The 54,379-nt window shown below is 73.0% G+C and carries 57 protein-coding genes, 1 other RNA gene and 2 pseudogenes (2 of these 60 only partly in view); 31 read left to right on the plus strand and 29 right to left on the minus strand.

The features are described 5' to 3' along the window. The 3 genes from IH25_RS38620 to IH25_RS0123715 all read left to right on the plus strand — a co-directional run. Positions 1-115: the end of a zinc ribbon domain-containing protein gene (locus IH25_RS38620; protein WP_051754091.1), read on the plus strand. 584 nt of this gene lie to the left of the window's left edge; 115 of the gene's 699 nt are visible here — the last part of the coding sequence; its start codon lies off the left edge, out of view; the stop codon is at positions 113-115. 110 nt (positions 116-225) lie between these two features. Beyond that, positions 226-1,245, plus strand: coding sequence for an ATP-binding cassette domain-containing protein (locus tag IH25_RS0123710; protein WP_030614054.1), 1,020 nt, complete (start codon positions 226-228; stop codon positions 1,243-1,245). Next, complete coding sequence (locus tag IH25_RS0123715) at positions 1,242-2,063, plus strand: ABC transporter permease (protein WP_030614057.1); 822 nt, start codon at positions 1,242-1,244, stop codon at positions 2,061-2,063. Before IH25_RS0123710 ends, IH25_RS0123715 begins: the two co-directional genes overlap by 4 nt. Positions 2,064-2,076: 13 nt before the next feature. Here IH25_RS0123715 and IH25_RS0123720 read toward each other — a convergent pair whose 3' ends face one another. Both IH25_RS0123720 and IH25_RS0123725 read right to left on the minus strand, forming a co-directional pair. Beyond that, on the minus strand, positions 2,077-5,331 hold the full coding sequence (locus IH25_RS0123720; protein WP_030614059.1) for a BTAD domain-containing putative transcriptional regulator: 3,255 nt from the start codon (positions 5,329-5,331) through the stop codon (positions 2,077-2,079). A 318-nt stretch (positions 5,332-5,649) separates the two neighbouring features. Beyond that, positions 5,650-6,123: a DUF6578 domain-containing protein gene (locus tag IH25_RS0123725; protein ID WP_030614062.1), complete on the minus strand. Its 474-nt coding sequence runs from the start codon at positions 6,121-6,123 to the stop codon at positions 5,650-5,652. Between the two features lie 108 nt (positions 6,124-6,231). Between IH25_RS0123725 and IH25_RS0123730 the strand changes: the two genes are divergently transcribed. Beyond that, positions 6,232-7,032 carry a site-2 protease family protein gene (locus IH25_RS0123730; protein ID WP_030614065.1) on the plus strand — a complete coding sequence of 267 codons (801 nt, stop codon included), beginning with the start codon at positions 6,232-6,234 and terminating at the stop codon, positions 7,030-7,032. Positions 7,033-7,041: 9 nt separating this feature from the next. On the opposite strand, the gene IH25_RS0123735 is transcribed toward IH25_RS0123730, so the two are convergent. From IH25_RS0123735 to IH25_RS0123745, 3 genes are read right to left on the minus strand one after another with little or no spacing between them, the layout of a single operon-like run. Further along, positions 7,042-7,293 (minus strand): hypothetical protein, encoded by a 252-nt coding sequence (locus tag IH25_RS0123735; RefSeq protein ID WP_209445359.1) that lies wholly within the window; start codon positions 7,291-7,293, stop codon positions 7,042-7,044. A 13-nt stretch (positions 7,294-7,306) separates the two neighbouring features. Next, positions 7,307-8,011 (minus strand): NADPH-dependent F420 reductase, encoded by a 705-nt coding sequence (gene npdG / locus IH25_RS0123740; protein WP_030614070.1) that lies wholly within the window; start codon positions 8,009-8,011, stop codon positions 7,307-7,309. Between the two features lie 37 nt (positions 8,012-8,048). Further along, entirely contained in the window at positions 8,049-9,146 is a 1,098-nt protein-coding gene (locus tag IH25_RS0123745) for a sialidase family protein (RefSeq protein WP_030614072.1), read from the minus strand. Positions 9,147-9,327: 181 nt separating this feature from the next. Here IH25_RS0123745 and IH25_RS0123750 point away from each other — a divergent pair, with 181 nt between their 5' ends. Further along, on the plus strand, positions 9,328-9,927 hold the full coding sequence (locus IH25_RS0123750) for a hypothetical protein (protein ID WP_030614075.1): 600 nt from the start codon (positions 9,328-9,330) through the stop codon (positions 9,925-9,927). An 86-nt stretch (positions 9,928-10,013) separates the two neighbouring features. On the opposite strand, the gene IH25_RS0123755 is transcribed toward IH25_RS0123750, so the two are convergent. Beyond that, positions 10,014-10,247 (minus strand): hypothetical protein, encoded by a 234-nt coding sequence (locus IH25_RS0123755; RefSeq protein WP_030614078.1) that lies wholly within the window; start codon positions 10,245-10,247, stop codon positions 10,014-10,016. A gap of 58 nt (positions 10,248-10,305) precedes the next feature. On the opposite strand from IH25_RS0123755, the gene map reads away from it, so the two are divergent. Continuing rightward, positions 10,306-11,163, plus strand: coding sequence for a type I methionyl aminopeptidase (gene map, locus IH25_RS0123760; protein ID WP_030614081.1), 858 nt, complete (start codon positions 10,306-10,308; stop codon positions 11,161-11,163). Positions 11,164-11,209: 46 nt separating this feature from the next. On the opposite strand, the gene IH25_RS0123765 is transcribed toward map, so the two are convergent. Further along, positions 11,210-11,407: a hypothetical protein gene (locus tag IH25_RS0123765; protein ID WP_030614084.1), complete on the minus strand. Its 198-nt coding sequence runs from the start codon at positions 11,405-11,407 to the stop codon at positions 11,210-11,212. A 114-nt stretch (positions 11,408-11,521) separates the two neighbouring features. Then, positions 11,522-12,166 (minus strand): PhzF family phenazine biosynthesis protein, encoded by a 645-nt coding sequence (locus IH25_RS0123770; RefSeq protein ID WP_030614087.1) that lies wholly within the window; start codon positions 12,164-12,166, stop codon positions 11,522-11,524. Positions 12,167-12,380: 214 nt separating this feature from the next. On the opposite strand from IH25_RS0123770, the gene efeO reads away from it, so the two are divergent. The 4 genes from efeO to IH25_RS0123790 are packed head-to-tail and all read left to right on the plus strand — an operon-like array spanning position 12,381 to position 16,610. Continuing rightward, entirely contained in the window at positions 12,381-13,517 is a 1,137-nt protein-coding gene (gene efeO, locus IH25_RS0123775) for an iron uptake system protein EfeO (protein ID WP_030614089.1), read from the plus strand. 14 nt (positions 13,518-13,531) lie between these two features. Further along, positions 13,532-14,782 (plus strand): iron uptake transporter deferrochelatase/peroxidase subunit, encoded by a 1,251-nt coding sequence (gene efeB / locus IH25_RS0123780; RefSeq protein ID WP_030614091.1) that lies wholly within the window; start codon positions 13,532-13,534, stop codon positions 14,780-14,782. Between the two features lie 3 nt (positions 14,783-14,785). Then, positions 14,786-15,658 (plus strand): iron uptake transporter permease EfeU, encoded by an 873-nt coding sequence (gene efeU / locus IH25_RS0123785; RefSeq protein ID WP_030614094.1) that lies wholly within the window; start codon positions 14,786-14,788, stop codon positions 15,656-15,658. Then, positions 15,618-16,610, plus strand: a complete 993-nt coding sequence (locus IH25_RS0123790) for a hypothetical protein (RefSeq protein ID WP_078844378.1) — start codon at positions 15,618-15,620, stop codon at positions 16,608-16,610. Before efeU ends, IH25_RS0123790 begins: the two co-directional genes overlap by 41 nt. 278 nt (positions 16,611-16,888) lie before the next feature. On the opposite strand, the gene IH25_RS0123795 is transcribed toward IH25_RS0123790, so the two are convergent. From IH25_RS0123795 to IH25_RS0123815, 5 genes are all read right to left on the minus strand, one after another. After that, on the minus strand, positions 16,889-17,626 hold the full coding sequence (locus IH25_RS0123795) for a bifunctional DNA primase/polymerase (RefSeq protein ID WP_030614101.1): 738 nt from the start codon (positions 17,624-17,626) through the stop codon (positions 16,889-16,891). Between the two features lie 116 nt (positions 17,627-17,742). Next, positions 17,743-18,399 carry a TetR/AcrR family transcriptional regulator gene (locus tag IH25_RS0123800; protein ID WP_030614103.1) on the minus strand — a complete coding sequence of 219 codons (657 nt, stop codon included), beginning with the start codon at positions 18,397-18,399 and terminating at the stop codon, positions 17,743-17,745. Positions 18,400-18,430: 31 nt separating this feature from the next. After that, a complete protein-coding gene (locus tag IH25_RS0123805; RefSeq protein ID WP_030614106.1) occupies positions 18,431-19,408 on the minus strand; it encodes a small ribosomal subunit Rsm22 family protein in 978 nt (325 codons plus the stop codon). A gap of 86 nt (positions 19,409-19,494) precedes the next feature. After that, positions 19,495-20,676, minus strand: coding sequence for a serine hydrolase domain-containing protein (locus IH25_RS0123810; protein ID WP_030614109.1), 1,182 nt, complete (start codon positions 20,674-20,676; stop codon positions 19,495-19,497). Continuing rightward, complete coding sequence (locus IH25_RS0123815) at positions 20,616-21,941, minus strand: multidrug effflux MFS transporter (RefSeq protein WP_030614112.1); 1,326 nt, start codon at positions 21,939-21,941, stop codon at positions 20,616-20,618. Before IH25_RS0123815 ends, IH25_RS0123810 begins: the two co-directional genes overlap by 61 nt. Before the next feature lie 163 nt (positions 21,942-22,104). Here IH25_RS0123815 and IH25_RS0123820 point away from each other — a divergent pair, with 163 nt between their 5' ends. Both IH25_RS0123820 and IH25_RS0123825 read left to right on the plus strand, forming a co-directional pair. Continuing rightward, on the plus strand, positions 22,105-23,154 hold the full coding sequence (locus tag IH25_RS0123820) for a Gfo/Idh/MocA family protein (protein WP_209445360.1): 1,050 nt from the start codon (positions 22,105-22,107) through the stop codon (positions 23,152-23,154). Between the two features lie 108 nt (positions 23,155-23,262). Next, a complete protein-coding gene (locus IH25_RS0123825; RefSeq protein ID WP_030614117.1) occupies positions 23,263-24,021 on the plus strand; it encodes an SDR family oxidoreductase in 759 nt (252 codons plus the stop codon). 301 nt (positions 24,022-24,322) lie between these two features. Here the strand turns inward: IH25_RS0123825 and IH25_RS0123830 are convergent, their stop codons facing one another. Then, positions 24,323-25,552 carry a D-alanyl-D-alanine carboxypeptidase family protein gene (locus IH25_RS0123830; RefSeq protein ID WP_209445361.1) on the minus strand — a complete coding sequence of 410 codons (1,230 nt, stop codon included), beginning with the start codon at positions 25,550-25,552 and terminating at the stop codon, positions 24,323-24,325. Between the two features lie 445 nt (positions 25,553-25,997). On the opposite strand from IH25_RS0123830, the gene IH25_RS0123835 reads away from it, so the two are divergent. After that, positions 25,998-26,543: a DoxX family protein gene (locus IH25_RS0123835; RefSeq protein ID WP_030614123.1), complete on the plus strand. Its 546-nt coding sequence runs from the start codon at positions 25,998-26,000 to the stop codon at positions 26,541-26,543. Positions 26,544-26,626: 83 nt separating this feature from the next. Here IH25_RS0123835 and IH25_RS0123840 read toward each other — a convergent pair whose 3' ends face one another. After that, complete coding sequence (locus IH25_RS0123840; RefSeq protein ID WP_030614126.1) at positions 26,627-28,312, minus strand: immunity 49 family protein; 1,686 nt, start codon at positions 28,310-28,312, stop codon at positions 26,627-26,629. A gap of 334 nt (positions 28,313-28,646) precedes the next feature. Between IH25_RS0123840 and IH25_RS0123850 the strand changes: the two genes are divergently transcribed. The 4 genes and pseudogenes from IH25_RS0123850 (at position 28,647) to IH25_RS42440 (ending at position 31,440) form a co-directional block, all read left to right on the plus strand. Beyond that, the gene (locus IH25_RS0123850) at positions 28,647-29,291 is read left to right on the plus strand and encodes an EsaB/YukD family protein (protein ID WP_030614129.1); all 645 of its coding nucleotides are present in this window, start codon (positions 28,647-28,649) and stop codon (positions 29,289-29,291) included. A 703-nt stretch (positions 29,292-29,994) separates the two neighbouring features. Continuing rightward, entirely contained in the window at positions 29,995-30,900 is a 906-nt protein-coding gene (locus tag IH25_RS0123860) for a type VII secretion protein (protein ID WP_245172866.1), read from the plus strand. Next, positions 30,897-31,256: pseudogene (locus IH25_RS0123865) on the plus strand (hypothetical protein); the annotation flags it as partial. The gene IH25_RS0123860 and the pseudogene IH25_RS0123865, both read left to right, overlap by 4 nt. Continuing rightward, on the plus strand, positions 31,195-31,440 hold the full coding sequence (locus IH25_RS42440) for a DUF6177 family protein (RefSeq protein WP_245172870.1): 246 nt from the start codon (positions 31,195-31,197) through the stop codon (positions 31,438-31,440). The pseudogene IH25_RS0123865 and the gene IH25_RS42440, both read left to right, overlap by 62 nt. A gap of 12 nt (positions 31,441-31,452) precedes the next feature. Here the strand turns inward: IH25_RS42440 and IH25_RS0123870 are convergent, their stop codons facing one another. The 3 genes from IH25_RS0123870 to IH25_RS0123880 are packed head-to-tail and all read right to left on the minus strand — an operon-like array spanning position 31,453 to position 35,584. Beyond that, a complete protein-coding gene (locus IH25_RS0123870) occupies positions 31,453-32,097 on the minus strand; it encodes a response regulator (protein WP_030614138.1) in 645 nt (214 codons plus the stop codon). A 43-nt stretch (positions 32,098-32,140) separates the two neighbouring features. Then, the gene (locus IH25_RS0123875; protein ID WP_030614140.1) at positions 32,141-33,328 is read right to left on the minus strand and encodes a sensor histidine kinase; all 1,188 of its coding nucleotides are present in this window, start codon (positions 33,326-33,328) and stop codon (positions 32,141-32,143) included. Positions 33,329-33,379: 51 nt separating this feature from the next. Then, entirely contained in the window at positions 33,380-35,584 is a 2,205-nt protein-coding gene (locus IH25_RS0123880; protein WP_030614142.1) for an MMPL family transporter, read from the minus strand. A 259-nt stretch (positions 35,585-35,843) separates the two neighbouring features. Between IH25_RS0123880 and IH25_RS0123885 the strand changes: the two genes are divergently transcribed. Further along, the gene (locus IH25_RS0123885) at positions 35,844-36,125 is read left to right on the plus strand and encodes a hypothetical protein (protein ID WP_030614144.1); all 282 of its coding nucleotides are present in this window, start codon (positions 35,844-35,846) and stop codon (positions 36,123-36,125) included. 76 nt (positions 36,126-36,201) lie between these two features. Here the strand turns inward: IH25_RS0123885 and tgmC (IH25_RS0123890) are convergent, their stop codons facing one another. The 4 genes from tgmC (IH25_RS0123890) to IH25_RS0123905 all read right to left on the minus strand — a co-directional run bounded on the left by tgmC (IH25_RS0123890) (position 36,202) and on the right by IH25_RS0123905 (position 39,232). Continuing rightward, positions 36,202-37,326 carry an ATP-grasp peptide maturase system methyltransferase gene (gene tgmC / locus IH25_RS0123890; protein WP_030614146.1) on the minus strand — a complete coding sequence of 375 codons (1,125 nt, stop codon included), beginning with the start codon at positions 37,324-37,326 and terminating at the stop codon, positions 36,202-36,204. Further along, complete coding sequence (gene tgmB / locus IH25_RS0123895; RefSeq protein ID WP_030614149.1) at positions 37,323-38,288, minus strand: ATP-grasp ribosomal peptide maturase; 966 nt, start codon at positions 38,286-38,288, stop codon at positions 37,323-37,325. The genes tgmC (IH25_RS0123890) and tgmB (IH25_RS0123895) overlap by 4 nt, the downstream gene beginning before the upstream one ends. Further along, the gene (gene tgmA / locus IH25_RS0123900) at positions 38,288-38,554 is read right to left on the minus strand and encodes a putative ATP-grasp-modified RiPP (RefSeq protein WP_030614152.1); all 267 of its coding nucleotides are present in this window, start codon (positions 38,552-38,554) and stop codon (positions 38,288-38,290) included. Before tgmA ends, tgmB (IH25_RS0123895) begins: the two co-directional genes overlap by 1 nt. Positions 38,555-38,794: 240 nt before the next feature. Beyond that, entirely contained in the window at positions 38,795-39,232 is a 438-nt protein-coding gene (locus tag IH25_RS0123905; RefSeq protein ID WP_063755159.1) for an ATP-binding protein, read from the minus strand. A 236-nt stretch (positions 39,233-39,468) separates the two neighbouring features. Here IH25_RS0123905 and IH25_RS0123910 point away from each other — a divergent pair, with 236 nt between their 5' ends. Both IH25_RS0123910 and IH25_RS0123915 read left to right on the plus strand, forming a co-directional pair. Further along, complete coding sequence (locus IH25_RS0123910; protein ID WP_030614158.1) at positions 39,469-40,734, plus strand: helix-turn-helix transcriptional regulator; 1,266 nt, start codon at positions 39,469-39,471, stop codon at positions 40,732-40,734. Continuing rightward, the gene (locus tag IH25_RS0123915; RefSeq protein WP_030614160.1) at positions 40,731-41,252 is read left to right on the plus strand and encodes an NUDIX domain-containing protein; all 522 of its coding nucleotides are present in this window, start codon (positions 40,731-40,733) and stop codon (positions 41,250-41,252) included. Before IH25_RS0123910 ends, IH25_RS0123915 begins: the two co-directional genes overlap by 4 nt. A gap of 288 nt (positions 41,253-41,540) precedes the next feature. On the opposite strand, the gene IH25_RS0123920 is transcribed toward IH25_RS0123915, so the two are convergent. Continuing rightward, entirely contained in the window at positions 41,541-41,894 is a 354-nt protein-coding gene (locus IH25_RS0123920) for a hypothetical protein (protein ID WP_030614163.1), read from the minus strand. A 16-nt stretch (positions 41,895-41,910) separates the two neighbouring features. Continuing rightward, positions 41,911-43,167: a helix-turn-helix domain-containing protein gene (locus IH25_RS0123925; protein ID WP_030614165.1), complete on the minus strand. Its 1,257-nt coding sequence runs from the start codon at positions 43,165-43,167 to the stop codon at positions 41,911-41,913. Positions 43,168-43,350: 183 nt separating this feature from the next. Between IH25_RS0123925 and IH25_RS41285 the strand changes: the two genes are divergently transcribed. The 6 genes and pseudogenes from IH25_RS41285 (at position 43,351) to IH25_RS39715 (ending at position 46,488) form a co-directional block, all read left to right on the plus strand. Next, positions 43,351-43,518 carry a hypothetical protein gene (locus tag IH25_RS41285; protein ID WP_157847002.1) on the plus strand — a complete coding sequence of 56 codons (168 nt, stop codon included), beginning with the start codon at positions 43,351-43,353 and terminating at the stop codon, positions 43,516-43,518. After that, complete coding sequence (locus IH25_RS0123930; RefSeq protein ID WP_030614167.1) at positions 43,515-43,721, plus strand: hypothetical protein; 207 nt, start codon at positions 43,515-43,517, stop codon at positions 43,719-43,721. The genes IH25_RS41285 and IH25_RS0123930 overlap by 4 nt, the downstream gene beginning before the upstream one ends. Positions 43,722-43,891: 170 nt before the next feature. Beyond that, the gene (locus IH25_RS0123935; RefSeq protein WP_245172872.1) at positions 43,892-44,050 is read left to right on the plus strand and encodes a putative ATP-grasp-modified RiPP; all 159 of its coding nucleotides are present in this window, start codon (positions 43,892-43,894) and stop codon (positions 44,048-44,050) included. 5 nt (positions 44,051-44,055) lie between these two features. After that, a complete protein-coding gene (gene tgmB, locus IH25_RS0123940; protein WP_030614172.1) occupies positions 44,056-45,015 on the plus strand; it encodes an ATP-grasp ribosomal peptide maturase in 960 nt (319 codons plus the stop codon). Beyond that, a pseudogene (gene tgmC / locus IH25_RS37770) lies at positions 45,012-46,174 on the plus strand (ATP-grasp peptide maturase system methyltransferase). The gene tgmB (IH25_RS0123940) and the pseudogene tgmC (IH25_RS37770) overlap by 4 nt, the downstream one beginning before the upstream one ends. A gap of 17 nt (positions 46,175-46,191) precedes the next feature. Continuing rightward, the gene (locus IH25_RS39715) at positions 46,192-46,488 is read left to right on the plus strand and encodes a DUF6087 family protein (protein WP_078844382.1); all 297 of its coding nucleotides are present in this window, start codon (positions 46,192-46,194) and stop codon (positions 46,486-46,488) included. Between the two features lie 415 nt (positions 46,489-46,903). Here the strand turns inward: IH25_RS39715 and rnpB are convergent. From rnpB to IH25_RS0123960, 4 genes are all read right to left on the minus strand, one after another. Beyond that, positions 46,904-47,306, minus strand: an RNA gene (rnpB, locus tag IH25_RS38625) — RNase P RNA component class A. A gap of 58 nt (positions 47,307-47,364) precedes the next feature. Continuing rightward, positions 47,365-47,886 (minus strand): TetR/AcrR family transcriptional regulator, encoded by a 522-nt coding sequence (locus IH25_RS0123950; RefSeq protein WP_030614173.1) that lies wholly within the window; start codon positions 47,884-47,886, stop codon positions 47,365-47,367. Next, the gene (locus IH25_RS0123955) at positions 47,879-48,307 is read right to left on the minus strand and encodes a DUF4260 family protein (protein WP_030614175.1); all 429 of its coding nucleotides are present in this window, start codon (positions 48,305-48,307) and stop codon (positions 47,879-47,881) included. Before IH25_RS0123955 ends, IH25_RS0123950 begins: the two co-directional genes overlap by 8 nt. A 78-nt stretch (positions 48,308-48,385) precedes the next feature. After that, positions 48,386-49,012 carry a TetR/AcrR family transcriptional regulator gene (locus tag IH25_RS0123960; protein WP_030614178.1) on the minus strand — a complete coding sequence of 209 codons (627 nt, stop codon included), beginning with the start codon at positions 49,010-49,012 and terminating at the stop codon, positions 48,386-48,388. A gap of 63 nt (positions 49,013-49,075) precedes the next feature. On the opposite strand from IH25_RS0123960, the gene IH25_RS0123965 reads away from it, so the two are divergent. From IH25_RS0123965 to eda, 5 genes are all read left to right on the plus strand, one after another. Continuing rightward, positions 49,076-50,641: an FAD-dependent monooxygenase gene (locus IH25_RS0123965; RefSeq protein ID WP_030614181.1), complete on the plus strand. Its 1,566-nt coding sequence runs from the start codon at positions 49,076-49,078 to the stop codon at positions 50,639-50,641. A gap of 71 nt (positions 50,642-50,712) precedes the next feature. Continuing rightward, positions 50,713-51,459: a MerR family transcriptional regulator gene (locus tag IH25_RS0123970; RefSeq protein WP_030614184.1), complete on the plus strand. Its 747-nt coding sequence runs from the start codon at positions 50,713-50,715 to the stop codon at positions 51,457-51,459. Next, positions 51,456-52,022, plus strand: a complete 567-nt coding sequence (locus IH25_RS0123975; RefSeq protein ID WP_030614187.1) for a hypothetical protein — start codon at positions 51,456-51,458, stop codon at positions 52,020-52,022. Before IH25_RS0123970 ends, IH25_RS0123975 begins: the two co-directional genes overlap by 4 nt. Before the next feature lie 68 nt (positions 52,023-52,090). Then, a complete protein-coding gene (gene yaaA, locus IH25_RS0123980; protein ID WP_030614190.1) occupies positions 52,091-52,873 on the plus strand; it encodes a peroxide stress protein YaaA in 783 nt (260 codons plus the stop codon). Between the two features lie 70 nt (positions 52,874-52,943). Beyond that, positions 52,944-53,606, plus strand: a complete 663-nt coding sequence (gene eda, locus IH25_RS0123985) for a bifunctional 4-hydroxy-2-oxoglutarate aldolase/2-dehydro-3-deoxy-phosphogluconate aldolase (RefSeq protein WP_030614193.1) — start codon at positions 52,944-52,946, stop codon at positions 53,604-53,606. On the opposite strand, the gene IH25_RS0123990 is transcribed toward eda, so the two are convergent. After that, positions 53,578-54,379: the 3' portion of a bifunctional RNase H/acid phosphatase gene (locus IH25_RS0123990; RefSeq protein ID WP_030614196.1), read on the minus strand. The gene runs 584 nt beyond the window's last position; the window shows 802 of its 1,386 coding nt (coding positions 585-1,386); its start codon lies beyond the right edge, outside the window; the stop codon is at positions 53,578-53,580. The two genes, eda and IH25_RS0123990, sit on opposite strands and share 29 nt — an antisense overlap.

Below are 54,379 nucleotides of genomic sequence, written 5' to 3' on the forward strand. Positions count from 1 at the left end.
GGTCGCCGCGGAGATCCGGGCGCTGCAGACCGACGGCACGGTGCAGGTGTTCCGCGGCACCTACACCGTGGCCGGCGGCCGGCTCGTGGGCGCCGACATCCGGCAGGTGAAGTAGGCCCTCACGTCCAACGCCCGCCCGCGCCGACAGTCCGCCGACACAGCGCCCGCACCCGGTGTCGGCGGACTGTCGGCGGTTTGTCGGCGGGCCCTGGCACTGTCTTCCCCATGACACGCATCGACGACAACCCCGCCGGCGGACGCTCCGCCGTGACCGTACGGGGGCTGGTCAAGCACTACGGCGAGACCAAGGCGCTGGACGGTGTCGACCTGGACGTGCGCGAGGGCACCGTGATGGGTGTGCTCGGGCCGAACGGCGCCGGCAAGACCACGCTCGTACGCATCCTGTCCACCCTGATCACCCCGGACTCCGGGCAGGCCACCGTGGCCGGCTACGACGTGGTACGCCAGCCCCGGCAGCTGCGCCGGGTCATCGGTCTCACCGGCCAGTACGCGTCGGTGGACGAGAAGCTGCCGGGCTGGGAGAACCTGTACCTGATCGGCCGGCTGCTGGACCTGTCCCGCAAGGAGGCCCGGGCCCGCGCCGACGAGCTGCTGGAGCGGTTCTCGCTGACCGAGGCCGCCCGGCGCCCGGCCGGCACCTACTCCGGCGGCATGCGGCGCCGGCTGGACCTGGCCGCCTCGATGATCGGCCGGCCGGCCGTGCTGTACCTGGACGAGCCGACCACCGGTCTCGACCCGCGCACCCGCAACGAGGTGTGGGACGAGGTCAAGGCGATGGTCGGCGACGGCGTCACCGTGCTGCTCACCACCCAGTACATGGAGGAGGCCGAACAGCTCGCCTCCGAGCTGACCGTGGTGGACCGGGGCCGGGTCATCGCCAAGGGCGGCATCGAGGAGCTGAAGGCCCGCGTCGGCGGGCGCACCCTGCGGGTGCGGCCGGTCGACCCGCTCCAGCTGCGCCCGCTCGCCGGCATGCTGGACGAGCTGGGCATCACCGGACTGGCGTCCACCACCGTGGACACCGAGACCGGGGCCCTGCTGGTGCCGATCCTCAGCGACGAGCAGCTGACGGCCGTGGTCGGCGCGGTCACCGCGCGCGGCATCACCCTGTCCTCCATCACCACCGAACTGCCCAGTCTGGACGAGGTGTTCCTGTCCCTCACCGGCCACCGCGCCAGTGCCCCGCAGGACGCCGCGCCCGCCCGCCAGGAGGTCGCCGTATGAGCACCGCCACCCTCTCCCCGGCCGCCGCGAAGGCCGATACGCCGATCCCGCTGCGGGCCCATCTGCGGCACACCGGCGCGCTGATCCGCCGCAATCTGCTGTGGATCCGCCAGGACCCGGAGTCGATGTTCGACGCCATCCTGTTCCCGGTCGTCTTCACCCTGCTGTTCGTGTACGTCTTCGGCGGCTCCATCGGCAAGTCGCTGGGCGGCGGCCAGGAGCAGTACGTGCAGTACGTGGTGCCCGGACTGCTGGCCATGATGGGCATGAACATGGCCCAGGGCGTGGGCACCGGGTTCAACCAGGACTTCAACTCCGGTGTCATGGACCGCTTCCGCTCGCTGCCCATCGGGCGCGGCTCGGTGCTCTTCGCGAAGATCGCGGTGGAGCTGATGCGGATGCTGTTCGCGACGGCCGTGCTGCTGGTGGTCGCCCTGCTCGTGGGCTACGACGTGGGCAGCTGGAGCGGTCTGCTCGGCTCCGTGGCGCTGTCCGCGCTGTTCGGGTCGGCGCTGATGTGGGTGTTCCTGACCCTCGGCGTGGTGATGAAGAACGCGCAGTCGGTGCAGGCGATGGGGTTCCTGGTGCTGATGCCGCTCCAGTTCGGCTCCTCGATCTTCGCGCCGACCCAGTCGATGCCGGGCTGGCTCCAGGCGTTCACCGACTACAACCCGCTCTCCGCGCTGGCCGACTGCGCGCGCGGGCTGATGGAGGGCGGCCCGGTGGCGCACGCCCTGTGGGTGACGGTCATCTGGTCGGTCGGGCTGACCGTGGTGATGGCCCCGGTCGCGATCCACAAGTTCCGTACGAAGAGCTGACGCCGCGCGGCCGTCAGACCAGGGCGGTGGCCTCCACGAGGGAGAGGCCACCGCCCTCGGCGTACGCGGCCTCGTACGAGCGCTCGTCCAGCCGGGCCCGGACCCGGGCCTCGGCCCGCTCGAAGATCCGCCGCTCCACCCCGGCGACCACATGGCCCGCCGGCAGCAGCGCCCGGGCGGCCCCGAGGCAGCGGGCGGCGTCGGCGGCCCGCTCCCCGCCGTCGGCGTCGGCGAGGGCCATCGCGGCGGCGGTGAGGCAGACGGAGTGCAGATGCGGGGTGAGGGCCTGCGACAGCGGTTCGGCGCTGAGCCGCAGCGCCTCGCGGGCCCGGGCGACGGCCGCCCCGGAACGCCGGTCCAGGGCGTCCAGCAGGGCCTCCTGGCAGGTCAGCAGGGAGTCGAAGATGACAAAGCGGGCGACGGGCAGTTCCTCGCGCAGCACCCGTAGCTGCTCGCGGGCCTCGGCGGTACGGTCGGTCAGGCCGAGCCAGGCGGCCAGGTGCAGCCGGGCCATCGTCGACGCCTCGTTCTCCGTGCCGTCCTGGCCGGCGATGACGTTACGGAGCATCCGCTCGCCGCGCTCGCTCTCGCCGGACTCCAGCAGGACCCCGCCGAGCCGGGCGGTCAGCACGGCCGTCTGGGCGCGGGCGCCGAGGCGTTCGGCGTGCTCGATGGCGGCCCGGTAGTCGGTCGCCGCCCGGTCGAAGGCGGCCCTGCGTTCGTTGGCCTCGCCACGGGCGGCCAGAGCCTCGGTGGCGCCCCAGACGTCGCCGAGGCGGCGGAAGATCTCCAGCGACTCGTCGGCGGACCGGGTGGCGTCGCCCGTCCACGCGGCCCGGTTGGACAGGAAGTTGGCACGCAGGTGCAGTACGTCGGCCAGCTCCCACTCGAAGCCCGGGGTCGTGCGGCAGGTCTGAACGCAGGCGTCCACGATGGTGTGCAGCCGGTCGGCGCCGCCGGTCAGCAGCACGGCGAAGAACCACAGCAGGCCCGGCACCCGGCAGGTCTGCGGCAGGCCGGGTTCGTAGACCTCGGCGACGGTGCGCAGCTTGGCCTGCGCCGCGGGCGTCTGCCAGGCGTCCATCTCGGTGTCCATGCAGGCCAGATGGGCCAGGTGGACGCCGCGCCGGGCCTCGACGAGGGCCTCGCCGGTGTACGGCGGCGGCGTGTCGGTGCAGCGCTGCCACACCGGGGCGGCGGAGCGGGCCGGCGCGGCGAACGGGTCGGGGCCGAGCGCCATGACCTCCCGGCACCAGACGCGGGTCTCCACCCGCTGGTCGCGCATCTGCCAGAACCACAGCAGGGAGTGGATCAGGCACAGCCCCTCCTGCTCGTCGCCGAGGGCGACGGCGTGCCGGAAGGCGGTGCGCAGGTTCTCGTACTCCAGCTGGAACCGGCCGATGGCGGCGAGCTGCCCGGGGCCGCGCAGCAACGGCTCGGTGGTGCGGGCGAGTTCGCGGTAGTACGTCAGGTGGGCACGCTCGGTCTCGGTGCGGCGCCCGGTCTCGGCGAGCCGTTCGGCGGCGTACTCGGCGACGGTCTCCAGCAGCCGGTAGCGCATGCCGCCGCCCGCGGGCGCGGCCACCACCAGGGACTTGTCGACCAGGGAGCCGAGGGCGTCCAGCGCGGCCGGTCCGCACACGGCCTCGGCGGCGGCCAGGTCGCAGCCGCCGGCGAAGACCGACAGCCGGGCCAGCACCTCCCGCTCGGCGGCGTCCAGCAGGTCCCAGGACCAGTCCACGACGGCCCTGAGGGTCTGCTGGCGGGGCAGCACGGTGCGGCTGCCGGAGGTGAGCAGCCGGAACCGGTCGTCCAGCCGGTCGGCTATCTGCCGCGGGGTCAGCATGCGCAGCCGGGCGGCGGCCAGCTCGATGGCGAGCGGAAGGCCGTCCAGGCGGCGGCAGATCTCCGCGCACGCCTCGGGGTCGTCGGCCACCCGGAAGCCGGGGCGGGCCGCCGCGCCGCGCTCGGCGAGCAGCCGCAGCGCGACCGGCTCGGGCAGCGGTTCCACGGGCCGCAGCAGCTCCCCCGGTACGCCGAGGGGTTCCCGGCTGGTGGCGAGGACGGTCAGCTCCGGGCAGCGGGCCAGCAGGGACTCGGTGAGCCGGGCGGCGGCGTCCACGACGTGTTCGCAGTTGTCGAGGATCAGCAGCATCCGGCGCCGGGCGCAGTGCTCCACGAGCCGTTCGACGGGGTCGTCGTGCCGCTCGGCGACCGCGCGCATGCCGTCCACGCCGGCGCCGTGCAGCACGGTGTCCCGGGCGCCGATGGCGGTGAGCACGGCCTGGGGTACGGCGTCCGGGTCGTCCACGGGGGCCAGTTCGGCGAGCCACACCCCGTCCCGGACGGTGTGCCGTACCGCCTCGGCGGCCTCCTGGGACAGCCGGGTCTTCCCGGCGCCGCCGGGCCCGAGCAGGGTGACCAGGCGGGCCCCGGCGAGGTCGGCGGCGATGGCCTCCAGGTCGGCTTCGCGGCCGACGAAGGAGGTGAGCCGGGCGGGCAGGTTGCCCGGGCCGGCGGCGGGCGCGGCGGGCGCCGGTTCCGCGCGCAGCAGTTCGGCGTGCAGGGCGCGCAGTTCCGGTCCGGGGTCGGAGCCGAGCCGGTCGGCGAGCAGCCGGCGTACGTCCTCGTAGGCGGCCAGGGCCTGGGCGGGGCGGCCGGTGTCGCGCAGGGCGCGCAGCCGCAGCGCCTGGAGCGGCTCGTCCAGCGGGTGGTCGTCGCACAGCGCGGTCAGCTCGGGCAGCGTCTCCTCGGCCCGGCCGAGGGCGAGGGCGGCGGCGTGCCGGGCACGCCGGGCGTCGAGCCGGCGGGTCTCCCAGCGGGCCGCGTCGGCGGTGCGGTCGGGCAGGTCCGGCAGGGCGGGCCCGTGCCACAGGGCGAGGGCCTCGTCGAGGACGGCGGCGGCCTTGGCCGGGTCGCCGTCGGCGAGGGCGGTCAGGCCGTCGCCGGTGAGCCGGTCGAAGCGGATGAGGTCGATGTCGTCGGGGGCGGCGGCGAGCCGGTAACCGCCGTCGGCGGAGGCGACGGCCTCGGCGCCGAGGGCGCGGCGGAGCCGGCCGACGAGCGCCTGGAGGGCGCCGGTGGCGTCGGCGGGCGGGTCGGCGCCCCACACCTCGTCCACGAGCACGGCCGCGGGTACGGTCCGGCCGGCCCGCAGCGCGAGCACGCTGAGCAGGGCACGCAACCGCGCCCCGCCGACCGGGACGGCCGTGCCGTCGGGGCGGATCGCCTGGGTGGTGCCGAGCAGCCGGTAATACACGGGGTCCATTGTCTCCGGAGGGGGCGCGGACGGTGATCGGTGGTGGGGTCGGTCGGTGCGGGGAGGGAACGGGAGGGCTCCGGGGCGGTCGGCGGTTCGGCGGGGGTGGCGCCCGCCGGACACGACCGGTGAGGCTGCGGAGACGGCCGCCGACTCGGCAGGACCGACGCCCGCCGGGCGGGGCCGGTGCCGAAGGCGATCGCCGGCCCCGGTCGTACTGGAGGCAGTCGCTGCCCGCGACCGTGCCGGAAGCCGACACCCGCCGCAGCCGTGCCGGAAGCAGACACCCGCCGCGACCGTGCCGGAGGCATCCCGCGGCCGGCGGGGTCAGGGGCGGGCGCCCGTCGGGTCCAGGGTGACCAGGGCGCCGACCGTGCGGTGCAGCCGCTGGGGGCCGGGGTCGCGGCCGGGTTCGTCCGGGTCGAACCACCTCGGGCAGCGGTCGGCGGCCTCCAGGGTGTACGCGCCGGGCACCGCCTCCCAGTGGTACGGGGACGGCAGGACGACCACCCCCTCGGAGCCCGCGTCGGGGTCGAGGGCGCGGTCGATGCGCTCGCGGGCGCGCCGGTCGGTGTGGACCAGGTACTCCTGGCGCACCAGCTCGATGGCGCGGACCCGGCCGCTGGTCGGGCGGGTCCGGTCGCCGTGGTTCTCCACCCACGCCTCGGCCCCGTAGTACCGCTCCCCGCGTTCCCCCGGCTCCGCGGCGACCAGCGGCCAGGCCACCTCGTCGCCCACCGCGAAGGGCCGCCCGCAGCACTCCATCTGCCAGTCTTCGTAGAACACCCTCATCCCTGCCATCCCCCCAACCTTCCAGGAACCCGGCGGCGACCGCGAGACGTTTTCCCCGTATGCTCTCGGATCTTCCCGAAGTGCCTTGCCCCGTCCCCGTCACACAGGAGCCGATGCATGACCACCGCCACCACCCGCCCCGGCGACCGGCAGGTCAGTCCCGTGTTCGTCGGCATCCTGGCCGTGACGGCGGTGACCGGCTGGGCCACCTGGACCGGGTACGCCGAGCAGCCGGGCATCGCGGTGTTCCTGTTCGTGACCGCGGCCTGGATCGTCTCCCTGTGCCTGCACGAGTACGCGCACGCGCGCACCGCCCTGCACAGCGGGGACATCTCGGTCGGTGCGAAGGGCTACCTCACGCTGAACCCGCTGAAGTACACGCACGCGCTGCTGAGCATCGTGCTCCCGGTGGTGTTCGTGATCATGGGCGGGATCGGTCTGCCCGGCGGCGCGGTGTTCATCGAGCGGAACCGGATCCGGGGCCGCTGGCGGCACAGCCTGATCTCGGCGGCGGGTCCGCTGACGAACGTGCTGTTCGCCGCGGTGTGCACGGCGCCGTTCTGGCTGGACGCGCTGGACGGCGTGCCCGCGGACTTCCGGTTCGCGCTGGCGTTCCTGGCGCTGCTCCAGGTGACGGCGGCGATCCTGAACTTCCTGCCCGTTCCGGGCCTGGACGGCTACGGCGTGATCGAGCCGTGGCTGTCGTACAAGGTGAAGCGGCAGGTGGAGCCCTTCGCCCCGTTCGGGCTGCTCTTCGTGTTCGCGGTGCTGTGGCTGCCGGCGGTCAACGAGGCGTTCTTCGACGTGGTCGACGCGGTCATGCGGGCGCTGGACGTGGACATGTTCTCCCAGTACTGCGGCGACGCCCAGTACCGGTTCTGGCAGGAGAGCCCGGCGATCTGCTCGCTCGGTTCGTGACCGACCCGTTCAGCTCGTGACGGAGGTGTCGCGGGCGGCCTCGATCCGGCCGCGCTTGACGTAGTACCACGTCATGTTGGACGACAGACCGGCCAGCAGCACCCAGACGATCCCCAGCCAGCTGCCCTGGACGAAGGAGACGACCGCCGCGGCCACGGCGAGGACGCAGACGACGAGGGTGTAGAGGGCGATGCGGGGCATGACGGGGGGCTCCTGTCGGGGACACTGCTCGGAACTGCTTCGCCGACCAGTGTCCCCCATGGCCTCCGACGGCTCACACGTCGGTCACGCGGAGCCCGGCGTGCGCCTTGTACCGGCGGTTGACGGAGATCAGGTTGGCGACCAGCGACTCCACCTGGTGGGCGTTGCGCAGCCGGCCGGCGAAGATGCCGCGCATGCCGGGGATGCGGCCGGCCAGGGCCTGCACGATCTCCACGTCCGCGCGCTGCTCGCCGAGGACCATGACGTCGGTGTCGATGCTCTCGACCTCCGGGTCCTGGAGGAGCACGGCGGACAGGTGGTGGAAGGCGGCGGTGACCCGGGACTCCGGCAGCAGCGCGGCGGCCTGCTCGGCGGCGCTGCCCTCCTCGGGCTTGAGGGCGTAGGCGCCCTTCTTGTCGAAGCCGAGCGGGTTGACGCAGTCCACGACGAGCTTGCCGGCCAGTTCCGCGCGCAGCGCCTTCAGGGTGTCGCCGTGGCCGTCCCACGGTACGGCGACGATCACGATGTCGCTGCGGCGCGCGGCCTCGGCGTTGTCGGCGCCCTCGATGCCGTGGCCGAGTTCGTCGGCGGCCGCCCGGGCGCGGTCGGCGGCGCGGGAACCGATGATCACCTTCTGGCCGGCCCGGGCCAGCCGGTAGGCGAGCCCCTTGCCCTGCGGTCCGGTGCCGCCGAGCACGCCGACGGTGTACCCGGAGACGTCGGGCAGGTCCCAGGGGTCCTTGGCGGGGGCCTTCTGTGCGCTGTCGGTAGAGGTCATGGCCCGACTCTACGTCCGGGCCGGCCGGGGCACCGGCTCAGGCCAGCCGCCGTACCGGCACCCGGCGGAAGGTGATCGTCTCGTAGGGGCCGAAGTCGCCCGTCTCGTACAGCAGCCCCACCGTGTGCCGGTCGACGCGGACCAGGTCGGAGTAGGCGGCGGGCAGTCCGTCGGCGGTGTACGCCGGGCGCCAGGTGGTGCCGCCGTCGCGGGAGACGCGGATCGTCATCAGGGCGCGGGTGTTCCCGGGGTCGGCGGGGGCGGAGAACAGCAGCAGGTCGGGGTCGCGGAGCTGGAGGACGGCGGCCTGGCAGACGGGGGCGGTCAGGCCGGCCTGCGGGCGGAAGGGCTTGAGGAGCGTCCTGCCGCCGTCCGGGGAGTGGGCGTCGGCGCGGTTGCCGGGGGACGGCGAGTCGTTGCGGGCGTTGAGGTAGACCCGGCCGTCGGTGAGTTCGGCGGCGGTGGTCTCGTTGACGTTGACGTAGCCGTCGGTGTTGTCGTCCAGGTAGCCGAGGTACCAGGTCTCGCCGCGGTCGTCGCTGAGCAGGCAGTGCCCGCCGTTGTACTTGGCCTCGGCGCCGGTGTCGGTGCCGGTGGGCGGCACGGTGTGGTTGGCCGGGACCAGGACGCGGCCGGAGGTCAGCTGGAGGGCGTGCCCGGGGGTGGTGGCGTACCAGCGCCAGCCCGGCGTCTTCACCTGCCCGGTGATCTCCCTGGGCGCGGACCACGTCAGCCCGTCGTCGTCGCTGTGCTGCACCCACACCCGCCGGCCGTCGGCGTCCGGGACCTGCCCGCGCACGATGGCGGCCTCGGTGGCCCAGCCGGCGGCGCGGACGTGGACGAGCAGGACGCGGCCGGTGTCGAGGACGACGGGGGCGGGGTTGCCGGCGAGGTCGGTGCCGTTGCTCGCGGCGACCTGGAGCGGGCCCCAGGTCCGGCCGCCGTCCGTGGACCGCTTCAGCACGATGTCGATGTGCCCGTGGTCGGCGGCGGAGCCGGCCCGGCCCTCGCAGAAGGCCAGCAGGGTGCCGGCCCGGGTGGCGACGACGGCGGGTATGCGGAAGCTCGCGTATCCCTCACGGCCCGCCCGGAAGGGAACGGTCACGTCGGTCGGGGCAGTGGTCGGGTCGGTCACGGGGCGGCTCCTCGGTCGCGGACGGGGCGTGGACGGAGGCACGGACGGGACGCACACGGGCCGCGCACGGGTCGCTCGGGGGCTTGTGCGGGGACCCGTACGGGGCGCCTTTTCCCCGAGTCGGGCGAATTCCCGGTGAACTCCGGGTCACGAGTGGCCCGTTGCGGCAGGATTCGGCCACATGGACGCCGTACGGGTCGCGTTGCTGCGGGAAGTGCTCGCCGGGACGGAGTGGCTGGGGGCCACCCGGAGGTTCGCCGGGGTGCTGCGGGGGTCGGTGGTGGCGCACGGGGGCGGGCTGCTGCTGGTGGGCACGCCGGACCACGAGCCCTGGCACCTGGCCGCGCACCTGGTGGACGAGGCGGCCTGGTCGGGCACGCCCGAGCTGGCGCCGACGCTGGTGCGCCAGCACCCGCGCCCGTCCGATCCCGCGCACCTGGCGGTCGGACCGGGCCGGATCTCGGCGGCGCGGCGCGGGGAGACCCTGCTGGTGGTGGCGCCGGAGGAACCGGCGCCGCTGCTGGAGCGGGTGCACGACGCCCGGCGGGCCGGGGTGACGGTGCTGGCGCTGGGCGGCGCGGGCGGGGGCGAGCTGGCCGCGATGGCCCACGAGACGCTGGCCGTGCCCAAGGGGGCGGAGCTGGACCTGGACAGCGTGCAGCACCTGGTGAGCGCGGCGGCCGGCGAGAACGCGGGCCCGCCGAGAGCCCGGCGGGGCTTCCGCGACCGCCTCTCCCGCCTGACGGAAGCCCTGACGGCACCGCCGCCGGCCCCTTGGTGACGCGCCCGGCCGGACGGGGCGGCGGTCTCCGGCGTTCCTCGCGCGGCCGGTCCTCGCCGGAGATGCTCAGTCCTCGCCGGGGCCGCTCAGTCCTCGTCGGTCCGCTCGCCGGACGGCGCGTCGTGCCAGCGGGGGTCGTTCTCCCACTTCAGGTTGCGCTCGGCGGCGGTCTGCATGGCGTGCCGGGCCTCCTCGGGGGTGGCGTACGGCCCGAAACGGTCCTTGCCCGGGCAGTCGGGGCCCTCCTCGACCGTCCCGTGCTCCAGGCAGTAGTACCACTCGCCCGGTTTGCCGGCCGTGCGCTTCTTGAACAGGGCCATGGACAGCTCCTCTCGCCACCGACATGTTCCCCCATGTCCGCTGGTTAGACTCGCTGGCATGTCTGGCCAGTCGCTGCTCGTACCAGGGGAGCTGTCTCCCATCCGTTCGGTTCCCGGAAACATCCGCCGCCCCGAGTACGTCGGCAAGCCCGCGCCGGCGCCGTACACCGGGCCGGAGGTGCAGACCCCCGAGACCATCGAGGCGATGCGGACCGCCGGCCGTATCGCCGCGCGGGCGATGGAGGAGGCCGCGAAGATCATCGCGCCGGGGGTGACCACGGACCAGCTGGACAAGGTCGCCCACGAGTACATGTGCGACCACGGGGCCTACCCGTCCACGCTCGGCTACCGCGGTTTCCCGAAGTCGCTGTGCACGTCCGTCAACGAGGTCATCTGCCACGGCATCCCCGACTCGACGGTCCTCAGGGACGGCGACATCGTCAACCTGGACGTGACGGCGTACATCGGCGGGGTGCACGGCGACAACAACGCCACGTACCTGGTCGGTGACGTGGACGAGGAGTCGCGGCTGCTGGTGGAGCGCACCCGGGAGGCGCTCAACCGGGCGATCAAGGCGGTGAAGCCGGGCCGGCAGATCAATGTCATCGGCCGGGTCATCGAGTCGTACGCCAAGCGCTTCGGCTACGGCGTCGTGCGGGACTTCACCGGGCACGGCATCAACACGTCGTTCCACTCCGGGCTGATCATCCCGCACTACGACAGCCCGCACGCGACGGCGGTGATGCAGCCGGGGATGACGTTCACGATCGAGCCGATGCTGACGCTGGGCACCCACGAGTACGACATGTGGGACGACGGCTGGACGGTCGTGACGAAGGACCGCAGGCGCACCGCCCAGTTCGAGCACACCCTGGTGGTCACGGACACCGGCGCGGACATCCTGACCCTCCCCTGAGGGCGGGTCCCCCTGTCCGGGTGCGGAAAGGGGGACCCGGGCCGCGTCAGAACAGGGTGTCCGTGCAGTGGGCGCCACCCCAGAAGATCTTGTTCTCCAGCGAGGAAAGTCCGCCGAAGTACGGGCTGCAGACGACGTCGTCGTCCTTGTGGTCATCGTGGGTGCCGGCGGCTGCCGTCGACGCGCCGGCGCCGGCCAGGGCGACGGCGAGGACGGTCGCGGCCAGAACGGATCGGATGCGCATGGTGCTCCTCTCGGAGGGCGGAGTGGTCACGCCCAGAGGTCCCCGTTCGCCCTCGCGCGCACACGCGCTTCCACCCGGACGGCGCGCGCCCGGTCACCCGTACGCCCGCGCGCGTCAGCGCTCCAGGCGGACCCGGCCGCCGATCTCCGTCCAGCCGTGCGGCTGGGGCGCGGTCAGGATCTGCGAGCCGCGGCCCTGTCTGATGTTCAGGGCCCGGCCCAGCCGGTCGGTGAGCAGCAGCGCCGCAGCGCCGGTGGCCTCGTCCTCGTGGATCCCGTCGTCCCGGCCGGGGAAGGCGCGGGCGCGGACGCGGCCCGCCGCCTCGTCCTCCCAGGCCCAGGCATACACCCACTCCCCCGGTGGCGGTACGTCGAGCGCGTCCACCTCGGCGGCGCTCGGGTACTGGCGCAGGGTGCGCGGCGGAGCCCACTGAGCGCGGGCCTCGATCCAGCTGAACTCGCCGTCCTGCCGGGCCCCGACCACACCGGCGGGGGTGACGAGTTCGGGCACGTCGAGCAGCCAGGCGCTGCCTACGCAGGGGTGCCCGGCGAAGGGCAGGCGCAGGGTGGGCGTGTAGATGTCGATCACTCCGCGCTCGGGGTCGTCCACGAACACGGTCTCGCTGAAGCCGAGTTTGCCGGCCAGCGCCTGCCGGTCGTCGCGGCCGGGCAGCACCGAGCCGTCGCGGACGACACCCAGTTCGTTGCCGTAGCCGCCGTCCGGCCCGCAGAAGACGCGGAGTACGTCGTAGTCGGTCACCCGGGCATTGAAGCACCGCGGCGCCCGCCAAGGGCCGCACCGGGCGTTTTGACCCTCCCTTTACCATGGCGTGATGTCCGCTTTGCGGCACCGCAATCAAGTCGTGTCCGTGCGCCCGCTGTGAGAGCCGAATCACCGAACGCACGGGTACGGGCGTGGTAAGCCTCGGGTAAGTTAGGGCAGCCTCACCATACGAACCGCCCTTGGAGCCTGCATGCGAGCCGTCCGACTGACCGTCACCGCCGCCGTGACCGCGGCCGCTCTGACCGCCCTTTCGGCGTGCACCTCGAAGAGCGACGCCAAGGACGGTGACGCCATCCAGGTCACCGCGGCCGACTCCACGTGCGACACCTCCAGCAAGTCCGTGCCGGCCGGCCAGGTCACGCTGAAGATCGAGAACAAGGGGTCGCGGGCGACCGAGGTCGAGATCCTCTTCCCGGACGACCGGATCGTCTCCGAGAAGGAGAACATCGGGCCGGGCACCAAGTACACCCTCACCGCCGAGGTGAAGGCCGGCTCCTACGAGATCGCCTGCCGGCCCGGCATGAAGGGCCACGGCGTCCGGCAGAAGCTGACCGTGACCGGCGCCGGCGCCACCGCCAAGCGCGACCCGGGGCTGGACTCGGCCGTCGCCCGGTACCGCACCTACGCCCAGGGCCAGGCCGACGAGACGCTGCCGAAGGCCAAGGCGTTCGCGAAGGCCGTCCAGGACGGCGACCTGGAGGCGGCGAAGAAGGCCTACGGCCTGTCCCGCCTCGGCTGGGAGCGCACCGAGCCGGTCGCCGAGTCCTTCGGTGACATCGACCCGAAGGTGGACGTCCGCGAGGACGGCCTGGAGCCCGGCCAGAAGTGGACCGGCTGGCACCGGCTGGAGAAGGCCCTCTGGCACGACAAGAAGATCGGCGCCGAGGAGAAGGCCCTCGCCGGCCGGCTGGTGACGGACCTCGAGGACTGGCAGAAGCGGGTCGGCAAGGCCGAGATCACCCCGACCTCCATGGCCAACGGCGCCAAGGAGCTGCTGGACGAGGTCGCCACCGGCAAGGTCACCGGCGAGGAGGACCGCTACGCCCACACCGACCTCGTCGACTTCAAGGGCAACGTCGAGGGCGCGCAGAAGGCCTACGAGCTGCTGAAGCCGGTCGCCGCGAAGAACGACCCCGCGCTGACCAAGGAGCTGGACAAGCAGTTCGCCGCGCTGGACGCGCTGCTCGACAAGTACCGCACGGACAAGACCTCGTACGACTTCGTCTCCTACGACAAGGTCGGCAAGGACCAGCGCAAGGAGCTGTCGGACGCGGTGAACGCGCTCGCCGAGCCGCTGTCCAAGCTCGCCGCCGCGGTCGTGAAGTAGCAGGGGGAAGGGCGATGACCGAGACCCAGGGGAGCACTCCGTCGCGCCGGGCGCTGATCGGCTGGGGCGGTGCCGGGCTCGCGCTCGGGGCCGCCGCGGCCGGCGGGGCCGTGGCGGTGGCCCGGTCCGGCGACGACGCGGAACCGGTGGCCGACGCGATGGGCGGCGCGGTGGAGTTCCACGGCGCCCACCAGGCCGGCATCGCCACCCCGGTGCAGGACCGGCTGCACTTCGCCGCGTTCGACGTGAAGACCGACGACCGCGAGGCGTTCGTCCAGCTGCTCAAGGACTGGACCGAGGCGGCCCGCCGGATGACCGCCGGCAAGCCGGTCGGCGAGGGCGCCTACGGCGGGCTCGCCGAGGCCCCGCCGGACGACACCGGCGAGGCGCTCGGGCTGAAGCCGTCCCGGCTGACGCTGACCATCGGGTTCGGGCCGTCGCTGTTCGACAAGTTCGGCCTGAAGGGCGAGCGGCCCGCGGCCCTGGTCGACCTGCCCAGGTTCCCCGGCGACAACCTGGAGCGCTCCCGCACCGGCGGTGACCTGTGCGTCCAGGCGTGCGCCGACGATCCGCAGGTGGCCGTGCACGCCATCCGCAACCTCGCCCGCATCGGCTTCGGCAAGGTGGCCGTGCGCTGGTCCCAGCTCGGCTTCGGCAAGACCTCCTCGACCACCCCGGGCGCGCAGACCCCGCGCAACCTCTTCGGCTTCAAGGACGGCACCCGCAACATCGCGGGCACCGAGACCGGCCGGCTGGCCAAGCACGTCTGGGTCGGCGCCGGGGACGGCCCGGACTGGATGACCGGAGGGTCGTACCTGGTCGCCCGGCGGATCCGGATGAACATCGAGACCTGGGACCGCACCTCGCTCCAGGAGCAGGAGGACGTCTTCGGCCGGGACAAGCGCGAGGGCGCCCCGGTAGGCAAGGCCAAGGAGCACGACGAGCCGTTCCTGAAGGCGATGAAGCCGGACGCGCACGTCCGGCTCGCGCACCCGGACTCCAACGGCGGGATCACCATCCTGCGCCGGGGCTACTCCTTCACCGACGGCACCGACGGCCTCGGCCGGCTCGACGCGGGCCTGTTCTTCCTCGCCTACCAGCGGGACGTACGCAAGGGCTTCATCCCGCTCCAGCGCAAGCTCGCGGCGCACGACGCGCTCAACGAGTACATCCAGCACGTGGGTTCGGCGGTCTTCGCCGTCCCGCCCGGCGTCCGGGACTCCGGCGACTGGTGGGGCCGGACGCTGTTCTCGAAGGAGGCGTAGCCCGTGTTCTCCAACTACCTGATCGGCCTGCGCGAGGGACTGGAGGCGTCGCTCGTCGTCTGCATCCTGATCGCCTACCTGGTCAAGACCGGCCGCCGGGACGCCATCAAGCCCATCTGGGCCGGCATCGGTGTCGCGATCGCCATCGCCATGGGCTTCGGCTGCGCCCTGGAGTTCGGCTCGCAGGAGCTGACCTTCCAGGCGCAGGAGGCGCTCGGCGGATCCCTGTCGATCGTTGCCGTCGGCCTGGTGACCTGGATGGTGTTCTGGATGCGGCGCACCGCCCGGAACCTGCGGTCGGAGCTGCACGGCAAGCTGGACGCGGCCCTCAAGCTCGGCACCGGCGCGCTGGTCGCCACCGCGTTCCTCGCCGTGGGCCGGGAGGGTCTGGAGACCGCGCTGTTCGTGTGGGCGTCGGTGCACGCGGCCTCCGACGGCACCCCGCGCCCGCTGGTCGGGGTCGCCCTCGGGCTGGCCACGGCGGTGCTCCTGGGCTGGCTGTTCTACCGGGGTGCGCTGAAGATCAACCTGGCGAAGTTCTTCACCTGGACCGGCGGCATGCTGGTCGTGGTCGCGGCGGGCGTGCTGGCGTACGGCTTCCACGACCTCCAGGAGGCCGACTGGGTGCCGGGCCTGAACGACCTGGCGTTCGACATCAGCGGTGCCATCCCGCCGGACAGCTGGTACGGCACGCTGCTGAAGGGCGTGTTCAACTTCCAGCCGGATCCGACGGTCGTCCAGATCACGGTGTGGGCGCTGTATCTGGTCCCGGTGCTCGGGCTGTTCCTCTCCCCGGTAGGGTTCGCCTCCGGAAAGGGGAAGGTGAAGGAGCCCGATGAGCAGGGAACGCAGCCCTCGGCGGCCTCGCAGGCGTGACCGGAACGCACTCATAGCGGCCGCGCTGACCGCTTTGTCGCTGACGGCGAGCGGATGCGTGGTGGTGCACGGGGAGCGCGAGGTGCTCCCCGCCGCCACCCGTGCCGAGGCCGCCAAGGCCGTCGCCGCGTTCACGGACGCGTACAACAAGGCCGACAAGGCCTACGACAGCTCCGTGGACGCCCCCTATGTCACCGGCGCCCTCGCCGACATCGACGCCGCCCGGCTGAAGGCGGGGCACGTCAACAGCCCCTCCGGCAACCCGGCCCACACCCCGCTGACCCTGACGGACGTGAAGATCACGATCGTCAAGAAGGCCGGCTGGCCCCGCTGGTTCGTCGCCGACGCCCGGGGCAACAAGGGCGGCGGGGCCCGCTGGGTGCTCGTGTTCACCCGGGGCGACCTCGGTGAGCGGTGGCGGGTGGCCTATCTGACCCTGATGGCGCCCGGGACCGTACCGGAGTTCAAGAAGGACGCGGACGGCTGGGCCGAGGCCGTGCCCGCCGACAGCCCGCGACTGGCCGTGCGTCCCGACGGGTTGAGCAAGGCGTACGCGGCCTATCTGAAGAACGGCGGGGCGGCCTTCGCGGACGGCCGCGACACCAGCGGGCTGCGCGCGGCCCGGAAGAAGGAGGCCGAGAAGCCCGGTCTGGTCCGGCAGTTCATCGACGAGCCGCTCACCCATGGCGCCTACGCGCCGCTCGCGCTGCGCACGGCGGACGGCGGGGCGCTGGTGTTCTTCACCACGCACCACTACGAGAAGCGGACCGCCGCGACCGGCGCCACCGTGCCGATCCCCAACAAGGACGTGCGGGCCCTGATCAAGGGCGAGGTGAAGCAGTCCCTGACGATGGAGTCCATCGCCAACGAGGCCGTCCTCGACCCGGCCGGCAGCGGCCCGGTGCGGATGCTGGGACGGGTACAGGGACTGACGTCCGCACAGGGCGGCTGAACTCCGGCGGGCCGGACGACGTGGACGACCGGGCCGGTCGGTGGAGCCGGCCGGGCGGCCGGGGGCGGTCGGCCAAGACGGCCGGAAGGCCGATCGGCGGAGACAGCCCGGGGTCGGTCGACGGTGACAGCCAGGGGGCCGGTCGGTCAAGACGGCCGGGAGGCCGGACGGCGGAGACGGTCGGGCGGTCACGACGGCCGGGAGGCCAGTAGACGGCAGCAGCACAGCGACGGCCGACGGCGACAGCCGGAGCCCGTCGGGCAAGACGGCCGGAGGCCTCAGTGGCGCAGGGGCCAGGCCGCGCCCGGGTGGTCGGCCTCGGCGCCGTGCCGGGCGCAGGCGTCGGTGAGGGCCTCCAGCAGGCTCAGCGGATCGGGCAGCGCGTGCTCGGGGCCGCGTACCCACCGCACCCGCTGGTCGTCGTCACCGGGCAGCCGGGCGGGCGGTACGAGGACGTAGGAGCCCCGGCAGTGCCAGCGCAGGCCGGGATGCTCGTCCATCGTCTCCGGATGGCAGTCCAGCTCGCAGGGCCACCACTCGTCCTCGTCCTCCGGGGTGCCCCGGGTGAGGGTGAAGAACAGCATGCGGCCGTCGTCGCTCTCGGCGACCGGACCCACCTCGATACCCGCGCCGAGCAGCCGCTCAAGGGCCTCCCGGCCGGCCTCCAGGGGCACGTCGAGGACGTCGTGCACCATGCCGGTGGCGGTGATGAAGTTCGCCTGCGGCTGGTGCCGGGCCCAGCGCTCGATCTGGGCGCGGTCGGTGGTGGACTGCGTCTGCCAGGCGAACGACACCGGGTGCCGGGCCGGGGTGGGACAGCCGACGCGGTCGCAGGAGCAGCGGTAGCCGGGCGCGGGGTGCGCGGCGGGGGCGAGCGGCAGACCCGCGCCGGCGGCGGCGAGCAGCAGGGCCTCGCGGCCGCCTTCGTCGGCGGCGCCCTCCTTCGGGCGGCGTCCGCGCAGCCACTGGGAGAGTTTGCCCTGCCGGCCGGACCGGCCGCCGAACGTCCCGCTCATCAATCCCCTCGCCTCGCTGGTGTAGCGGACAGCATGCCCTATCGTCCCATCTTCGCGTGGACCGGGGGGGTCGCCGCAGGCGAGTGGCCGGCTGTCACCGGCAGGGGTGCCCGCGGTCAACGCGGCGCCAGGCCGTACAGCGCGTAGTCGACCAGGGTGTCCGTGTAGTCGTAGGTGATCGGGCCGGTGTGCTGGAGCCAGCGCTGGGCGAGCGGCGAGACGAACAGCTCCAGGGCGATCCGGGGGTCCACGTCCCGCCGTACGTGCCCGGCGTCCTGCGCCGAGCGCAGCCGGTCGACGTACAGCTGGAGCTGCGGTTCCAGGAGCCGGGCCACGAAGACGCGGCCGAGCTGCTCGTTGACGACGCCTTCCGCGGTCAGCGCGCGCGCCGGTGCGTCGAAGCGGGGGTCGAGCAGCTCGTCCACCGTGGCGCGCAGCACCGCCTTGAGATCGGCGGCCAGGTCGCCGGTGTCCGGGATGGCGGCCTCGTTCCCGGCCGTACCGTCTCCGGCCCTGTCCTGTCCGGCCGTGTCGTGGCCGGCTTCGCGGGCCGTCTGTTCGGCGAGGTCCAGGAAGGCCTCCAGCAGGACGTCCGCCTTGGAGGACCACCAGCGGTAGATGGTCTGCTTGCCGACCCCGGCGCGGGCGGCGATGGCCTCCACGGTGGTCTTCGGGTAGCCGACCTCCGCGACCAGGGAGAGGGCGGCGGCGTAGATCGCCCGGCGGGACTTCTCGCTGCGGCGGGTGGCGTCGGGGGCGGGCTTGCTGACCATGGGACCGAAAGTAACAAGCCGGGGCGGCGGGCTACGACGCGGAGTCGTACGGCGGCCAGGCGTCGCCCCAGTCGGCGTCCCGCGCGGCCTTGTACAGGTCGCCGTGGCGCTTGGTGACCGTCCTGCGGCTCAGCCGCTCGTCCGTCTCGCACAGGTCGAGCAGCACCTGGCCCTTGCGGATCTGCGGGCGCCGGACCACCCGGGCGGGGGCCGGTTCGGCGGGCAGCCGGGTCGCGGCGACGTAGGAGAACTTCTCGTCCTCGTACGCCAGCGAGCCGCCCTTGACCTGGCGGTGCAGGGAGGAGCGGCCGACCCGGGCGGAGAAGTGGCACCAGTCGGTGCCGGGCGCGATGGGGCAGGCGGCGCTGTGCGGGCAGGGCGCGGCGATCCGGAAACCGGCCCGGATCAGCCGGTCGCGGGCCTCGATGACGCGGGCGTAGCCGGCCGGGGTGCCGGCCTCGACGATCACGACGGTCCGGGCGGCGCGGGCGGCGGCGTCGACGAGGGCGGCGCGGGCGGGCTCGGCGAGTTCGTTGAGCACGTACGACACCGTGACCAGGTCGGTGTCGTCCAGGGTGAGGTCCGCGCCGATCCGGGCGCGCTGCCAGCGGGCGTCCTTCAGGGCCGGGTGGGCGGCGGCGAGCCGGCGGCCGACGGCGAGGGCGGGTTCGGCCCAGTCCAGCACGGTGACGTCGCGCTCGCCGGGCCAGGTCGTCTGGACGGCCCAGGTGGCGGCGCCGGTGCCGCCGCCGACGTCGGTGTGGCCGGCGGGGGTCCAGCCGGGCAGGGCGTCGGCGAGGGCGGCGAGGGCGGAGCGAACCGCCTCGAAGGTGGCGGGCATGCGGTACGCGGCGTACGCGGCCACGTCGGCGCGGTCGCGGAGGATCGGCGCGTGGGTGGGGGTGTCGCCGCGGTAGTTGGCGATCAGGCGGTCGACGGCGGCGGCCACCTCCTTGGGGGGCAGGCCGTCCAGCAGTTCGGCCAGGGCCGTGCGGAGGGGGTCGTTCACCCGGCGATTCTATGGCGCCCGGCGCCCTTCGTCCGCCGCCTCCGCCCGCCTGGTTCCGTCGGCCGGGAGGCGCCGTCCCGGACGGGTCAGACCACCGCCCTCGCCAGCAGCGTCGCCAGGTGTGCCCTCGGGGCGCTGTCGGGCGGGCGGCGGCGGGGGTGGACCGTGTTGGCCAGGAGGATCAGGAAGGTGTCGGTGGCCGGGTCCAGGACCAGGGACGTGCCGGTGAAGCCGGTGTGGCCCGCCGCGCCGCGGCCCGCCAGTTCGCCCATGAACCACGGCTGGTCCAGCAGGAAGCCCAGGCCGGGCGGGGTGAACAGCAGCTCCACGTAGTCGGGGCCGAGGATGCGCGCGGGACCGTAGGAGCCGCCGGCGAGCAGGGCGCGGCAGAAGACGGCCAGGTCGGGCGCGGTGGAGAACAGGCCCGCGTGGCCGGCGACCCCGCCGAGCGCCCAGGCGTTCTCGTCGTGCACCACGCCCCGCAGCATCCCCCGCTCGGCCTTGGCCCACGGCCGCCGCTGGTCCTCGGTGGCCGCGGCACCGGTGCGGGGACCGAAGCCGGTGGCGGTCATGCCGAGCGGCCGGGTGATGCCGTCCCGCACCAGGACGGCCAGGGCACGGCCGGTGATCCGTTCCAGGACGCACTGCAGGAGCAGCATGTTCAGGTCGGAGTAGCGGTAGATGCCCGGCCGGGCCGTCGGTGCCTCGGCGCGCAGCCGGTCCAGCCGGGACGCGTCGTCCGGGCAGTCGTACAGCGGCAGTTCGGGGCGCAGTCCCGAGGTGTGTGTGAGCAACTGGCGCACCGTCACACCGTGTTCTGCGGCGGCGTGGAAGTCGGGCAGGTAGTCGCCGACCCGGGCGTCGATGCCGAGGGTGCCCCGCTCGATCTGCTGCACGGCGGCGACCGCCGTGAACAGCTTGGTCAGGGAGGCCAGGTCGAAGGGGGTGTCGAGGGTGGCCGGGACCCGGGCACCGGGCGGCAGCTCGACGCCGGTGCCGGTCTCGGGGTCGTACCCGGCGTAGCGGACCGCCCAGCCGGCGGCCTCGGCGACGGCGATCACGGGTCCGCGGCCGGCCAGCACGACGGCGCCGGCCGCCCAGGGGCGCTCACCGGCGGTGAGGGCGTGCACCTCGGCGACCAGCTGCCCGAGCCCGACGGGGTCGAGCCCGGCTCGCTCCGGTGTGCCGGCGCGCAGTCTCGGTGCGCTCAGCTCGCGTCTCCCTCCGCGTGCGCACGGGTGGTCTCCCGTGTGGTCCAGGGACGGCACATTCCCACGAAGCAGGCCGCCGCGACCAGTGCTCCGGCCAGCTGGACCACGGCCATGGGCACGGCGGTGTGCTCTCCGGCGACGCCGACGAGCGGCGAGGCCACCGCGCCGACGAGGAAGGAGGAGGTGCCGAGCAGCGCGGAGGCGGAGCCGGCGGCGTGCCGGACGCGCAGCAGGGCGAGGGACTGGGCGTTGGGCAGGGTGAGGCCCATCGCGGACATGAGGACGAACAGGGCGGCGGCGACGGGGACCAGTCCGGTGTCGCCGAAGACGCCGGTGGCCATCAGCAGCAGTGCGGTCGCGGCGAGCGTGATCACCGCCAGGCCGGCCGCGAACACCTTGTCCAGGCCGACCCGGCCGACCAGCAGCTTGCCGTTGATCTGCCCGGCGGCCACCAGGCCGACCGAGTTCAGGCCGAACAGCAGGCTGAAGGTCTGCGGGGAGGCGCCGTAGATCTCCTGGATGACGAACGGGGAGGCCGATATGTAGGCGAACAGCGCGGCGAAGGCGAAGCCGCCGGCGAGCATGTAGCCGGTGAAGGGCAGGTCGGCGAGGAGGCCGCGCATCGCGCGCAGGGTCTCGCCGACGCCGCCGCGGTGCCGCTCCGCCGGAGGCAGGGTCTCCGGCAGCCGCAGCCAGACCAGGGCGGTGAGCAGCGCGCCGATCACCGTGAGCACCACGAACACGCCCCGCCAGTCCGTCACCCGCAGGATCTGCCCGCCGACGAGCGGCGCCACGATGGGCGCGGCCCCGGAGATCAGCATCAGGGTGGAGAAGAAGCGGGCCATGGCGACGCCGTCGTACAGGTCGCGTACGACGGCCCGGGCGATGACCACTCCGGCCGCGCCGGACAGGCCCTGCACCAGGCGGAACGCGATGAGCGTCTCGGCGGTGGGCGCGAGGGCGCACAGGGCGGTGGCGGCGAGGTAGACGACGAGCCCGGCGCGCAGCGGGCGGCGGCGCCCCCAGCGGTCGCTGAGCGGGCCGACGATCAGCTGGCCCAGCGCGAGTCCGGCCATGCAGGCGGTCAGGGTGAGCTGCACGGTGACGGCGGGGGCGTCCAGGGAGCGGGTGACCTGCGGCAGCGAGGGCAGGTACATGTCCATCGCGAGCGGGGTGGTCGCGGTGAGGGCGCCGAGCAGGAGGGTGACGAGGGGGCCGGTGCGGCCCGGGACGCCCGCCGTCGGCGGCGCGTCCGCGGAGCGGTGTCCCTGGGCCTGGTCCTGGTCCTGGTCCGGCGTCGGTGTCGCCGCGTGTTCCGGCATCTGCCCCTCCCTGTACGTGCCTTGGGCCCTCTGCCGTCGGTGCCGCTGACGCGGGTGTCGCCGGCATCGGGTGTCGCGACATCGGTGTCACCGGTCCGACCGGCACCTATGCTCTCAGCTCGGACAGACTGCCGAGGCACACACGAGCGAGGGCGGGGCGGCGATGGCGGAGCAGAGCGTGCGGTGGGGGATCCTGGCGACCGGCGGGATCGCGGCGGCGTTCGCGGCGGACCTGGTCGATCTCCCGGACGCGGAGATCACGGCGGTGGCCTCGCGCCGGCGCGAGTCGGCCGAGGCGTTCGCCGAGCGGTTCGGGGCGCGGCGGGCGTACGGCGACTGGGAGTCGCTGGCCGCCGACGAGGACGTGGACGTGGTCTACGTCGCCACCCCGCACTCGGCGCACCGGGCGGCCGCCGGGCTGTGCCTGCGCGCGGGCCGCAACGTGCTGTGCGAGAAGCCGTTCACGCTGAACCTGCGCGAGGCGGAGGAACTCGTCGCGCTGGCCCGGGAGCACGGCCGCTTCCTGATGGAGGCGATGTGGATGTACTGCAATCCGCTGGTCCGGCGGCTGACGGCGCTGGTGGCGGACGGGGCGATCGGCGAGGTGCGCACCGTGCAGGCGGACTTCGGGATCTCCGGTCCCTTCCCCGCGACGCACCGGCTGCGGGACCCCGCGCTGGGCGGCGGGGCGCTGCTGGACCTGGGGGTGTACCCGGTGGCGTTCGCGCAGTTGCTGCTCGGCGAGCCGGACGGGATCGCCGCGAGCGCGGTGCTCTCGCCGGAGGGCGTCGACCTCCAGACGGGGGCCGTGCTGTCCTGGGAGAGCGGTGCGCTGGCCGCGCTGCACTGCTCGATCACCGGCGGTACGGCGAACACCGCGTCGGTCACCGGCACGCGCGGCCGGATCGACGTGCCGTCCGGGTTCTTCCACCCGGAGCGGTTCGTGCTGCACCGCGAGGGCCGGGACCCGGAGGAGTTCACCGCCGATCCCGCCGACGGCCCGCGCACCAGCATGCGGCACGAGGCGCGCGAGGTCATGCGGGCGCTGCGGGCGGGTGAGAAGGAGTCGCCGCTGGTGCCGCTGGAGGGGACGCTCGCGGTGATGCGCACGATGGACGCGGTGCGGGAGCGGGTCGGGGTGCGGTATCCGGGGGACGCGGCGCCGACTGGCGGGGCGGCGGAGCCGGTGGGCGTCCAGCCGCAGGCCGGGTGACCTGCCCCCCGCGGAGTGGCCGTACGGCCGGCGTCCCGTCCGCGTCGGGTAACCGTATGGCGGACAGTCGATTCCGTATGGCGGACTGTCCGCCTACGCTGCGGAGTCATGACTGACAGGAACTCGAAGATCGCGGTGGTGACCGGGGCCGGGTCCGGCATCGGGCGGGCCGTCGCCGTGGAGCTGCTGCGCGCCGGCTGGTCCGTGGTGCTGGCCGGCCGGCGTGCCGAGCCGCTGGCGGAGACGGCGGAGCTGGTGCCGGGGGCGGCCACGCTCGCCGTCCCCGCCGACGTGTCCCGGCCGCAGGACGTCGACGCGCTGTTCTCGGCGGCCGTGGAGCGGTTCGGCCGGGTGGACCTGCTGTTCAACAACGCGGGGACCTTCGGGCCCGGCGGGGTCCCGGTCGAGGAGCTGCCGTACGACGCCTGGCGGCACGTGGTGGACACGAACCTCAACGGGGCCTTCCTGTGCGCGCAGGCCGCCTACCGGCGGATGAAGGAGCAGGACCCGCAGGGCGGCCGGATCATCAACAACGGCTCCATCTCGGCGCACGCACCCCGCCCGCACTCGGTCGCCTACACCGCGACCAAGCACGCGCTGACCGGCCTGACCAAGTCGCTGTCCCTGGACGGGCGGCCGTACGGCATCGCGGTCGGCCAGATCGACATCGGCAACGCGGCGACCGACATGACGACGCGGATGCAGACGGGTGCACTCCAGGCGAACGGGGAGGTCACCCCGGAACCGGTGATGGACGTGGCCGATGTGGCGCGCTCCGTACGGCACATGGCGGAGCTGCCGCTGGAGGCGAACGTGCAGTTCGCGACGGTGCTGGCGACGACGATGCCGTACATCGGCCGGGGCTGAGCCGCGCCCGGGCCGCACCGGCGGGCGGAGCTCGGACGGGCGCGCTATTGCGGCCCGTTGCTGACCTATGCTCAACTTTTCTCCACCGGAGCTTCACAGTTGGAGCACGGCGGTTCCGCGGCCATTCCGAGGGGGGAGGCGGCGGCCGTTCCACCGGACCGGAGCAGGGGGGCACCCTCGCACCACCGCGAGGCCGGACCGGGCCGCGGAACGGCCGCCGCGTAGGCGCGTAGGCGCGTAGGCGCCGGGTACGTACGACGGCTGGGTGCCGCTTGTCTGCGGTCCGGTCGGATACGTCGGCTCAGCGCCGCTCGCCGGCCGTCGGCTCCGGTCCCTCGCCCATCGACTCCTCGCCCGCCGGTCCCCCGCCCGCCGGTGCCGTCGTCCGGGTCCGGCGGCGGCGCAGGGCCCAGGCGCCCGCACCCAGCAGGGCGAGCGCGCCGGCGCCGGCCGCCAGTGCGACCGGGCCGGTGGAGCCACCGGCGGTCACCGCGCCGGGGGCACCGGCCGCCGCCCGCACCACCTGCCGCCCGGGCGCCGGGCTCGCGCTCGCGCCGCCCTCGCTGAGCGGAGTCACCAGCGTGCCCACGGGCCGGGCCGAACGTCCGTGGGTGAAGCCCCAGTCGAGCAGCGCGGCGGTCTCCTCGTACACGGCGTTGCCGCCGGACTCGGGATGCATCACGGTCACCAGCAGGGTGCGCCCGCCACGGGTGGCCGCGCCGGTGAAGGTGTTCCCGGCGTGGCTGGTGTAGCCGTTCTTGACACCGATCAGGCCCTCGTATGTCTTCAGACCCCATGCCCCGGTCAGCAGACGGTCGGTGTTCTGGATCTGGAACGTCTTCTTGCCGCCCGCCGGGAAGTCGGCCGTCCGCGTGCCGCAGTAACCGCGGAAGTCGGCGTCCTTCAGCCCGTGCCGGGCGAAGAGCGTGAGGTCGTACGCCGAGGAGAGCTGCCCCTTGTGGTCGAAGCCGTCGGGGCTGACCACATGGGTGTCCAGGGCCTGGAGGTCCTCGGCCTTGGCCTGCATCTCGGCGACGGTCCTGGCGATGCCGCCGTTCATGTGGGACAGCACGTGCACGGCGTCGTTGCCGGACCGCAGGAACACGCCCTGCCACAACTGCTCGACGGTGTAGGTGATGCCGGGCTTGATGCCGACGAGGCTGGAACCGGCCGGGACGTCGGCGAGGTCGGCGTCGGTGACCTTGTACCGCCGGGTGCGGTCGAACTTCTTCAGCACGGTGTCCGCGAACAGCATCTTCAGCGTGGACGCGGGCGCGAGCCGCCGGTGCGCGTCGAACGAGGCGAGCACCTCGCCGCTCGCGCAGTCGGCCACCAGCCAGGCGCGCGCGGTGAGCTTCCTGGGCAGTCCCGAGGCGCCGCGCACCTGGACACCGGTACGGGAAAGGAGTCCGCCCCCGACGACCGTGGTGGCCGCGGTGGCCGCGGTGGCGTCGGTGGCCGTGGACAAGGGCAGGGCGGCGGCCGTCAGGCCGAGGACGGCACGCCGGCTGAGCGGGGAACATTCACGCACCCGGGGACCGTACACCGCGACGAGCGGGCGTTCCGCGTCCGGAGGGGCGTACGGTCCGGATCACGCCGCCCGCCGGGGAGACGGGGCAAGTCGGCGCGGATCACCGGGCCTTGGGGGACGCTCACCGGCCGAGCGAGTGATCGGTCTCGGCCGGGCGGCCGGCCGGCGGTGAGGGGGCCCTTCTCGATCGCCCCGGCGTTCTCCTCGGTCGGGTCGTCATGGCGTCAGGCGCGCACCGGCGCCCCGGCCCGCCACCCGAACGGCAGTCCCGAGGGGCCGGGCGGGACCGTGGGTGCGAGGGTGGAGCCAGGAGCCGTGGGAGGTCCCGGAAAGAGGTCCGGAGTGGGAACACCGGGAGGAAACCGCCGGAAGGGACCGCCGGAGGGAACCGGAGCCACCGGGGGCACCCGGGGGGAGTCTGTCCGCCTGTCTGCTGGGAGTCACCGTGACCTGTTACGACCGACGTGATCTGGGCCTGCTGCTGCTCCGGCTGGGCACCGGAGGGGTGCTGGCGGCGCACGGCGCGCAGAAGCTGTTCGGCTGGTTCGGCGGACACGGGCTGGAGGGCACCGGCCAGTTCATGGAGTCCATCGGCTACGTGCCCGGCAAGCTGAGCGCGATGGCGGCGGGCCTGGCGGAGACCGGCGGCGGCACGCTGCTGGCGCTCGGCCTCGCGACCCCGGCGGCCGGTGCGGCGGCGGCCGGCGGCATGGCCGGGGCGGCGGCGGTGCACGTGCCCAACGGTTTCTTCGCCCAGGAAGGCGGCTACGAGCACGCGGCGATCCTGGGCCTGACGGCGGCCGGCCTGGCCGTCACCGGCCCCGGCCGCCTCTCCCTCGACCACGCCCTCGGGCACGTCCTCGACCGCGGCTGGATGGTCCCGGCCGCCCTCGGCGTGACGGCGGCGGCGACGGCCGTGGTGGTGGGCGCCCGCAGCCGCCGGCTACGGCGCAAGACGCAGGGCGAGCAGGAGACGCTGTTCGAGGAGTGAGCGCCGGCGCGGGCCTAGGCGGCGGCGAGGTCGGCAGACCGACTTGACCAGCCGCCTCTGGTCTGCGACGGGCGCGCGGTTCTTCACGGTGAGGGGATTGTCTCGATCCGTTGGCGGTTGAGGAGATACTTCGGCATGTACGGGTGTTCTTCAGGGAAGCCGAACCCGTGGTCGTAGGCGATGCTCGCCATCGCGAGTGGTCCGAGGGCCACGCGGGCGCGCGGTTCTGTGGAGGCGCCCCAGTAACTCGCGTGGTTCTCCAGGGCTTCGGTGAGCGCCTTGCCGAAGGCGTCGTGGTCGCGTGTGATCAGGCGGTGGAAGAGGGCGACCGGCTGGTAGTCGACGCCGTTCACAAAGTCCTTCGGCGCGTGGGTCACCGCGTCCGGCATGGACGTCTCCATGGTGGCGAGCAGCTTTTCCACGACGTCGTCCGTGGCACGCTCGGAGAAGTAGGTCTGCAGGGTGTCGATCCAGTGCAGCACGTACGCGTCGACGGTGTCGTCCTGCCGCAGGGTCGCCAGTGGCACCTGGCACAGCCGGGTGATCCGGTCCCGCTGGCGGCACACGATCGCCAGGTAGAGGGCGTCGAGCCAGGCACGGGCGTCCGGGGCCGGTTCGCCGCGGAGGGCGGGCAGTTGCCGGACGAGGTCGGCGCCGAGGTGGCACTCCTGCGGCCGCCCACCGGTGAACAGGGCGCAGCCGAGTTGTACGGCGGTGGCCCACGCGTCCCACGTGTCGACGTACGCGGCGCCGGGATCGGCGGCGCAGCGGGCGTGGGCGAGCGCGACGGCGGAGGCGAACGCCTCCCCCGCCTCCGCCGGGGAATCGGCGAGGCGCGCCAGGGACTCGGCCGTGCGGTGGGTGAGTTCGGTGGTGTCCGGGGACCGGGTGGCGCCGCCGGTGGCGAGGCGGCCCGCGCGATCGAGGCGGACCAGGCCCTTCATCAGGGCGAGCAGGGGCGGTGGCGGTCGCAGGGCGAAGGTCCGCGTGTCCTGGTCGATGACCGTGAGCGACGTCAGGCCGCCGCGGTGCCACCAGTAGACGCGTGGGGACAGCGCGCCCGGGCCGTCCTCGTACGCGGCCGACGCCAGGTCGGCGAGGGCGTTGACGGCGTCGACCACGGAGCCGTCGGTGATCGGGTGGTACGCCAGCAGGTGCCGGTTGGGAACGGCGACGAGGGCACCGGCGTCGGGAAGCGGCGCGCCGGTTACCTGCCGGACCGCCGCGGACAGGAACAGCGCCTTGCTCGCGACGAACGGGGAGTCGCCGTACAGCGAGTGCAGCCGCGCCCGTCCCCCGGCCGGGACCGCCTCGTGCTCGACGGGTACGCGCAGCAGGTTCGCGTACGCCGCCTGCCCCAGGTTCTCCAGCCCCGCCCGTTCCACGTCGGCGTCCGTGAGGATCCGCACGCTGGTGGGCCCGTCGAGGGCGTACGCGAAGACGAGCCCCTCGGCCACCACACGCGCGTACCGCATGGCGGCGGCGAGTTCGGGGCCGAGCGCATCGACGGGCAGCAGCCGGGCGTGTACGTCCCGGAGCAGCTCCTCGGCGGTCTCCCCGCCCGTACTGGCCTGCTCCAAGCGGGAGAAGTGGGCGGCGACCAGCTCGGGCCAGCGTTCCTCCCGCACCTCACGGCACGCGTACGCCAGGTTGGTCAGGGGGTGTTCACGGCCGTCCCGCGCGTAGGGGGCGGCGAGCGTCCGCAGGTGTGCCGCCTGCGCGACCGTCAGCATCGGCAGGGCCGAGTCGGGCGTGTCCTCTGGTGTCACCCGCGTGACTCTACGCGGCGCGCACACGACGTCAGGACACGCCGCCCTGCGCGGGATCCGGCCGCACCGTCCGTGCCCGCGTTGCCTCCGCGACCCGCGAGACGAGAGGATGCCGGGCGAGCCTCGTAGAAGGTGTTCGCCGGGGTGGTGATCGCCGCCGTGGTGTGCGCCGGCTGCGTGGGGTGGTCCTTCCTCGCGCACCGGGTGGCCGGGCAGGATCCGTACCGGACGTCCGTGCCCGCGCCGGCCGCGCCCTCCGGTCAGGCCACCGGAACTCCGCGGCCTGCGGATTCGGCCCGGTGATAGGTTCGAACTCGTGATATCCCGGGGGACTGTGAGCGGTACGGCGCTGAGCCGGGTCACCTTGGTCGGTGAGCGGCGGCGGGTGGACCCGGTGTTGCCGTCCCGGGAGCCGGTGGGGCTGTTGCTGCCCGAAGTGCTGCGGCTTCTCGACGACCGGGTGGGCGAACGGCCGCAGGCCCGGCACCTGGTGGCGGCCGACGGCAGTGCGCTGGAACCGGACGACACGCTGGAGTCGGCCGGCGTGCCCGACGGAGCCGTACTGCGGCTCGTACGGGTCGTCGTGTCCGCCGTCGCCCTCGGCGTACTGCCCCGGCCGGCGCTGACGGCGTCGGGGCTGTCCGGGCTGGACGACCGGCGCGCCGCCGGGACGCCGGTCAGCCGTCATCGGGTGGGTACCGCCTTGGCCGCCACGCATCGCGGGTTCGCGCTGGCCACGGTCGTCACCGCGGTCTCCGGTGCCGTCGCCGCGGTGCTGTCGGTACGTACGGTGACGGTGTGGACGGTGCTGCCGGCCGTGCTGTCCCTGGGGGTACTGGCCGTACGGCCCGCCGAGCATGTGCGGGTACGGCTGCGCAAGGCCGGTGATGTGCCGGAGTCGGCCGGTGTGATCGCTCTGTTCCCGCTGGTGCTCGGGGTGTTCGGGGTGTACGGGCGGCTGCTCGGCACCTTCGCGTGAGGTGGCGGTGATGACGGGTTCCGGTCGTTGGCAGGACGAGGTGCTGGGCGAGCTGACCGCCGGCTCCGCCGGTGAGGCAGGTGAGGCGGGCGAGCAGCGGTCCCCGGAGGACGTCCGGCCGCCCCTGCCCGTGCGCCGGCCGGACGAGGAGCGTCCCCACCCGGGCAAGCGGCGCCGCCGAGCGTCCCGCGAGACCCGCACCACGCCCCCGGTCCCGGCGACCCCGCCACAGCCCACGACCGACCCCCGGCCGACCACGCCCCAGCCGACCCCATCTCAGCCGGCCACTCCTCGACCGACCCCACCTCAGGCGGCCACTCCTCAGCCCACCTCGTCTCAGTCGCCCGCACCCCGGCCGGCCACACCGTCCCCGGACCAGCCCGGCACCTCCGCCGCGCCCACCGCGCCCACCGCCCCCGCCGCTCCCGCGCCGTCTCCGGCCACCGGCGTCCGACCGGCACCGGAGGAGCGCCCCGCCACCCCTGCCCCGTCCCCGGCGGCCGCTTCCTCCCCCGGCCCTGCCACACCCCCGCCCACCACTCCCCCAGCCACCCCGTCCACACCCCCGGCGAACACCTCCCCCACCACCCCCCCCCTGCCCCCCGCCAGCACCCCTCCCACCAGCGCACCCCCGCCCAACGACGCCTCCCCCGCCGTCCGGCCTCCCCGTCAGGCCCGGTTGCCGATGGTGACCCCCGAGCCCGTGCCGACGCTCGACCCGCGTCTGGCCATAGCGCTCGGCTCGCCGCAGCACGGCGACTCGCTGGCCCGGCGTTCGGGACGGTCGCTGCGCAGGCTCGCCTCCTCGGCCGCGCGGGCGGTCGCCGAGGAGAGCCGGCTGGGCGGCCTGTTGCAGCAGCCGGTGACCACGGGCCGGGTGATCGCGGTGACGTCGATCCGCGGCGGGGTCGGCAAGACCACGACCGCCGCGCTGCTGTCGCGGACGTTCGGTCACTACCGGCACGACCCGGTCCTCGCCCTGGAGGCGGACGCCGCGCTGGGCACGCTGGCGGTGCGGATGGGCGCGCAGTCCGTCCGCTGGTCGTGCGTCGAACTCGCCCGGATCCTCACGCCGTCGATGCGGCTGACGGACGTCACCGGGTACCTGGTGCCGGTCGCGGACGGCGGCTGGCTGCTGCCCGCGAGTCAGGGCCGGGTGGGCGCCCCGCTGGACGTCCCCACCTACCGCACCGTCACGCTCGCGCTGCGCCGCTACTTCGCCGTCACCGTGGTGGACTGCGAGACGCTGCCCGGCGAGGTGGCCCGTACGGCGATGGACACGGCGCACGCGCGGGTGGTCGTCGCCCCGCTCACCGCGGAGGGTGTGGACGGGACCCGGATCGTCCTGGACTGGCTCGGCCGGCTGCCGCACGCCGCGCTCGCCTCCACCGTCGTGGCCCTCGTCTCGACCACGCCCGACATGAACCTGGATCCGAAGGCCGCCGCGGCCCATCTGCGGGAAACCGGGGTCACGCTGGTGCATCTGCCCTACGACCGGCACCTGGCCGCCGGCGGACCGATCAGGACCGACCTGCTCGGCGAGGCCACCCGCCGCGCGGCCACCCTGCTGGCCGCCGAGGCGCTCCAGCGGGCGGTGCGGGTCCGTTGACACAGCGACTCGTCCACCTTCCGGCCCGCGCCACCCGCCCGTCGCTCCCGCCCGCGCCCCGTACGATCGAGCCCCCGCCGAACCTGCCCGAGGGCAAGACCGGCACCCCGGCGACCGCCCTGCTGCCGATGGCCGGCGTGCTCAGTTCGGTCGTGATGATGACGGTGGTCCGCTCCAGCCGGTTCGCGGGGCTGGGCGCCGTCGTCCTGGTCGTCGCGCTGCTCGGCGCGGTCGCCCTGTTCCTGTCGCAGCGCGGCAAGGCGCAGCGGCAGCGGCGCGAGCGGTACCTGGAGTATCTGGAGGAGCTGCGCGCCGAGTTGGGCGCCCCCGCAGGTCCCGGTCGCGTTCACGCTCGGCGCCCGGGACGTCCGGGCCGCCGGCCTCGCCCACTGCCGCCGGCCACCGCTGCCGACGGGACCGGTACCGGTCGGCTCCGCCGCGGCCCCGGCCCTGCACTACCCGCTCGGTGACGGCACCGACCCCGCCGCCTGGACGGCGCTCAAGGCGCTCACCGAGCACCTCAGGACCGGCGGCGGCTGAAGTACGGGGGTGTCAGCTCGCCAGCAGGCCCCGTTCCAGGGCGACGACGACGGCGCGGGTGCGGTCGCTGACGTCGAGTTTGGCGAAGACGCGCAGGAGGTGCGTCTTCACCGTGGCCTCGCCGATCACCAGGCGGCGGCCGATCTCGGCGTTGGACAGGCCGTCGGCGACCGCGCGCAGCACCTCGCGTTCGCGGGCGGTGAGGGCGACGGGTTCGGGGCGGCGCATACGGGCCACGAGGCGTTCGGCGACCTTCGGCGCGAGGACCGTCTCGCCCCGTGCCGCCGAGCGGATGGCGCCGGCGAGCTGTTCCCGGGTGGTGTCCTTGAGCAGATAGCCGACGGCGCCGGCCTCCACGGCCCGTTCGATCTCGGCGTCCGTGTCGTACGTGGTGAGGATCAGCACCCGGGTCGCCACGGGCAGGGCGACGATCTCGGTGGTGGCGGCCACCCCGTCGAGCACCGGCATGCGCAGGTCGAGGAGGGCCACGTCGGGGGCGAGCCGCTGGACCAGGCCGACGCCCTCGCGGCCGTCGCTCGCCTCGCCGACGATCTCGATGGTGGGCTCGCCGGTCAGCAGGGCCACGACCCCGGCGCGCATCACGGCGTGGTCGTCGACCACGACGACCCGGATACGGTCGTTCGCGGTGTCGGTCATCTGGTTCCTCCGGGGTCGACGGGGCGGGCGGCGGGGCCGGGGCTCAGTCCCGGGCCGGTGTCGGCAGGGTGGCGAGGACGCGGGTGCCGTCCCCGAGGGAGCTGGTGACGGTGAGTTCCCCGTCGAGTTCGGCGAGGCGCCGGCGCATGCCGTCGAGCCCGAAGCCGCGGGACTCCGCCACGACGAAGCCCTTGCCGTCGTCGGTGATCTCCAGTTCGACGCCGCCGGGAACCTCGCCGAGGACGACGCCGACGGTGGAGGCCCCGGAGTGTTTCCGTACGTTGGCGAGGGATTCCTGGGTGCAGCGCAGCAGGGCGACGCGGGTGTGCTGGTCCAGGTCGATGTCGGGCAGCTCGGCGGTGACGGTGAGCCCGGTGTCCTGGGCGAAGCGGTCCAGGGTGCGGCGCAGGGTGGTGGCGACCGAGCCGGCCGCGACCCCGCTCGCCGGGACCGAGCCGACGAGCACCCGGGCCTCGGTGAGGTTCTCGCGCGCGGTCTGCTCGATGGAGGCGAGCTGCTGGGCGCTGCGCCCGGGATCGGTGGTGAGCGCGGCGCGGGCGGCTTCGGCGAGTACGACGATGGAGGCGAAGCCCTGGGCGAGCGTGTCGTGGATCTCCCGGGCCATCCGCTCGCGTTCCTCGGCGGCGCCCTGGCGCTGGTGGGCGAGAGCCAGTTCCTCCTGGGTGAGGGCGAGTTCGGCGGTCAGCCGCTCCTGCCGCTCGTTGCTCTGGCCGACGAAGCGGTGCATCCACAGGCCGAGGCCGGTCCCGGCGGCGTAGGCGGCGAGGGTGAACACCGTGTTGCCGGTGAGGAACTGGGGGCTCCAGCCCTGGCCGAGCGTGCCGCCGAACACGGTGAGGGCGGCGGCGGTGCCGCTGAGGGCGACCGCCTCGCGGGGGGTGCGGGTGTACAGCCAGAACTGCGGCAGGGAGACGACGTAGAAGGCGGCCCCGCCGTCGAGGAGGTACGAGCTGCCGCCCAGGGCGAGGGCGAGGAGGCCCAGGTAGGCCCGGCGGTTCAGGAGGCGGGCGTGCGGCCGGGCGAGGGTGACGGCGTGGCACACCGCGATCAGCGCGAGCAGGCCGAACATCCAGCCCTTGCGGGCCGGCGACCGGTCGAGCACGCCGCCGGCCGTCGGCAGCAGGCCGAACAGGACCCAGACCGCCGTGTTCCACAGCCGGATCCGGTCCGGGGTGAGCCGGTCGCTCGGCTGCCGCTGCCCCTGGGCCACGCTGACTCACCTCATCCGTATGGGTGTTCGGAATCCTAGCCGCGGTGGGGGTCAGTTCACCGGCTCCAGGGGGCGGGCCGCGGGTCCGGCGGTGGCGCGGGTGCGGCGCACTCCCCGGGAGGGCCACCAGTTGGCCTCGCCGAGCAGGAGCATCAGGGAGGGCAGGACCAGCATCCGGATGACGAAGGCGTCCAGCAGGACGGCGACGGCGAGGCTGAAGCCGATCTGCTTCATCTCGATCAGGTGCAGGGCGGCGAAGCTGGCGAAGACCGTGACCATGACGACGGCGGCGCTGGTGACCACGCCGGCCGAGCCGCCGATGCCGTCGATGACGGCCTCGCGGGTCGGGACCCCGCGCAGCGCGGCCTCCCGGATGCGGCTGATCACGAAGACCTGGTAGTCCATGGACAGGCCGAACAGGATCACGAAGAGGAACAGCGGGACGCGGGAGCCGATCGACCCGGTGGAGGTGAAGTCGACCAGCCCCTCGGCCCAGGTGTGCTGGAAGACCAGGACCAGGATGCCGAGCGAGGCGGCGGCGGACAGCAGGTTGAGGACGATGCCGACCAGGCCGAGGACGACGGAGCGGAACGCCCAGACGGTCATGGCGAAGGTGACCAGGAGGAGGGCGCCGATGATGAGCGGCAGCTTCTGTTCCTGGTGGGCCGGGTAGTCGGCGTAGCGGGCGACGTCTCCGGTCACGGCGGTCTCGGCGCCCGTGATCCGGCCGACGGTCGCGGGGACGTAGCGCTCGCGGATGTCCTTGAGGGAGGTCTGGGCCTCGTCGGTGCTGACGTGGTGCGGGACTTGCAGCTGGAGCATGCTGATCCGCCGGTCGGGCGAGGTGGTCAGGGTGGAGGTGCCGCTCAGGCGCGGATCGTCCTCGACGTCGGCGGCGAGTGCGCGCAGGGCGGCGGTGACCTCGGCGGAGCGGCCGGCGTCGGCGCGGACGACGACCTGGTGCATGGACTTCAGCTCGGGGAAGGCCGCGTTGAGCCGGTCGTAGACCTGCATGGCGGCGATGGAGCGGGAGTGGGTCTCGCGGCCCATGTCGGTGAGTTTCAGGCCGAGGACCGGGGCGGCCAGGGCGAGCAGTGCGAGGACCGTGACCAGGAGGGTGGCGGCGGGGCGCCGGGCCACGGGCCGCAGCACGGCGGCGGTGAGCCGCCCGGGCCCGGTCCGGTGCGTCCGCGGCCGCTTCGGCGCGAGGCCGCGCGCGGCCCGGCGCTCGGCCCGGCGTTCCGCCCGCATGCCCATCTTGGCGAGCAGCGCGGGCAGGACGGTCAGGGAGCTGACGACGGCGACGAGGGTGACGACGATCGCGCCGGTGGCGATGGAGGAGAAGATGACGTCGTCGGCGAGGTACAGGGTGGCGCTGGAGACGGCGACGGCGAGCCCGGAGACGACGACGGCACGCCCGGAGGTGGCGGCGGCGACCTCCACGACGGCCCGCGGGCTCAGCCGGCCCCCGCCACGGGCGCGTTCCTCCCGTTCCCGCTTGAGGTAGAAGAGGGTGTAGTCGACGCCGACGGCGAGGCCGATGAGCAGGATGACGTTGGTGCCGACGCCCGCGTCGGGGAAGACGTGCGAGGCCACCATCGACAGCCCCACGGCCGCCACGATCGAGGTCAGGGCGAGCAGCAGCGGTACGAGGGCCATGGCGATGGAGCCGAAGACGAGCAGCAGGGTGATCAGGGTGGCCGGCAGGGCGATGACCTCGGTGCGCGAGAGGTCGTCGCCGCGCAGCTTCTCGACGCCCTTGCTGATGGAGGGCGAGCCGGTCTCCTCGATCCTCAGCCCCGGGTGGGCCTTCTGCACGGCGGCGGTCTGCGCGAGCAGCGGCTCGACGTGCTTCTTGCCTTCCAGCTCGGGGCCGTTGAGGGTGACGGTGACCCGTACGGCGGTGTGCCGCGCGTCGCGCACCGGTCGCGCCACGGAGCGGACCTCGGGGAGCCTGCGCATCAGGGCGGTGATGTCGGCGGCGGCCGCGTCGGCGTCACCGGTGTCGAGCCGTCCGCCGCCGGGCTTGGCGGAGATCAGCACGTGCTCGACGGGCCGCTGCTGCAACCCGCCCTCGGCGGCGATCGCCTCACCACGTCCCGCCTCGCCGATCCGGAAGTCCTCGGTGGTCGCCGCGTTGGTCCCGACGGACATCCCGACACCGAGACACAGCACGACGAACACCAGCCATCCGGCGATACCCCGCCAGGGGTGCGCCGCACTCCAACCAGCCATACGCACAGGGAAATTCTTCATGCCGACCATGCTCGTGTCGGGGGCCGCACCGCCGACAGCGGCGACCGGTTGAACCTGGGGTCCACCGGGTGGTGGACGGGGCACGGCGGGCTGCGGGGCCCGGCGCCGCGCGCGGGCGCCTGCCCCCGGGTGACCAACCCCTGGGCTCCGGCCGGCCTCCCAGGCAGTGGCCCATTCTCACCGGCGTGGTGCTGCGCCAACTTCTTCGCGATCGTGTCCCTATGCTTTACAAGCCATTCAAGCTGATGAGGACCAACTGATGTACACGATCGAGCAGGCGGAGCGGCTGGCGGCGGAGGCTCTGCGCAAGAAGTTCGGCGAGTGGAGCGATCAGGTCGCACTTTTCGGCAACGGAGAATTCGCAACGGAAAAGGGAGACTTTTTCTATTTCGGCTTCCAGTCCGTGAAGTACATCGAAACCCGGGACGAGAATTACTTCAACTACGGACCCAATTGCATTTCGGTCCACAGCGAGACCGGCGAGTGCCGATTCCTCGACATTCACGAGGTTCTGGCCGTGGATCCCTTCAAGACGGACTGACCGCCGACCGGGAGTGGACCAGGGGCCGGCAAGGCCCGCCCCCGGCTTGGTGACGGACGCCCTTGTGATCGGCAGGTCAGACCGGCAGGTTCCAGGAAGGGCCGTCGGGTCTTCCGAGCCACACGCGTTGGGTGCCGTCCAAGTCCACGGTCAGGCCGAGGTCCGAGTGCGGGGGTGAGCCCGCGTCCTGCCAGGCAGTGAGAGCGTCTTCCACCTGGTCCCAGAGGCGAAGAGGGCCGTGCTGGTGCACGGTCCAGCCGCCTCCGGCCGGTTCGGTCCACGCCTGTGACCCGGTGGCGACGTCCACGAGGATCACGCCCGCGCCGGTGGTCATGAGTTCGGCGGACGGTGCGGCGAGCTGAGCGAGGAACTGCCCGGTCCAGTCTTCCAGGAGTGCGGGGTTCACGCGGGTGGCGCGGGTGTGGCCGGCATGCTGGTGGAAGGTGGGGCGGGGTGGCCGTTCGTGGGGGCGGGCGAGCATGTAGCCGATCTGGTCGGGGTGGAAGCGGCCGGTGGCGGTGCCATCGTCCTGGACGGTGAGGCGGACGAGTCCGGAGGCGAGCATCCATCCGCTGATGGTGGTGGTGATGGTTCCACCGGCGCGTACTTGGTACAGCCAGGCCGGGGGGATGTGGCGGACGGCGCAGGTGGCCACGATGTGGTCGTATTCGGCGTCGTCCTTGTGCCCGGCGAGGCCGTCACCGGTGATCAGGGTGGGGTGATACCCGGCGGCGTGGATGTGGTCGGCCGCCGCGGCGGCCAGGCTCGGGTCGTACTCGATGGAGTACACGTTGTTGTCGCCGAGGCGGCTGCACAGGATGGCGGTGGAATAGCCGGTGCCGGTGCCGATCTCCAGCACCTTGTGACCCTCGCTGATCCCGGCGACGTCGAGCATGCGCACGATCAGGGAGGGCAGCGTGCTGGACGAGGTGGGGCGGCCGGTGACGGGTCCGGTGGCGTCGACGGCGGTGGTGCCGTCGACCTGGGTCACCCAGGTGGTGTCCTGGTAGACAAGCCCCAGCCACTCTCCGGGATCGATCCGGTCGCGGTGCACGGGGGTCCACTGGCGGCCGTCGAACTGGAACAGGCCGCTGCCCAGGAAGAGTTCGCGAGGCACCGTTTCGAGTGCTGTGCGCCATGCCGGATCGTCCACGGGGACGGCGGCGGCGAGTTGGCGGCGCAGGTCGGCGGGATCGGTCATGCGCGGGCTCCGTGTTGTAGGCGGTCGGCGATGGCGCGTGTGATGGGAGCGGTGATGTGGTCGGGGAACCAGGCCCATTGACCGTTGGGGTTGCACTCATACCAGTGCCAGGCGCCCTCACGGTCCAGACCGAAGTCGAAGGCGCCGAAGGTGAGACCGAAGGCATCGAGATAGGCGCGCACGCCTCTGACGATGGCCGGGGGGATGGGCACGGGGGTGTAGGTGAGCCGGTCGTAATGGCGGCGCCAGTCCAGACCAGGTGAGCCGTCGATACGGACGGCGGTGAGGTAGTCGCCTACGGCGGTGAGGCGGATGTCGGCGGACTTGCTGACGCGCTGCTGAAACAGGTGTGCAGTGTGGCGTAGACGGTTGTCGATCTGGTCTGGGGTGACGTCCTCGATCCACACCGTCAACGCGCGACCGGTGTCGTCGGTGTACTCGGTTTCCCTCAGAGGCTTATAGATGACCGGCCCATGTTCGGCGAGGAAGGTGCGGGCTCGGTCTGGGTCGTTGGTGATGAGCGTGGGTGGCACGGTGAAGCCACAGGCGGCAGCCGTGGCCAGTTGCGCCGGCTTGTACTCGGCGTCCCGGTTGCGCCATGGGTGGTTCAGGTAGTGCGCACCGGGGAGAGCGACGAGAATGCCACCGAGCCCGTAGCGGGCTTCCTCGACGGCCCATCGGCCGGTCTGCTCATCCATGGTGAGGTCGGCGGTGTAGGGGGTGGGCCGCCGCCAGTACACCGAGCGGACGTTCCCCAGGTCGACGCTCCGGGACGGGGTGGCGAGATTGCCACCGGTACCCGTGCCGTCGAAGGTGCCCGACAGGGTCACCTCGCGGGGGAAGTCACCGGGGTCCAGGCGGACCACTGGCACGCGACGCTGGTTCAGTTCGGTGATCACTTCGTCCGCAGTCGCGTCGTCCAGGCGCGTGACGACGAGGACGGGCGGCCCACCCACAGCCATCAGTCGGAGTCCCCGTTCTGGTCGCTGCCCTGGTCCGGGGTGCCGTCCAGGCTGGTCTTCGTGCTCGTCTCCTGCGACGTCTCCGACCGCTTGTGCTTGGCCTCCGCCGTCAGCGGAGCGCCGTCGGGGCCGGCCCACGAGGGGACCTGCGTGTGCGGGTCGAGGACGGGCCGGGCGGCGGCGAGGACGGCCGCAGTCGGGTAGGGCCGCATGCGTCCCAGTCCCCAGGGCTTGACCTGATCCAGTGACGTCAAGGGCTGCTGCATAAGTCTCCTCATCTCTTGGGTGATCCGGTAGTGACAGCCGCCGCCCGGGGTTTCCGGACGGCGAGAGGGGCTCAGCCGGGGCATCTGGTGTGAACGAGCGTTGTGCCCCGGCCGGGAGTGTTGGGCCATCGGCTCCCGTGGAGTGGGCGGGCGCCGTTGCTCCCACTCGGGGATGGGGGCCAGCCCGCACTCCGCCGTCAGCCGACGGATAGGTCCGCCCGGGGGCGTGCCGGCGACCGATTACGTTCCGGCCGGTCGCGGGCCGTCGCCCTTGATCGCGATCTCGGCCCAGACGCGCTTGCCATAGGGAAGGAGATCAGTTCCCCAGCGGTCGGAGAGGGCATCGACCAGAAGGAGGCCACGGCCGCCGGTGACATCGGGACCGACGATGCGCAGCTCGGGCATGCGGCGGGACTTGTCGACCACCGCGACGCGGAGCCGGTCGGGGTGCGGCCGCTCGGCGATCACCCGAACGCTGCGAGAGTGACCGTGACGGACTGCGTTGGTGACGATTTCGGAGATGAGGAGCGCGCCGATCTCTGCGGCGTCCTGGTCCATGCCCCACTCCGCGCACGCATCGCGGACTATCCGACGCGCCACTGAAACGGTGGAGGTCTCACTTGCGAGAGCGGCGCTCTGGCGCGGGTATTGCCCTGGTCTCACTCGCTCGTTGGTCATGATCGTCGTCACGCCTTGGTCTGGGCGGCTGAGGGGAGACCCCGCCCGCGTACCTCGAGGGAGAGGGCTGCGGGCGGAGCAGTGCCGAGGTCTGTTCACGGATGCGCTCCCGGCGGGTGAAGCCAGTCAACACGTGGAGAAGAGGATGGGCAGACTCCAGAAGGTGACTCCAACATGGAGTCGGGGCAACCGCGTTGGCCCTAACATCGGTCCCGGTCGCTAACCGGGAGTTGCAGATGGATCGTCTGTCACCGGACCCGCGTGAGGTCGTCGCCGGTCTGCTTGGGGACGAACGCCTCATCACTGCGTGCGCCGCGCGGGACATGGGCGCGGTGTTCCGGATGCTCAATACGCGCGGTGTCAGTACGCGGCGCATCGCCGCCGCCGTCGACATCACGCAGGGGCGGCTGTACGACTACATGAACGGCAAGAGCCGGGTGGAGAAGCTGACCCTGTTCGAGCAGATTGCCGACGCCTTCCACATCCCCGGTCATCTGCTGGGGCTGGCTCGACGCTCGTGGGAGCCCGCGCCGGCGACCGCCGATCACGAGCGGACGGACCGGCCGCCGCCGGACGGTGACGACTTGGTTGCGATGGATCATTTCCGCAGCGCTGACCGGCAGACCGGCGGCGGCAGGTTGTACGGGGCTGTCATACGGCATCTGTCGGACCGGGTGGCGCCCCGGCTGGTCGACATCGGCAGCGGTCCGCAGGTGTTCGCCGCCGCAGCCGCGCTGACCGAGATGGCGGGCTGGATGGCTCACGACTCCGGTCATGATGACCGCGCGGCCCGGCACTTCGCCCGCGCTCTCCGTCTGGCCCGCACCTCTGGTGACCTCCCGTTGGCCGCACACGTCGCAGCGAGCAGCAGCCATCTTGCCCTTGAGACCGGGGATACGGCCGGGGCTGTCGGCTGGGCGCGGACCGGGCTCGAACTTGCCGCGCAGGGGCCTCGGATTCCCGCGCTGACGGCGCGGCTGCACACCATGCAGGCGCGTGCCCTGGCGGTGGCGTCTCAGCGCACCCCGGCCGCCCACGCGCTGGAGGCCGGGCACCGCGACCTGGAGGCATCGCCCGCTGCCGATCACCCGTGGCTGAGCCCGTTCGACGCCGCCGCGCTGGCCAGCGAGTCAGCTCTGACCCTGCGGGACCTGGAGCAGTACGACGAGGCGCTGTCGCACGCCGAACAAGCTGTTGCGCTGCGCGAGGCAGGGCGGGCGCGGTCCCTGGCTCTCAGCCGGATCAGCCTGGTGGACATCCACGTGCGCCGGGGTGACCTGGACGCCGCGGTGAGCGTCGGCCACGACCTGCTCAGTACGAGCCCTACTCTCGGTTCGGTCCGGGTGGTGCAGCAGCTTGACGGGCTACGACGGCTGCTGGAGCCGCACCGGGGGTACAGGCCGGTCCGGGAGTACCTGGCGCGGTTCGATGATGCACGCCGCGCCAGAATGCTCCTGCTGGCTGATCTGATCCCGCCGCCCCCGGGAGGCACCACCGCATGAGGCCCACAGAACCCGATCCCGCCGACACCGACAAGTGGAACGCGTACCTATCGGAGGGCAACGCCAAGCAGGCCCGCAAGCGCGTGGCGGCCGATGTGCTGCTGCGGGACGCGTATGGCCGTGTGCTCCTGGTGAACCCCACCTACAAACCGGGATGGGATCTGCCCGGCGGGATGGCAGAGGCCAACGAGCCGCCGGAGGACACGGCACGCCGTGAACTGATGGAGGAACTCGGCCTACGCGTCACGCTGCTCGGACTGCTGGTGGTGGACTGGGTGGCCCCGCACGGTCCCTGGGATGATCAGCTCGCGTTCATCTTCGACGGCGGCACCCTGGACGAGGACCAGGCCGACCGGCTACGGCCACGAGACGACGAGTTGTCCGAAGCCGCCTTCGTCACGGCCGCCGAAGCCGCCTGTCGCCTCCGGGACCGGACCCGGCGCCGGTTCGAGCACGCGCTGAAGGCACTGGACGCGGGACGGGCGCTGTACCTCCGCGACGGCGCGCCCTTCATATGACGATCGCGTCGCTCAGCTCCGGCGCCCGAGGCTTGGCTACTTTCAACCAGCGTGGACCAAGGGCCGACGAGGCCCGTCCCACACGCGAGAAAGGGCGCCTGACCTGCGTTTTCGCCGGCCAGGAGCCCTGAGCGGCAGACGAGTCGGGCTGTACGCCGGGGACTGTCGGCGCAACGCTATGACCTGCACAAACGTGAAAGGATGGTGCTTCCGTGGCTACTTTGATGGCTACGTAACAAGACGTCCCCGCCCGAATCGGCCCGGACGGGGACGTCGCCGCTCCTGAGATCAGATGGTCCCCTCGATGCGTTCGAAGATGTCCGCGTCCGTCTCCCGCTGCCAGACCGGCAGGTCGGACCAGTCGGCAACATATCCGGGCTTCGGGTCTTCGAAGTGCCTGAACATCTGGGCGGTCCAGCAGATCGCGACGAATCGGCCCTTCTGCTCGCGGGTGAGCCGGGCCGCATGCCCGCCGCTGACCTCGATGAAGTCGCGCACCTGCCCATACACGGCGGTGGCAGCTTCGCGTTCCCACTCGGGCGTCTCGTCCCACGGCGTGACGTAGCCGGGCTTGGGCTCGCCGGGATAGTGCTTGTTCACACCGTCGATCCACGCCTCGCGGAAGATCCGGCCTTCATTCATGCGCGTGCCCCTCTCATCATGCGGTGCGCGAAAGCGCCGCGATTCGGTGATCAAGAGTCGAGACTCGGTCATCAGACACGAGCGGGGCAAGACGCCCCCGAAGCCCGTCCAGCTTCTTGCCGATGAATCCCGAATTCGACCGGTCGGCCAGTCCGAGTGCTTGCTCCGCGTAGTGCACGACCTGGTCGATGTCCCGCCTGTGCGCCCCGAGCACGGCGAGGTCGCTCAGAACAGCAGCGCGGCGACGCAGGGACAGAGGCTGGGCAAGGGCTGCGGTGAGCGCTTCCTCGGCGAGATCAGGGCGGCCCAATTGGAGGTAGCAGGCCCCTCTCTCCTCTGCCAGGCGGGAGCCGTCAAAGCGGAGCCAGCCGCCATTGTGGGAGTGAGCGCCGTCGAGGGCGTGCACTTTCTCGGCTTCGTCCAGAGCCCGGTTGCAGGCGTCGAGATCGCCCACGGCCGCGTACCCCTGCGCCTGGACGGCCGCGACCCAGTGACGGGTGGAGAGAGTGTCGTCGCCCCTCCGGGCGATGCGGAAAGCTGCCGCAAGCAGGGGTTGGGCAGCGTGCGCGCGTCGCGCGTACAGCTCGACGTACACGTGGCGGGTCATGGCACAGGCCCACAGGTCGTGGTCGCCAGCGGCGTAGGCCGCGTTGGCGGCCAGTGTGTAGCACTGCGCGGCGTCGGTGTACCGGTTGGCGTCGAAGAACAGCTCACCGACGAGCTGGTAGACGTCGGCCGTCATGCGACACAATCGGGACCGGTCCACAGCAGTACGGGTCTCGGTCAGCCCCTTCGCCATCACATCGAGCTGCGCGCGAACCGCAGGGAAGACGACCTGCTTGGAGTCCGATAGCGCGTAGACCTGCCACAGGCTGCGGTGTAGGGCCTCCCCTGTCTCCAAGAGCGTCGAGACTGCCCGCCCTCGGCCGGCCTCACCGGGACCGGGAAGAGCGACCAGCGCACCCGTAACGGCGAGCAGACCCAGGACTTCGCGGCGCTTCATGTCGTCATCATCACCATGGAGGAGGGGTGGTGCGGCGGAGAGCCCGGCTGTCTCGGCCGGCTGTTCGTCGGAGAGAAGGGCTTCCAGCTCGGGGAGTGTCACTCCCAACAGCTCTGCGATCTCCGGACGTTGGTGGGGGCGCGGGGTGGCGCGACCACTTTCCCAACGGACCACGGTGGACGCGGCCACCGAGAGCGCTTCCGCGAATTCCTCCTGAGAGTAACCCCGGGCCGCGCGCCGTTCCGCAAAGTGCTTACGCCTCGACGTCATAGGTCTCCCCTCACGAGAACCCTTTCACGCACTCATACCCGTCACGTGCCAACGCCTGGGAAACGCCCGGGTATTGCGCGAGGTTCGCTCTGGGAGAAGGTAACGGATCGTCGTTCACTGGTCACACACCGATCGGATGCCGAAGGACCCTCCGGGCGGCTCTCCATAGAGAGGAGCGACCGCGTGACAATCGCCGGACTGCCCCACAGGAACCCTGGCGCCAGTGGCCGTACGTACACGCCGCCGGAACCCCGGCCGGGTGCGCCGAGCCGGGCTCTGCGGGTACGGGCGGCCGACGGTTGGGAGAAGTTCATGCGCCGCATCGAGGCCCGGCAGGAGCCGGAGGAGTGAACCCGGTCGGTTCCGACGGCTACGAGCACCACCCGCTCCTGGACACGCACGTCCGTGACATCGCTTCGCGTGGGGAGGGTGTGCTCGTCGCCGTCACACACGAGCTCCACAGCCACGGCACGATCCGCATCGCGCACATCCGGCCCCCGTCCGGAGTCGAATGGACGACCGCGGCCGACAACATCCAGGCCGCTTGCCCCTGAGCCGCAGCCCGCAGATCGCCGTCCGCGCCCCCTGGCGCAGACGGATTCCCGCACCACACCCTTCAACCCAAGGAGTCTCATGACCACCTCTGTCGCACTCTCCTCCCCCACGCGCGGGCCGACTCGCGCCCTACCCGACGGTCATCCGCCGACCCCACGCCACGGTCGCCATCGACCCCACGACGCAACTCGGGGTGTTCTGCGACCGCGTCGGGCAGGTGGTCGAGATGGGCAAGCACGGCACCAGCTCCGGCACCGAGACCTCCACGACGACGAACTCGGACTCCCGGAACGACCAGGGTCACGATCAGGACAGCACGCAGGACTGATGACCATGACCGAGGAGAGGCCGGTTCTGGTGGCCACCGAGGCGGACGACATCACCGCCGACATGGTGATCACCGAACTCAACCGGCGCGATGTGCCGGTGGTCCGGTTCAACCCCGCCGACATCGGCGAAAACCTCACGGTCTCCGCTCGGTTCGGCGCCTGCCCGGCCCCGGTGGTCGGGCAGGTGCGCACCCCGTCGAGAACCGCTGACGTGACCCAGGTCCGGTCGGTGTACTGGCGCCGCCCCGAATGGCCCACGTTTCCCCACCTGTCCGCTGATGACTCCCGGTTCGCGGCGGCGCAGGTCCGCTACGGACTCGGTGGCACCCTCTACGCCCTGGGCGGCCCGCGCTGGGTCAACCACCCCCTGCGCGTTGCCGCAGCCGACTACAAACCCGCGCAGCTCGTTCTCGCCCAGCAACTCGGCTTCACCATCCCTCCCACCCTTGTCACCAACGACCCGGACGAGGCCCGCGAGTTCGTCCAGGCTCAGAGGCAGGCGATCTATAAGACGCTGCGATGGACCCCCTACACGCGTGATGGCGTGCCGGTGACGGGATGGGCTGCCCCCGTCGCCCCCGAGGAGATCGACGACAGCGTTCGGGTCGCGCCCCACCTGTTCCAGGCCCGCGTGGACAAGGTCGCCGACGTTCGCGTACTGCTCGTAGGCCGGCACACGTTCGCCGTACGCATCGACTCCGACCTCCTGGACTGGCGCAAGGACTACAGCGCCCTGACCTACACCGTGGAGCACCTTCCCGACCGGGTGGCCAAAGGACTGCATGCCTACCTGGACCGGCTCGATCTGGTATCGGGAAGCTTCGATCTCGCGGTCGACCGGGCCGGGGACTACTGGTGGCTGGAACTGAATCCCAACGGACAGTGGGGGTGGCTGGAGACCGAGACCGGCCTCCCGATGTCCGCTGTCTTCGCCGACCTACTCGCACAAGGAGATCGCCGATGACCGACCCGGCATCAGAGCGACGCCGCATGGCCACCGTTCTCGTGAATCAAGGGGTCCTGAAATCCCCCTGGCTGCGCGAGGCCGTCGAGTCCGTCCCCCGCGAGCGTTCCTCCGCTCGGGAGTCTTTCTGGACGAGGGGCGGTCCTGGCGGCCCGTCACCGCCACCGGCACGCATCCGGACGAGTGGCTGAAGATCGCGTACAGCGTCGACACCCTCACCACCCAGCTCGACGGCCACCTCACCGCCGACCAGGCCGACGAACCCGTCGTGGGCGTGCCCACGTCCTCCTCGACCGACCCGGCCACCGTCGTCGGCATGATCGAGGCCCTGGACCTCGCGACGGGCCACCGAGTCCTGGAGATCGGCACAGGCACCGGCTACTCCACCGCCCTGATGTGCCACTACCTCGGCGAGGACAACGTCGCCACGGTCGAGGTCGACGCGCAGGTGGCCGCACGCGCCGATGCCGCTCTCGAAGCCGCCGGCTTCTCGACATGGACGGCGACGGGCGACGGGCTCCTCGGCCACCCGTACCGAGCACCGTACGACCGGGTCATCGCCACCTGCGTGGTCCGCCGCATCCCGTACGCGTGGATCAGGCAGACGAGACCTGAAGGCATCGTCCTCGGCACGGTCGGCTCGTGGCCATGGGGAACCGGCCTCGCGAAACTGACCGTCGGTGATGACGGCACCGCCGAGGGCTCGATCGTCAGGCGCGCCTCCTTCATGCAAGCGCGGGCCCAGGCAGTGGCCCCCGTGGCCGGCGATCTCTCCGCCCGGACCGCTTACGCGGACAGTGAGCGGCGCAGTCAGATGTCTCCTCTTGTCCTGGAGGAGTGGATGCCCGCCTTCCTTGCGCAGTTGGCGGCGCCCGGCGTTCAGTTCGTCCGCGCGACGGGCCGTGACGGCTCGCCCTTGCGGTACCTGTTCGATCCGGAGAAGGAGTCGTTCGCCGAGTTCCTTGTCGACGGTGAGAACTGGATCGTCCGCCAAGGCGGTCCGGTGGCCCTGTGGGATGTTGTGGAACGTTGCCTCGTCGCCTGGCAGGACGCCGGGGCGCCGGAGATCGACTCCGTACGGCTCCACGTAACGCCCACGTCCCACCGGTACTGGATTGACCAGGCGCCCTCCCTGCGCTGGGAGCACCGGATCGCCTGACCCACTACTCTCCGGACATGGACGACGAACCGCTCTCCCAGTGGGCCGAGCGTCGCGACGCCAGGATCGGGCAGCTCCGCGCCGTACCTCTGGTGACCGGCGACGGCCCGAGGGCATCGCATCTGAACCCCGATGTGCCCCGGGCGATCCAGCGGTGGAACGGCCATCTGTGGGAACCGCACGGCTTCGCGGCGAACCTCGCGGAAGCAAGGCGCATGCTGTTTCCCCAGGCCGGGACTGCCCCCACCCCTGAGGCGACACCGAAGCTCGGCCCCGGGACCGGCAGACATCGGAAGCCTCCGACTTCCTCATGACTCTCTGGCGTCCCATGCCATGCCTCTGGAACCGGCCCCCAGCCGGTAGACCACCTGCGGCACACTGGCGCCCGTGAGCGACGACATATCCGATGACCCGTGGGCCCAGCGGGTGTACCAGCGGGACTGACGAAGGCCTGGAGTGGCGGACGAAGCGAGGCCCGTTTCTACGAAAGATCCTTGGGGTGGAGAACTCGTCCCCGCTGAAGGCCCGCGAAGTCCGTAGCGGAAGCGAGCACTTCGACGAGCGCCTTGACGCGTGAATCGTCAGCATGCCGCGCCCCACCGCCGAGGAGTGGCAGGCAGGCACCAAGCCGATGTTCCCGGCTGCTTCCCAACGGGGGTGAGGCGACGCCCACGATCTCACGACAAAAGGCTTCTGACCTGCGATATCGCAGGTCAGAAGCCTGAGCGGCAGACGAGTCGGGCTGTACGCCGGGTTCTGTTCCCCGGTTGCCTCGCGGCGGCCGGGGCGACGGCCATCCATCTAGGGCCGGCGTTGCCGTCGGCCTCGTGCGGTCTACCCGCGGACTCGGGCGGGCAGCCCTCGGTCGTCCGCGCAGGAGCACCAGGGGCGCTCCCTCTTGACCTTGCTCCGGGTGGGGTTTACCTAGCTGCCCAGGTCACCCTGGGCACTGGTGGTCTCTTACACCACCGTTTCACCCTTACCAGGGACCGGAGTCCCTGGCGGTTTGCTTTCTGTGGCACTGTCCCGCGGGTCACCCCGGGTGGCCGTTAGCCACCACCCTGCCCTGTGGAGCCCGGACGTTCCTCGGGAAGCCCCCTAGAGGGTTTCACGCGGCCGTCCGCCCGGCTCGTCTGCCGTGAGGACCATGGTACCGGGCGGCCGCCCCGGCACGGACCGCGCCCGCTCCCCTACGTGCCCAGCGCCCCGAGCCCCCGCTTCCACGCCGCCTCCAGGTCCGCGTCGGCCGGGAAGCGGCCGTGGATCTCCAGGGTGACCATGCCGTGGGCGAAGGCCCAGAAGGCGCGGGCCAGGTCCAGGTCGCCGGCGCAGGCGCGCAGCAGGGGCAGGGCGGCCCGGTCCTCCAGGCCGGCGGGCAGTTCGGCGCGGGGCAGGGGCCGCTCGGTGCCCAGGCTGTACAGGTGGGGGTGGGCGAGGGCGTAGCTCCGGTACGCCCCGGCCAGCGCCTCCAGTGAGCCGGGGGCGCTCGCCTCGGCGGCCTCCAGTGCCTCCGCCGTCTCCGTCAGCAGCTGCGCCACGAGTTCGACCTCTACGGCGTGCTTGTCGGGGAAGTGCTTGTAGAGGGACGGGGCCTTGATGCCGAGGCGGTCGGCGAGGGTGCGCATGGTGAGCTGCGCGGGGCCGGACTCCTCCAGGAGCTCCCGGGCCGCCGTCACGATCTCCCGTGCCCGGGGGGTGAGCCGGTCAGCCACGCTGGAAACCCTCCTTGGTGCGCAGTCCGTAGCCGAAGACGCGATCGTACGAGATGTGGGCGAGCCAGCCGCACAGCGCGGCGAAGGCGGGCGGCCAGTGCAGCGGGAGCGCCGTGTAGGCGGCGGCGAGGGTGAGCGGGACCAGGGCGCGGTGCATGGCGTTGTAGTACGGCACCGCGCGGGGCGGCAGCTGCCCCTTCGCCATGCGGGGTGCCTCGTCGAGCGCGACCAGGAAGGTCAGGTCGGGCAGCACGAGGAAGGCCAGCGCGAGCACCGTGGCCGGCCAGCCGTGCCGCACGCATTCCACCACCGCGAAGGCCGACCAGAACAGGGCGAACGCCAGCCACGCCCCGCGTCGTAGGGCCGGGGTCCCGCCGAGGCGCCGGGTGACGGTCGTCGTCGTGTCGGCTGTCGTGGTCATGGGTGCCTCCCGAGTCGTCGTCACGGCGCGCCGGGACAATGGCTAACGTCGTTAGCCACGACCCTAGGGCTAACGGTGTTAGCCGTCAACAGCCGTGCGCTCCAGCGCGTCGAACGCCGACTCCAGCCGGCCCCTGTGTTCCCGGGCCACCTCCGCCACCGGGTCTCCGGCGAGCAGCCGGCGCACAGAGGCGAGGAACACCGTCCGGTACGCGGCCATGGCCAGCGCGGCCGACAGCTCGGGGTCCGCCACGCCCGCCTCGCCGAACGCGTCGGTCAGCGCCGCCTCGACTTCCTCCACGCCCTCCCGGGCCCGGGCGCGCAGCGCGGGCGAATCGGCGACGATCCGCCAGAAGTCGGCGAAGGTCTCCCCGACCCCGCCCAGCGGATGCCGCTCTTCGAGGAGCCGGAGCGCGAGGCGGCGCAGGGCGGCGAACGGGGACTCGCCGGGGGCGCGCTCGCGTACGGCCGACGCGAAGAGGCCGGCCGCCTCCGGGATGCGGTCCAGGAAGAGGTCTTCCTTGCGCGGGAAGTAGTTGAAGACCGTCATCGGGGAGACGCCCGCCGCGCGGGCGATCTCGGCGACCGTCACCGCGTCGAAGCCGCGCTTGCCGATCAGGTCCGTCGCGATGTCCGAGATCCGCTGCCGGGTCTCGCGCTTCTTCCGCTCCCGCAGGGGGAGTTCCCGGTCGTGCCTGGAATCCATGGGGAGACCCTATCCCATGAACCTATAGTCACTCAAAAGTTTTAGTGACTATAGTCAACGTCCATGACGACGACCGAGTACGACTACGACGTGGTGGTGGCCGGTGCCGGCCCCGTGGGGCTCTTCCTCGCCTGTGAGCTGCGGCTGGGCGGGGCGAGGGCGCTGGTCGTGGAGCGGCGCACCGAGGTGGACGAAACGGTCAGGGCGGGCTCCGTCAACATCGCGACCGCGATCGCCCTGTACCGGCGGGGCCTGCTGCCCGAGCTGGCGGCGGCCGGGGAGGCGTCCCGGGCCCGACTGCGCGCCTTCCCCGGGACCGGCCGGCCCCGGCCCAAGTTCCTCGGGCACTTCGCGGGGATCATGCTGGACCCGGACCTGTTCGACGGCTCCGATCCCGCCTGGGCGGACGCGGGCCCCGCCGCCGGTGTCGGTCTCGCCGTGCCCCAGGCCGAGCTGGAGCGGCTCCTCGGCCGGTGGGCCGCGCGGCTGGGCGTCGAGATACGCCGGGGCGTCGAACTGACCGGCTTCGACGCCGACGCCGACGGGGTGACCGTGCACATCGACGCCGCCACCGGCGGAGTGAACGCGCACACCGGCGCGGGGAGTCTCCGGGCCGGCCGGCTGGTCGGGTGCGACGGCGGGCGCAGCACGGTCCGCAAGTCGGCCGGGTTCGACTTCCCGGGCACGGCACCGGAGATCACCGGCTACCAGGCGGTCGTACGGCTGTCCGGGGCCGAGCGGCTGGGCACGGGCTGGCGGACCACCGACGCGGGGACGTACGTCCACGGGCCGTTCCCGGGTCGCGTGCTCACCGTGGAGTTCGACGGTCCGCCGGCCGACCGGTCCGCGCCGGTCACCGCCGGAGAACTGGAGGCGAGCCTGCGCCGGGTCTCGGGCGTGCCCGAGGTGCGCGTCTCGGAGGTGATCACGGCGACCCGGTTCACGGACAACGCCCGCCAGGTGACCGACTACCGCAAGGGCCGGGTGCTGCTCGCGGGCGACGCGGCGCACGTGCACGCGCCGTTCGGCGGGCAGGGCCTCAACCTCGGCATCGGGGACGCGCTGAACCTGGGCTGGAAACTGGCCGCCGTCGCACGCGGCCGGGCCCCCGAGTCGCTGCTGGACACCTACACCGCCGAACGGCACCCGGTCGGCGCCCGGGTGCTGGACTGGACCCGGGCCCAGATCGCGCTGATGCGCCCCGACCGGCACGCCCGCGCCCTGCGCCGGGTGGTCACCGACCTGGCGCTGACCACCGCCGGCACGACCTACCTGGCCACGCGGATCTCCGGCGTCCGGCAGCGCTACGACCTGCCCGGCGGCCACCCGCTGACCGGCGTCTGCGCGCCCGACCTGCGGCTTGCCGACGGCACCCGGCTCGGCGAGCGGCTGCACACCGGCCGCGCCCTGCTCCTGGACCCGGCCGACGACGCCGCGCTGCGGGCGCGGGCCGGGGGCTACGGCGACCGGCTGGACGTGGTCACGGCAGCCTGCCCGGACCGGCCCGGCCTGCGGGGGCTGTTCGTGCGGCCGGACGGGTTCGTGGCGTGGGCCTCCGACCGGGCGGGCGGCGAGGGGCTGCCCGAGGCGCTGGAACGCTGGCTCGGCTCGCCCTTGGCCGCCGCATGACCGACGTCGACACCGCCGCCGCCCGGGCCGCCGCTTGACCCCGCCGCGGCGTCAACGTCTGTACTGGTCCCATGCGGATCGGAGAACTCGCCGCCGCCGTCGGCGTCACGACGCGCACCGTGCGGCACTACCACCACCTGGGCCTGCTGCCCGAGCCGGCGCGGCGTGCCAACGGCTACCGGCACTACGCGCTGCGGCACGCCGTCGCCCTCGCCCGGATCCGGCGGCTGACCGAACTGGGGCTCGGACTGACCGAGGTGCGGGACGTGCTCGCCGACGACGCGGGCAAGGACCTGGCCGAGGTGCTGACCGAGCTGGACGAGGACCTGGCCCGGCAGGAGGCGGCGATCCGGGAGCGCCGGCGGCGGCTGCGGGCGCTGCTCGACGCCGGGGAGCCTTCCGCCGAGGGACCCGTCTCGCCCGAACTGGCCGCCGTACTGGAGGCGTTGCCCGCCGACGGCTCCCCCATGGCCGCCAAGGACCGGGAGATCCTGGCCCTGGTCGACACGGGGGCTTCGCCGGAGGACCGGCAGCTGCTGTCGGCCTCCTTGCGCTGCTTCCTGGACGACCCGGACACGGCGGCCCGTACCCGCGAGGCGTACGCGCTGCTCGACGCGCTGGCCGACGCGGATCCCGCAGATCCGCGCGTGGAGCGGACGGCGCGCGCGCTCGCCGCGTGCGTACCGGACGGGCTGTCGACGGACGGCCGACCCGACCTGGACAACGCGGTGTTGGGCGCCTTGTACGCCGACCTCGCGCCCGCCCAGGCGGAGGCGGTGCGCCGTATGCTGGAGATCGTTCTGGGGGTGGGGCGATGACGATGGTCTACCGGATGGCCCGGCACGAGATGCGGCTCTTCGTCAGTCTGGCGCTGTGGCTGGCCCGGCGTACCCAGGGCACCGCCGGCGGGCGGGCGTTCGGGTACGCGCGCGGGCAGGGCGCGACGCTGCTGGGGCTGGCCTTCGTCTGCGTCGTCGAGACGGTCGGCGTGTCCTTCATGCTGCGGGACATGCCGCTCGCGCACGACGTACTGCTGGTGGTGGACGTCTACAGCGTGCTGTTCGTGATCGGCCTGCACGCGGCCGGCGTGGTCCGCCCGCACGTGCTGACCGGCGACGCGCTGCGGGTGCGCCACGGCGCCCATGCCGACCTGCGGATCCCGCTGGCCTCGATCTCCGCCGTACGCCGGGAGACCCGGACCACGCACCAGCCGGAACCCGACGCCCTGGACCTGATCGTCGGCTCGCAGACCACGGTGACCCTCGAGCTCGCCGAGCCCGTCACCCACACGTCCCTGCTGGGCCGGCGCAGGCCGGTGCGCGTGGTCCGGCTGTACGCCGACGATCCCGGCGCCCTGGTCCAGGCCCTCTCCGCGCGCTGAGCCCCGCGGTCGAGGCGGGGCACGGGACCGCCGTACCCTGGCGCGGAGGTCTACGTAAGGAGTACGTGTTGCTGGTCCTGCTGCCGCCCTCCGAAGGCAAGGCGAACTCGGGCGACGGCGCCCCGCTGGAGCTGGGCTCGCTGTCCCTGCCGGGGCTGACGGCCGCGCGGGAGGCCGTGCTCGGCGAGCTGGTCGAGCTGTGCTCCGGCGACCCGGAGAAGGCCCGTGAGGTGCTGGGGCTCAGCGAGGGGCTGCGCGGCGAGGTCGCGAAGAACGCCGGGCTGCGCACGGCCGGCGCCCGCCCCGCCGGGGAGATCTACACCGGTGTCCTCTACGACGCCCTCGGCCTGGCCACGCTGGACGCGGACGCCCGGCGGCGCGCCGCCGACTCGCTGCTGGTGTTCTCCGGGCTGTGGGGCGCGGTGCGGGTGACGGACCGGATCCCCTCCTACCGCTGCTCGATGGGCGTGAAGCTGCCGGGCCTCGGCGCGCTGAGCGGGCACTGGCGGGCACCGATGGCCGAGGTGCTGCCGGCGGCGGCCGGTCAGGGCCTGGTGCTGGACCTGCGCTCGTCGGCCTACGCGACCGCCTGGAAGCCGAAGGGCGAGGTGGCCGGGCGCACGGCGACGGTACGGGTGCTGCACGCGCCCACCCGGAAGGTCGTCAGCCACTTCAACAAGGCGACGAAGGGGCGGATCGTGCGCGGCCTGCTGACGTCCGGGGCCGCCCCGGAGAACCCCGCCGAGCTGGTGGAGGTGCTGCGGGAGCTGGGCTACACCGTGGAGGCTCAGGCGCCCGGCAAGGCGGGCAAGGCGTGGGCGCTGGACGTGCTGGTGGACGAGATCCACTGATCACCCCTCATGCGTTGCAGCATGCGCAACACTCATTGCGGGTGATGCAGTAGCTGGGCACGATGAGGACATGACCTCGCCGCTGCCCCGCTCCGCCGACCCCTCTCTCCTCGATCTCGCGCCCGTCCTGCCCGTGGTGGTGCTCGCCGACGCCGCCGACGCCGTACCGCTCGCGCGGGCGCTGGTGGCCGGCGGGCTGCCCGCGATCGAGGTGACCCTGCGGACCCCGGCGGCGCTGGAGGGGATCCGCGCCATCGCCGGCGAGGTGCCCGAGGCGGTGGTCGGCGCGGGCACGGTGGTGACGGCGGAGCAGGTGGACGCGGTGACGGCGGCCGGGGCACGGTTCCTGGTCAGCCCCGGCTGGACGGAGTCGCTGCTGACGGCGATGCGCGCGTCCGGGGTGCCGTACCTGCCCGGGGTGTCGACCGCCTCCGAGGTGGTCGCGCTGCTGGAGCGCGGGGTGCGGGAGATGAAGTTCTTCCCGGCGCAGGCGGCGGGCGGTACGGCCTATCTGCGCTCGCTGGCCGGACCGTTGCCGCAGGCCCGGTTCTGCCCGACCGGCGGCATCGGGCCGGCGACCGCGCCGGAGTACCTGTCCCTGCCCAACGTCGGCTGCGTCGGCGGCAGCTGGATGGTCCCGGCGGACGCGGTGGCCGCCCGCGACTGGGGCCGGATCGAGGAGCTGGCGCGGGCGGCGGCCGGGCTCAGGGGCGCAGGTGGGACGTGTCGTTGAAGAGCCGGACGCTGGCGTTGCCGTCCGCGTAGTACGCCACCGCCGACAGCGAGGCCGCCGACAGCTCCATCCGGAACAGCGACTCGGGCGGGGCGCCGAGGGCGAGGCGGATCAGCGTCTTGATCGGGGTGACGTGGGTGACCAGCAAGGCCGTGCGGCCCCGGTACGCCGCGACCAGCTTCTCCCGGGTGGCGGCCAGCCGTACGGCGGTCTCGGCGAAGCTCTCGCCGCCGCCGGTGGGGTGGGCCTCCGGGTCGGCGAGCCAGGCGTTCAGGTCGTCCGGGTAGCGCTCGCGGACCTCGCCGAAGGTCAGGCCCTCCCAGGCGCCGAAGTCCGTCTCGCGCAGGCCGTCCTCGATCGTGACGTCCAGGTTCAGCCGGGCGGCGACGATGCCGGCGGTCTCGCGGGTACGGGCCAGGGGGGAGGCCACGATCGCCTGGATCGTGCCGCGCCTGGCCAGGGCGTCCGCGACGCGGTGCGCCTGCTCGCGGCCGGCGGCGGAGAGGGCGGGGTCGGTGCCGCCGCTGCCGGAGAAGCGCTTCTGGGGGGTCAGCGGGGTCTCGCCGTGGCGCAGCAGCACGAGGGTGGCCGGGGCACCGAGGTCGGGCGCGGCGCTCCAGCCGGGCGCCGAGGGGGCCGAGGAAGCCGAGGGGTGTGCCTGACCGCCGCCCACCGTCCGCGGCCCGGCGTCCGCCGCAGCCGCCGGGACGGCCTCTGGCGCGGCCGTACGAGCACCTGCGGCCACGGCCGTACCGCTGCCGCCCGCCACGGAT

Source organism: Streptomyces achromogenes subsp. achromogenes, assembly GCF_000720835.1.
GTDB lineage: Bacteria > Actinomycetota > Actinomycetes > Streptomycetales > Streptomycetaceae > Streptomyces > Streptomyces achromogenes.

Excerpts from the sequence above, each read along its gene's own strand:
- tgmA (WP_030614152.1), bottom strand. The coding sequence starts at position 38,554 with ATGCAGCAGCCCTTGACGTCACTGGATCAGGTCAAGCCCTGGGGACTG.
- IH25_RS0123885 (WP_030614144.1), top strand. The coding sequence starts at position 35,844 with ATGTACACGATCGAGCAGGCGGAGCGGCTGGCGGCGGAGGCTCTGCGC.
- tgmB (WP_030614172.1), top strand. The coding sequence starts at position 44,056 with ATGACCGAGGAGAGGCCGGTTCTGGTGGCCACCGAGGCGGACGACATC.
- IH25_RS0123915 (WP_030614160.1), top strand. The coding sequence starts at position 40,731 with ATGAGGCCCACAGAACCCGATCCCGCCGACACCGACAAGTGGAACGCG.
- IH25_RS0123715 (WP_030614057.1), top strand. The coding sequence starts at position 1,242 with ATGAGCACCGCCACCCTCTCCCCGGCCGCCGCGAAGGCCGATACGCCG.
- efeB (WP_030614091.1), top strand. The coding sequence starts at position 13,532 with ATGACCGAGACCCAGGGGAGCACTCCGTCGCGCCGGGCGCTGATCGGC.
- eda (WP_030614193.1), top strand. The coding sequence starts at position 52,944 with ATGACCTCGCCGCTGCCCCGCTCCGCCGACCCCTCTCTCCTCGATCTC.
- IH25_RS0123720 (WP_030614059.1), bottom strand. The coding sequence starts at position 5,331 with ATGGACCCCGTGTATTACCGGCTGCTCGGCACCACCCAGGCGATCCGC.
- IH25_RS0123975 (WP_030614187.1), top strand. The coding sequence starts at position 51,456 with ATGACGATGGTCTACCGGATGGCCCGGCACGAGATGCGGCTCTTCGTC.
- IH25_RS0123725 (WP_030614062.1), bottom strand. The coding sequence starts at position 6,123 with ATGGCAGGGATGAGGGTGTTCTACGAAGACTGGCAGATGGAGTGCTGC.
- IH25_RS0123765 (WP_030614084.1), bottom strand. The coding sequence starts at position 11,407 with ATGCGCATCCGATCCGTTCTGGCCGCGACCGTCCTCGCCGTCGCCCTG.
- IH25_RS0123910 (WP_030614158.1), top strand. The coding sequence starts at position 39,469 with ATGGATCGTCTGTCACCGGACCCGCGTGAGGTCGTCGCCGGTCTGCTT.
- IH25_RS0123710 (WP_030614054.1), top strand. The coding sequence starts at position 226 with ATGACACGCATCGACGACAACCCCGCCGGCGGACGCTCCGCCGTGACC.
- IH25_RS0123790 (WP_078844378.1), top strand. The coding sequence starts at position 15,618 with ATGAGCAGGGAACGCAGCCCTCGGCGGCCTCGCAGGCGTGACCGGAAC.
- IH25_RS0123920 (WP_030614163.1), bottom strand. The coding sequence starts at position 41,894 with ATGAATGAAGGCCGGATCTTCCGCGAGGCGTGGATCGACGGTGTGAAC.
- tgmC (WP_030614146.1), bottom strand. The coding sequence starts at position 37,326 with ATGACCGATCCCGCCGACCTGCGCCGCCAACTCGCCGCCGCCGTCCCC.
- IH25_RS0123965 (WP_030614181.1), top strand. The coding sequence starts at position 49,076 with ATGACGACGACCGAGTACGACTACGACGTGGTGGTGGCCGGTGCCGGC.
- IH25_RS0123905 (WP_063755159.1), bottom strand. The coding sequence starts at position 39,232 with ATGACCAACGAGCGAGTGAGACCAGGGCAATACCCGCGCCAGAGCGCC.
- IH25_RS0123730 (WP_030614065.1), top strand. The coding sequence starts at position 6,232 with ATGACCACCGCCACCACCCGCCCCGGCGACCGGCAGGTCAGTCCCGTG.
- map (WP_030614081.1), top strand. The coding sequence starts at position 10,306 with ATGTCTGGCCAGTCGCTGCTCGTACCAGGGGAGCTGTCTCCCATCCGT.
- IH25_RS0123795 (WP_030614101.1), bottom strand. The coding sequence starts at position 17,626 with ATGAGCGGGACGTTCGGCGGCCGGTCCGGCCGGCAGGGCAAACTCTCC.
- IH25_RS0123825 (WP_030614117.1), top strand. The coding sequence starts at position 23,263 with ATGACTGACAGGAACTCGAAGATCGCGGTGGTGACCGGGGCCGGGTCC.
- IH25_RS0123820 (WP_209445360.1), top strand. The coding sequence starts at position 22,105 with ATGGCGGAGCAGAGCGTGCGGTGGGGGATCCTGGCGACCGGCGGGATC.
- IH25_RS0123955 (WP_030614175.1), bottom strand. The coding sequence starts at position 48,307 with ATGACCACGACAGCCGACACGACGACGACCGTCACCCGGCGCCTCGGC.
- IH25_RS0123960 (WP_030614178.1), bottom strand. The coding sequence starts at position 49,012 with ATGGATTCCAGGCACGACCGGGAACTCCCCCTGCGGGAGCGGAAGAAG.
- IH25_RS0123800 (WP_030614103.1), bottom strand. The coding sequence starts at position 18,399 with ATGGTCAGCAAGCCCGCCCCCGACGCCACCCGCCGCAGCGAGAAGTCC.
- npdG (WP_030614070.1), bottom strand. The coding sequence starts at position 8,011 with ATGACCTCTACCGACAGCGCACAGAAGGCCCCCGCCAAGGACCCCTGG.
- IH25_RS0123735 (WP_209445359.1), bottom strand. The coding sequence starts at position 7,293 with ATGGGGGACACTGGTCGGCGAAGCAGTTCCGAGCAGTGTCCCCGACAG.
- efeO (WP_030614089.1), top strand. The coding sequence starts at position 12,381 with ATGCGAGCCGTCCGACTGACCGTCACCGCCGCCGTGACCGCGGCCGCT.
- IH25_RS0123750 (WP_030614075.1), top strand. The coding sequence starts at position 9,328 with ATGGACGCCGTACGGGTCGCGTTGCTGCGGGAAGTGCTCGCCGGGACG.
- IH25_RS39715 (WP_078844382.1), top strand. The coding sequence starts at position 46,192 with ATGGACGACGAACCGCTCTCCCAGTGGGCCGAGCGTCGCGACGCCAGG.
- tgmB (WP_030614149.1), bottom strand. The coding sequence starts at position 38,288 with ATGGCTGTGGGTGGGCCGCCCGTCCTCGTCGTCACGCGCCTGGACGAC.
- IH25_RS0123970 (WP_030614184.1), top strand. The coding sequence starts at position 50,713 with ATGCGGATCGGAGAACTCGCCGCCGCCGTCGGCGTCACGACGCGCACC.
- IH25_RS0123755 (WP_030614078.1), bottom strand. The coding sequence starts at position 10,247 with ATGGCCCTGTTCAAGAAGCGCACGGCCGGCAAACCGGGCGAGTGGTAC.
- IH25_RS0123870 (WP_030614138.1), bottom strand. The coding sequence starts at position 32,097 with ATGACCGACACCGCGAACGACCGTATCCGGGTCGTCGTGGTCGACGAC.
- IH25_RS0123815 (WP_030614112.1), bottom strand. The coding sequence starts at position 21,941 with ATGCCGGAACACGCGGCGACACCGACGCCGGACCAGGACCAGGACCAG.
- IH25_RS0123880 (WP_030614142.1), bottom strand. The coding sequence starts at position 35,584 with ATGAAGAATTTCCCTGTGCGTATGGCTGGTTGGAGTGCGGCGCACCCC.
- IH25_RS0123925 (WP_030614165.1), bottom strand. The coding sequence starts at position 43,167 with ATGACGTCGAGGCGTAAGCACTTTGCGGAACGGCGCGCGGCCCGGGGT.